57 protein-coding genes (2 of these 57 cut by a window edge) are annotated in these 53,900 nt (G+C 71.1%); 31 read left to right on the top strand and 26 right to left on the bottom strand.

Annotation, left to right across the window (positions count from 1 at the left end):
- Positions 1-9 carry the end of a carboxylating nicotinate-nucleotide diphosphorylase gene (gene nadC / locus AC1DE0_RS17060; RefSeq protein ID WP_478102770.1) on the top strand. 876 nt of this gene lie to the left of the window's left edge, so 9 of the gene's 885 nt are visible here — the last part of the coding sequence; the start codon falls outside the window, past its left edge; it ends in the stop codon at positions 7-9.
- Between the two features lie 178 nt (positions 10-187).
- Positions 188-1,834, top strand: coding sequence for a LuxR C-terminal-related transcriptional regulator (locus AC1DE0_RS17065; RefSeq protein WP_478102772.1), 1,647 nt, complete (start codon positions 188-190; stop codon positions 1,832-1,834).
- A gap of 11 nt (positions 1,835-1,845) precedes the next feature.
- On the opposite strand, the gene AC1DE0_RS17070 is transcribed toward AC1DE0_RS17065, so the two are convergent.
- The 3 genes from AC1DE0_RS17070 to AC1DE0_RS17080 all read right to left on the bottom strand — a co-directional run bounded on the left by AC1DE0_RS17070 (position 1,846) and on the right by AC1DE0_RS17080 (position 4,703).
- Positions 1,846-2,961, bottom strand: a complete 1,116-nt coding sequence (locus AC1DE0_RS17070) for a flavin-containing monooxygenase (protein ID WP_478102775.1) — start codon at positions 2,959-2,961, stop codon at positions 1,846-1,848.
- Positions 2,962-3,207: 246 nt separating this feature from the next.
- Complete coding sequence (locus AC1DE0_RS17075; protein ID WP_478102777.1) at positions 3,208-3,906, bottom strand: class I SAM-dependent methyltransferase; 699 nt, start codon at positions 3,904-3,906, stop codon at positions 3,208-3,210.
- Positions 3,903-4,703 carry a DUF3109 family protein gene (locus AC1DE0_RS17080; protein WP_478102780.1) on the bottom strand — a complete coding sequence of 267 codons (801 nt, stop codon included), beginning with the start codon at positions 4,701-4,703 and terminating at the stop codon, positions 3,903-3,905. The genes AC1DE0_RS17075 and AC1DE0_RS17080 overlap by 4 nt, the downstream gene beginning before the upstream one ends.
- 195 nt (positions 4,704-4,898) lie before the next feature.
- Between AC1DE0_RS17080 and AC1DE0_RS17085 the strand changes: the two genes are divergently transcribed.
- Both AC1DE0_RS17085 and AC1DE0_RS17090 read left to right on the top strand, forming a co-directional pair.
- A complete protein-coding gene (locus AC1DE0_RS17085; RefSeq protein ID WP_478102784.1) occupies positions 4,899-5,597 on the top strand; it encodes a MurR/RpiR family transcriptional regulator in 699 nt (232 codons plus the stop codon).
- An 87-nt stretch (positions 5,598-5,684) separates the two neighbouring features.
- A complete protein-coding gene (locus AC1DE0_RS17090; RefSeq protein ID WP_478102786.1) occupies positions 5,685-6,203 on the top strand; it encodes an ankyrin repeat domain-containing protein in 519 nt (172 codons plus the stop codon).
- 50 nt (positions 6,204-6,253) lie between these two features.
- Here the strand turns inward: AC1DE0_RS17090 and AC1DE0_RS17095 are convergent, their stop codons facing one another.
- Positions 6,254-6,613, bottom strand: coding sequence for an SPW repeat protein (locus AC1DE0_RS17095; RefSeq protein ID WP_478102788.1), 360 nt, complete (start codon positions 6,611-6,613; stop codon positions 6,254-6,256).
- A 138-nt stretch (positions 6,614-6,751) separates the two neighbouring features.
- Between AC1DE0_RS17095 and AC1DE0_RS17100 the strand changes: the two genes are divergently transcribed.
- The 5 genes from AC1DE0_RS17100 to AC1DE0_RS17120 all read left to right on the top strand — a co-directional run bounded on the left by AC1DE0_RS17100 (position 6,752) and on the right by AC1DE0_RS17120 (position 10,831).
- Positions 6,752-7,366, top strand: a complete 615-nt coding sequence (locus AC1DE0_RS17100) for a TetR/AcrR family transcriptional regulator (protein WP_478102790.1) — start codon at positions 6,752-6,754, stop codon at positions 7,364-7,366.
- Positions 7,367-7,376: 10 nt separating this feature from the next.
- Positions 7,377-8,156, top strand: a complete 780-nt coding sequence (locus tag AC1DE0_RS17105; protein ID WP_478102794.1) for an ABC transporter ATP-binding protein — start codon at positions 7,377-7,379, stop codon at positions 8,154-8,156.
- Positions 8,153-8,887, top strand: coding sequence for an ABC transporter permease (locus AC1DE0_RS17110; RefSeq protein WP_478102797.1), 735 nt, complete (start codon positions 8,153-8,155; stop codon positions 8,885-8,887). Before AC1DE0_RS17105 ends, AC1DE0_RS17110 begins: the two co-directional genes overlap by 4 nt.
- A 167-nt stretch (positions 8,888-9,054) precedes the next feature.
- Positions 9,055-9,984 carry a Ppx/GppA phosphatase family protein gene (locus tag AC1DE0_RS17115; RefSeq protein WP_478102800.1) on the top strand — a complete coding sequence of 310 codons (930 nt, stop codon included), beginning with the start codon at positions 9,055-9,057 and terminating at the stop codon, positions 9,982-9,984.
- A gap of 49 nt (positions 9,985-10,033) precedes the next feature.
- Positions 10,034-10,831 (top strand): sugar phosphate isomerase/epimerase family protein, encoded by a 798-nt coding sequence (locus tag AC1DE0_RS17120; protein ID WP_478102802.1) that lies wholly within the window; start codon positions 10,034-10,036, stop codon positions 10,829-10,831.
- A gap of 41 nt (positions 10,832-10,872) precedes the next feature.
- Here AC1DE0_RS17120 and AC1DE0_RS17125 read toward each other — a convergent pair whose 3' ends face one another.
- Positions 10,873-11,517 carry a GntR family transcriptional regulator gene (locus tag AC1DE0_RS17125; RefSeq protein ID WP_478102804.1) on the bottom strand — a complete coding sequence of 215 codons (645 nt, stop codon included), beginning with the start codon at positions 11,515-11,517 and terminating at the stop codon, positions 10,873-10,875.
- Between the two features lie 158 nt (positions 11,518-11,675).
- On the opposite strand from AC1DE0_RS17125, the gene AC1DE0_RS17130 reads away from it, so the two are divergent.
- From AC1DE0_RS17130 to AC1DE0_RS17145, 4 genes are read left to right on the top strand one after another with little or no spacing between them, the layout of a single operon-like run.
- Positions 11,676-13,073 carry an MFS transporter gene (locus AC1DE0_RS17130; RefSeq protein ID WP_478102806.1) on the top strand — a complete coding sequence of 466 codons (1,398 nt, stop codon included), beginning with the start codon at positions 11,676-11,678 and terminating at the stop codon, positions 13,071-13,073.
- Positions 13,070-13,969 (top strand): transketolase, encoded by a 900-nt coding sequence (locus AC1DE0_RS17135; protein WP_478102808.1) that lies wholly within the window; start codon positions 13,070-13,072, stop codon positions 13,967-13,969. The genes AC1DE0_RS17130 and AC1DE0_RS17135 overlap by 4 nt, the downstream gene beginning before the upstream one ends.
- The gene (locus tag AC1DE0_RS17140) at positions 13,966-14,955 is read left to right on the top strand and encodes a transketolase family protein (protein WP_478102810.1); all 990 of its coding nucleotides are present in this window, start codon (positions 13,966-13,968) and stop codon (positions 14,953-14,955) included. The genes AC1DE0_RS17135 and AC1DE0_RS17140 overlap by 4 nt, the downstream gene beginning before the upstream one ends.
- Positions 14,956-14,989: 34 nt before the next feature.
- A complete protein-coding gene (locus AC1DE0_RS17145) occupies positions 14,990-15,766 on the top strand; it encodes an SDR family NAD(P)-dependent oxidoreductase (protein WP_478102812.1) in 777 nt (258 codons plus the stop codon).
- 16 nt (positions 15,767-15,782) lie between these two features.
- Here the strand turns inward: AC1DE0_RS17145 and AC1DE0_RS17150 are convergent, their stop codons facing one another.
- The 3 genes from AC1DE0_RS17150 to ku all read right to left on the bottom strand — a co-directional run bounded on the left by AC1DE0_RS17150 (position 15,783) and on the right by ku (position 18,848).
- The gene (locus tag AC1DE0_RS17150) at positions 15,783-16,523 is read right to left on the bottom strand and encodes an SDR family oxidoreductase (protein WP_478102813.1); all 741 of its coding nucleotides are present in this window, start codon (positions 16,521-16,523) and stop codon (positions 15,783-15,785) included.
- Positions 16,524-16,597: 74 nt separating this feature from the next.
- Complete coding sequence (locus tag AC1DE0_RS17155; protein WP_478102815.1) at positions 16,598-17,824, bottom strand: acetyl-CoA hydrolase/transferase family protein; 1,227 nt, start codon at positions 17,822-17,824, stop codon at positions 16,598-16,600.
- A gap of 64 nt (positions 17,825-17,888) precedes the next feature.
- Positions 17,889-18,848 (bottom strand): non-homologous end joining protein Ku, encoded by a 960-nt coding sequence (ku, locus tag AC1DE0_RS17160; protein ID WP_478102817.1) that lies wholly within the window; start codon positions 18,846-18,848, stop codon positions 17,889-17,891.
- Positions 18,849-18,866: 18 nt separating this feature from the next.
- Between ku and ligD (AC1DE0_RS17165) the strand changes: the two genes are divergently transcribed.
- Positions 18,867-19,814, top strand: a complete 948-nt coding sequence (gene ligD, locus AC1DE0_RS17165) for a non-homologous end-joining DNA ligase (RefSeq protein WP_478102819.1) — start codon at positions 18,867-18,869, stop codon at positions 19,812-19,814.
- The gene (gene ligD, locus AC1DE0_RS17170; RefSeq protein ID WP_478102822.1) at positions 19,814-20,701 is read left to right on the top strand and encodes a non-homologous end-joining DNA ligase; all 888 of its coding nucleotides are present in this window, start codon (positions 19,814-19,816) and stop codon (positions 20,699-20,701) included. Before ligD (AC1DE0_RS17165) ends, ligD (AC1DE0_RS17170) begins: the two co-directional genes overlap by 1 nt.
- 88 nt (positions 20,702-20,789) lie before the next feature.
- Here the strand turns inward: ligD (AC1DE0_RS17170) and AC1DE0_RS17175 are convergent, their stop codons facing one another.
- The gene (locus AC1DE0_RS17175; protein WP_478102824.1) at positions 20,790-21,119 is read right to left on the bottom strand and encodes a histone-like nucleoid-structuring protein Lsr2; all 330 of its coding nucleotides are present in this window, start codon (positions 21,117-21,119) and stop codon (positions 20,790-20,792) included.
- A gap of 205 nt (positions 21,120-21,324) precedes the next feature.
- Positions 21,325-21,528 carry a hypothetical protein gene (locus tag AC1DE0_RS17180; protein WP_478102830.1) on the bottom strand — a complete coding sequence of 68 codons (204 nt, stop codon included), beginning with the start codon at positions 21,526-21,528 and terminating at the stop codon, positions 21,325-21,327.
- A gap of 71 nt (positions 21,529-21,599) precedes the next feature.
- On the opposite strand from AC1DE0_RS17180, the gene radA reads away from it, so the two are divergent.
- The 3 genes from radA to AC1DE0_RS17195 are packed head-to-tail and all read left to right on the top strand — an operon-like array spanning position 21,600 to position 25,081.
- Positions 21,600-23,015 carry a DNA repair protein RadA gene (radA, locus tag AC1DE0_RS17185; protein WP_478102833.1) on the top strand — a complete coding sequence of 472 codons (1,416 nt, stop codon included), beginning with the start codon at positions 21,600-21,602 and terminating at the stop codon, positions 23,013-23,015.
- Positions 23,016-23,070: 55 nt separating this feature from the next.
- On the top strand, positions 23,071-24,147 hold the full coding sequence (gene disA / locus AC1DE0_RS17190; protein WP_478102835.1) for a DNA integrity scanning diadenylate cyclase DisA: 1,077 nt from the start codon (positions 23,071-23,073) through the stop codon (positions 24,145-24,147).
- Positions 24,148-24,169: 22 nt separating this feature from the next.
- Positions 24,170-25,081, top strand: coding sequence for an HhH-GPD family protein (locus tag AC1DE0_RS17195; protein WP_478102837.1), 912 nt, complete (start codon positions 24,170-24,172; stop codon positions 25,079-25,081).
- Between the two features lie 259 nt (positions 25,082-25,340).
- Here AC1DE0_RS17195 and AC1DE0_RS17200 read toward each other — a convergent pair whose 3' ends face one another.
- On the bottom strand, positions 25,341-25,730 hold the full coding sequence (locus AC1DE0_RS17200) for a PPOX class F420-dependent oxidoreductase (RefSeq protein WP_478102840.1): 390 nt from the start codon (positions 25,728-25,730) through the stop codon (positions 25,341-25,343).
- A gap of 81 nt (positions 25,731-25,811) precedes the next feature.
- Here AC1DE0_RS17200 and AC1DE0_RS17205 point away from each other — a divergent pair, with 81 nt between their 5' ends.
- From AC1DE0_RS17205 to AC1DE0_RS17215, 3 genes are read left to right on the top strand one after another with little or no spacing between them, the layout of a single operon-like run.
- Entirely contained in the window at positions 25,812-26,630 is an 819-nt protein-coding gene (locus tag AC1DE0_RS17205; RefSeq protein ID WP_478102842.1) for an ABC transporter permease, read from the top strand.
- Positions 26,623-27,447 (top strand): ABC transporter permease, encoded by an 825-nt coding sequence (locus AC1DE0_RS17210; protein ID WP_478102844.1) that lies wholly within the window; start codon positions 26,623-26,625, stop codon positions 27,445-27,447. The genes AC1DE0_RS17205 and AC1DE0_RS17210 overlap by 8 nt, the downstream gene beginning before the upstream one ends.
- Positions 27,444-28,376, top strand: coding sequence for an ABC transporter ATP-binding protein (locus AC1DE0_RS17215; protein WP_478102846.1), 933 nt, complete (start codon positions 27,444-27,446; stop codon positions 28,374-28,376). The genes AC1DE0_RS17210 and AC1DE0_RS17215 overlap by 4 nt, the downstream gene beginning before the upstream one ends.
- A 228-nt stretch (positions 28,377-28,604) precedes the next feature.
- Here the strand turns inward: AC1DE0_RS17215 and AC1DE0_RS17220 are convergent, their stop codons facing one another.
- From AC1DE0_RS17220 to AC1DE0_RS17270, 11 genes are all read right to left on the bottom strand, one after another.
- Entirely contained in the window at positions 28,605-29,138 is a 534-nt protein-coding gene (locus AC1DE0_RS17220) for an amino-acid N-acetyltransferase (RefSeq protein ID WP_478102848.1), read from the bottom strand.
- Positions 29,135-30,379, bottom strand: coding sequence for an LCP family protein (locus AC1DE0_RS17225; RefSeq protein WP_478102850.1), 1,245 nt, complete (start codon positions 30,377-30,379; stop codon positions 29,135-29,137). The genes AC1DE0_RS17220 and AC1DE0_RS17225 overlap by 4 nt, the downstream gene beginning before the upstream one ends.
- Before the next feature lie 22 nt (positions 30,380-30,401).
- The gene (locus AC1DE0_RS17230) at positions 30,402-31,733 is read right to left on the bottom strand and encodes an FtsX-like permease family protein (protein WP_478102852.1); all 1,332 of its coding nucleotides are present in this window, start codon (positions 31,731-31,733) and stop codon (positions 30,402-30,404) included.
- Positions 31,730-32,536, bottom strand: a complete 807-nt coding sequence (locus tag AC1DE0_RS17235; RefSeq protein ID WP_478102854.1) for an ABC transporter ATP-binding protein — start codon at positions 32,534-32,536, stop codon at positions 31,730-31,732. The genes AC1DE0_RS17230 and AC1DE0_RS17235 overlap by 4 nt, the downstream gene beginning before the upstream one ends.
- Positions 32,537-32,744: 208 nt before the next feature.
- Positions 32,745-35,363 (bottom strand): ATP-dependent Clp protease ATP-binding subunit, encoded by a 2,619-nt coding sequence (locus AC1DE0_RS17240; RefSeq protein WP_478102856.1) that lies wholly within the window; start codon positions 35,361-35,363, stop codon positions 32,745-32,747.
- Positions 35,364-35,615: 252 nt separating this feature from the next.
- A complete protein-coding gene (locus AC1DE0_RS17245) occupies positions 35,616-36,677 on the bottom strand; it encodes a hypothetical protein (RefSeq protein ID WP_478102859.1) in 1,062 nt (353 codons plus the stop codon).
- Positions 36,678-36,733: 56 nt separating this feature from the next.
- On the bottom strand, positions 36,734-37,222 hold the full coding sequence (locus tag AC1DE0_RS17250; protein ID WP_478102861.1) for a nucleoside deaminase: 489 nt from the start codon (positions 37,220-37,222) through the stop codon (positions 36,734-36,736).
- The gene (locus AC1DE0_RS17255) at positions 37,219-37,971 is read right to left on the bottom strand and encodes an SAM-dependent methyltransferase (protein WP_478102863.1); all 753 of its coding nucleotides are present in this window, start codon (positions 37,969-37,971) and stop codon (positions 37,219-37,221) included. Before AC1DE0_RS17255 ends, AC1DE0_RS17250 begins: the two co-directional genes overlap by 4 nt.
- A 76-nt stretch (positions 37,972-38,047) precedes the next feature.
- Complete coding sequence (locus AC1DE0_RS17260; protein WP_478102865.1) at positions 38,048-39,334, bottom strand: alpha-hydroxy-acid oxidizing protein; 1,287 nt, start codon at positions 39,332-39,334, stop codon at positions 38,048-38,050.
- Between the two features lie 82 nt (positions 39,335-39,416).
- Positions 39,417-40,235, bottom strand: coding sequence for a maleylpyruvate isomerase N-terminal domain-containing protein (locus tag AC1DE0_RS17265; RefSeq protein ID WP_478102867.1), 819 nt, complete (start codon positions 40,233-40,235; stop codon positions 39,417-39,419).
- The gene (locus AC1DE0_RS17270; RefSeq protein ID WP_478102870.1) at positions 40,235-40,948 is read right to left on the bottom strand and encodes a hypothetical protein; all 714 of its coding nucleotides are present in this window, start codon (positions 40,946-40,948) and stop codon (positions 40,235-40,237) included. The genes AC1DE0_RS17265 and AC1DE0_RS17270 overlap by 1 nt, the downstream gene beginning before the upstream one ends.
- A gap of 266 nt (positions 40,949-41,214) precedes the next feature.
- Here AC1DE0_RS17270 and AC1DE0_RS17275 point away from each other — a divergent pair, with 266 nt between their 5' ends.
- Both AC1DE0_RS17275 and proC read left to right on the top strand, forming a co-directional pair.
- Complete coding sequence (locus AC1DE0_RS17275) at positions 41,215-42,165, top strand: proline dehydrogenase family protein (RefSeq protein ID WP_478102872.1); 951 nt, start codon at positions 41,215-41,217, stop codon at positions 42,163-42,165.
- A 12-nt stretch (positions 42,166-42,177) separates the two neighbouring features.
- Positions 42,178-42,984, top strand: coding sequence for a pyrroline-5-carboxylate reductase (gene proC, locus AC1DE0_RS17280; RefSeq protein WP_478102874.1), 807 nt, complete (start codon positions 42,178-42,180; stop codon positions 42,982-42,984).
- Positions 42,985-43,031: 47 nt separating this feature from the next.
- Here proC and AC1DE0_RS17285 read toward each other — a convergent pair whose 3' ends face one another.
- The gene (locus AC1DE0_RS17285) at positions 43,032-43,301 is read right to left on the bottom strand and encodes a hypothetical protein (RefSeq protein ID WP_478102877.1); all 270 of its coding nucleotides are present in this window, start codon (positions 43,299-43,301) and stop codon (positions 43,032-43,034) included.
- Between the two features lie 269 nt (positions 43,302-43,570).
- Between AC1DE0_RS17285 and AC1DE0_RS17290 the strand changes: the two genes are divergently transcribed.
- On the top strand, positions 43,571-44,146 hold the full coding sequence (locus tag AC1DE0_RS17290; protein ID WP_478102879.1) for a GNAT family N-acetyltransferase: 576 nt from the start codon (positions 43,571-43,573) through the stop codon (positions 44,144-44,146).
- A 104-nt stretch (positions 44,147-44,250) separates the two neighbouring features.
- The gene (locus AC1DE0_RS17295) at positions 44,251-44,778 is read left to right on the top strand and encodes an N-acetyltransferase family protein (RefSeq protein ID WP_478102883.1); all 528 of its coding nucleotides are present in this window, start codon (positions 44,251-44,253) and stop codon (positions 44,776-44,778) included.
- A 58-nt stretch (positions 44,779-44,836) separates the two neighbouring features.
- On the opposite strand, the gene AC1DE0_RS17300 is transcribed toward AC1DE0_RS17295, so the two are convergent.
- Both AC1DE0_RS17300 and AC1DE0_RS17305 read right to left on the bottom strand, forming a co-directional pair.
- On the bottom strand, positions 44,837-45,172 hold the full coding sequence (locus AC1DE0_RS17300; protein WP_478102886.1) for a YrdB family protein: 336 nt from the start codon (positions 45,170-45,172) through the stop codon (positions 44,837-44,839).
- 112 nt (positions 45,173-45,284) lie between these two features.
- Positions 45,285-45,953, bottom strand: a complete 669-nt coding sequence (locus AC1DE0_RS17305; RefSeq protein WP_478102888.1) for a potassium channel family protein — start codon at positions 45,951-45,953, stop codon at positions 45,285-45,287.
- A 50-nt stretch (positions 45,954-46,003) separates the two neighbouring features.
- On the opposite strand from AC1DE0_RS17305, the gene AC1DE0_RS17310 reads away from it, so the two are divergent.
- The 6 genes from AC1DE0_RS17310 (at position 46,004) to AC1DE0_RS17335 (ending at position 52,848) form a co-directional block, all read left to right on the top strand.
- On the top strand, positions 46,004-47,200 hold the full coding sequence (locus AC1DE0_RS17310; RefSeq protein WP_478102891.1) for an acetoin utilization protein AcuC: 1,197 nt from the start codon (positions 46,004-46,006) through the stop codon (positions 47,198-47,200).
- 371 nt (positions 47,201-47,571) lie between these two features.
- Positions 47,572-48,852, top strand: a complete 1,281-nt coding sequence (aspS, locus tag AC1DE0_RS17315) for an aspartate--tRNA(Asn) ligase (protein ID WP_478102893.1) — start codon at positions 47,572-47,574, stop codon at positions 48,850-48,852.
- Between the two features lie 226 nt (positions 48,853-49,078).
- Positions 49,079-49,279 (top strand): helix-turn-helix domain-containing protein, encoded by a 201-nt coding sequence (locus tag AC1DE0_RS17320; protein ID WP_020145054.1) that lies wholly within the window; start codon positions 49,079-49,081, stop codon positions 49,277-49,279.
- A 248-nt stretch (positions 49,280-49,527) separates the two neighbouring features.
- Positions 49,528-49,626: a 30S ribosomal protein bS22 gene (locus AC1DE0_RS17325; RefSeq protein ID WP_003792170.1), complete on the top strand. Its 99-nt coding sequence runs from the start codon at positions 49,528-49,530 to the stop codon at positions 49,624-49,626.
- 262 nt (positions 49,627-49,888) lie between these two features.
- Positions 49,889-50,935, top strand: a complete 1,047-nt coding sequence (locus AC1DE0_RS17330) for an NAD-dependent epimerase/dehydratase family protein (RefSeq protein WP_478102897.1) — start codon at positions 49,889-49,891, stop codon at positions 50,933-50,935.
- A complete protein-coding gene (locus tag AC1DE0_RS17335; protein ID WP_478102901.1) occupies positions 50,932-52,848 on the top strand; it encodes a lysophospholipid acyltransferase family protein in 1,917 nt (638 codons plus the stop codon). The genes AC1DE0_RS17330 and AC1DE0_RS17335 overlap by 4 nt, the downstream gene beginning before the upstream one ends.
- A gap of 84 nt (positions 52,849-52,932) precedes the next feature.
- Here the strand turns inward: AC1DE0_RS17335 and AC1DE0_RS17340 are convergent, their stop codons facing one another.
- On the bottom strand, positions 52,933-53,900 hold the 3' portion of the coding sequence (locus tag AC1DE0_RS17340) for a DUF5667 domain-containing protein (RefSeq protein ID WP_478102904.1). The gene runs 406 nt beyond the window's last position; only the last 968 of its 1,374 coding nucleotides appear in the window; the start codon falls outside the window, past its right edge; it ends in the stop codon at positions 52,933-52,935.

Raw genomic sequence — 53,900 nt, forward strand, 5'->3', positions numbered from 1 at the left:
ACCGACTGAACCGTCGAGAGGCCAAGTTTGGCTGCCTCTCACCCGTCGAGAGGCCACTGTTCGTCGCCTCCGCGCAGTCGAGAGGCCACGGTTCGTCGCCTCCGCGCAGTCGAAAGGCCGCGAGTGGGCTGCTTGACCCGGGGCTGCGCTGTGATGGCGGGCGTACCCTGCGACGAAGGAGGGTGACGTGGGTGTTGTCGACGAGATGGTCCGCGCCAGAGCCGAGTTCGAGCGCGGGGAGTGGGCTGCCGCGCTGGAGCGGTGGTCGTCCCTCGATCCGGACGGGCTGACCGCCAGCGACCTCGAGTCCGCCGGGTCGGCCGCGCAGCTGCTCGGCCGTCCGGGCGATGCCGTCGACCGCTACCGCCGCGCCTTCGAGGTGCGTGCCGCCGCGGGCGAGCGCGAGCGGGCCGCACGCTGCGCCTTCCACCTCTCGATGGTGCACCGGATGACCAGCGACCACGCGACCGCGTCGGGCTGGCTCGCTCGTGGTGAACGGATCGTGGCCGAACTGCCGCCCGAGAGCCTGGAGGCCGGCTACCTGACCTTCTCCCGGATGTTCGTGCACCTCGGCCAGGGCGACTTCGCCGCGGCCCTGGGCTGCGCCGAACGGGCGACCGAGGCCGGACGCCGGCACGGCGACCAGGGCCTGGTCGCCGTCGGTCTCTGTGCCCAGGGACGCATGGCGATCTACAGCGGTCGCGTCGCGGCCGGCATCTCGCTCCTCGACGAGTCGATGCTCGAAGCGGCCGGCCAGACCTTCGAGCCGATCCTGCTCGGCAACGTCTACTGCACCGCCATCGAGGGCTGCCAGGAGGTGTCGGACCTGCGCCGCGTGGAAGCCTGGACCCAGGTGCTCCAGCGTTGGTGCGAGCGGCAGCCGGGCCTCGTCACCTTCACGGGCCAGTGCGCGCTGCACCGCGGGCAGGTCATGATGGCGCGCGGGGCGTGGGACGAGGCCGAGGAGGAGCTCTCGGCCGCGATCGACCGCTACCGGCTGGGCGGTGCCTTCCCGGCCATCGGTCTGGCCGCGATGGAGCTCGGCGACCTACGACGCCTGCGCGGCGACCTCGCGGGCGCCGCTGACGCGTACGGGCTGAGCGCCGAACAGGGCCACGACCCGCAGCCGGGTTCGGCGCTGCTCTGGCTGGCGAGCGGTTCCGAGACTTCGGCCGAGGGCGCCGCGCGTCGCCTGCTCGCCGAAACGCATACAGCCGTGGGGCGTACGCGTGTGCTCCCCGGCGTCGTCGCCGTACTCCTCGCGGTCGGCGACCTCGAGACGGCGCGCGGCTGCGCCGGCGAGCTCGACGCGTACGCACGCTCCTTCGGCTCGGACGTGCTCGCGGCGCGGGCGGCGTATGCCGGTGGGCTCGTCGAGCTGTCAGCGGGCGATGCGGCAGGCGCCCTGCCCTACCTGCGCAGGGCGCACCAGAGCTGGGTTCGTCTCGACGTGCCCTACGAGGCCGCTCTCGCGCAGGCTGCCATCGGGAGGGCGCTGCTCGCGCTCGGCGACGGCGAGTCCGCCCGCCGTTCGCTCGCCTCGGCCCGAGAGGTCTTCGTGTCGGTCGGTGCCCAGCCGGACGTCGATGCGGTTGGTGCGATCACCGTGCGCGACCGAACAGCCCGGCAGGCGCATCGTATAGCCGGTCTGAGCGAGCGCGAGGTGGAGGTGCTGCGGCTCGTGGCCGCCGGCCTGAGCAACGCGCAGATCGCAGCCGAACTGGTGCTGAGCGACCGAACAGTGGCCCGACACCTCAGCAACATCTTCACCAAGCTCGGCGTCGGGAGCCGCACTGCCGCAGCGGCTTTCGCCTTCGAAAACCACCTTCTCTGACGCCCGACACCTCACGTCCAGGCCGTCATGGGTGTGGTGGAAGAGGGAACCGTGGCTGCCCGCCCCATGATCTGCGCGGCGACGTGTGCGGCGTCGCGACCCACGCCGGGCAGCACCATGGAGGCGAACGCGTACTGGAAGGCCAGCCCGCAGAAGAAGAGGCCCTCGACGTCCTGTGCCACACCTCGGTACTCCCGCGGCCAGCCGTCGTCCCCGAGGATCGGCAGGTCGATCCAGTCGAACCGTGGTGCGAAGCCGGTGGCCCAGATGATGTTGGCGGCCTCGATGACGGTGCCGTCGGCAAGCGTAGGAAGCCCTCGCGTGACGCCGACGACCCGGTCGGTGTGCCGTTCGACCCCGCGGGCCGCGAGGTCCTCGCGCTTGACGCGCAGCATCGGACCGCCGTGGTGACGGATCTCGTCCATGGCCTTGCGCCCCATCGGTGTTCGACGGGTGAGCACGTGCCGCCACGCGAAGAGCAGGAACGGGAAGACGACGTGGACGGCACGCGAGTCCCAGCGCACCGCGATCTGGCCACAGTCCCGGCCGGCCAGCACGGTGGGCCGGTCCTGCGCGAGCTCGTAGGCGATGTCGCAGCCCGAGTGCGAGGCGCCGACGACGAGGACGGAGCCGTCACGCAGCTGGCCCGGGCGGCGGTACTCGCTCGAGTGCAGCTGGAGGATCGACGGGTCGAGGTCGGCGCCGAAGGTGGGCACGACCGGTGTCCGCCCGAAGGTGCCAGTGGCGACGACGACGTTGCGGCACAGGATGTCGCCGTGGTCGGTGGTCAGGACGAACCCGTCGCCACCCGCGGCCGAGGTCAGGCGCTCGACACGCACCCCGAGCCGCACCGGCAGTCGGAAGTGGGCGACATACGACTGGAGGTAGGTGGCGACCTCGTCCTTGCCGGGGAACGCCCGGGGGTCCCCGGGGAAGGGGAGCCCCGGCAGCGAGTCGTGCCGGGCGGCGGTGTAGAGGCGCAGCGAGTCGTACTGCTGGCGCCAGCCGTCGCCGATGGCCTGGTTGCGTTCGAGCACGATGCACTGGTGGCCGCGGCTGACGAGCTCGCGCGCGGTGGCGAGGCCGGCCTGTCCGGCGCCGATGATGACGGTGTCGATGGTTTCCATGGTGTCCTCCCGGTGGTCAGCTCCTGTGGTCGTGGAGCCACGGTAGGAAGGCGCGCCGGTGCGTCGCGTCGGTCAGGATGACCATTCGTGAAGAGGTGCGATGGGCTGAAATGACCATCCTCGGGCGGCCACGAGTGGCCTCTCGACGTGCGGGAGGCGGCGAACTCTGGCCTCTCGACGGGTCAGGGGCGGCGAACTTTGGCCCCTCGACGGGTCAGGGGCGGCGAACTTTGGCCTCTCGACGGGTCAGAAGCGGCGGTGCCAGAGGTTGACGGCGTAGTCGACGCCCGTCGCGTCGGGGTGCTCGGCGAGGATGAGGTCGGCGTGCTCCGGCGCGAACTCGATGCCGACGACGGCTTCGAAGTCCTCACGCGAGTCGAAGTCCCACCGGATGCTGAGGCGTTCGCGCTGCCAGCCCTGGCGCTCCCAGAACCGCTCGACGGCGCGCGGGTCGTAGGACGGCAGCGCGCGCCGGAACCACGTGCCGAACGTCGACCGCGTCGCGTCGTTGTCGATGACGAACGCCGCTCCGCCGGGGCGCATGACGCGGTTGAGCTCGGCGAGGCCCGGCTCTGAGCCCGGCCCGAAGAAGTAGGACCACCGGGCGTGCGCGACGTCGAACGACGCGTCGGGCACGCCGATCGCAGCCGCGCCCTCCTCACGGACCGATATGGACGGCATACCCGAGACGCGTTGTGCGGCAAGGGCGGCCAAGGGTGGGTGCGGCTCGACGCCGGTGACGGACCGGGCCGTCGTGGCGAAGAACGGCAGGTGGAAGCCGGTGCCGCAGCCGATGTCGACGACGTCGAGACCGGCCCAGTCGAGCACCGAGCGCATCGCGTCCTCGATGACGTGGTCGCGGTCGACGCCGCGGTTCTCGACCTCGTAGACGTCAGGCGTCTCCCAGATGTTGGGGGAGGGGATGATCCCGGACTCGTCGCTCATGTGTTCCGCTGCGCCTCGATCGTGGCGGGGTGCACGAGCAGCGGCAGCAGCTTGCGCACGCCCCGCGCGCGGACGGCCTTGACCTGCGCCAGGTGCGCCTCGGCTCGGATGGCCAGCTCGGCGTAGGCGAGCGGGCCCATCAGCTCGGTGAGCTCGGGCGCGTTGGAGCGGTAGACCGGCTCGCGACCCACGTGGGCCTCGGGGTTGCCCGAGCAGTACCAGTCGAGGTCGTGGCCACCGGGTCCCCAGCCGCGGCGGTCGTACTCTGTGATCGTCACCTCGAGGTAGCTCGAGTCGTCAGGCAGCTCGACGGTGCGGAAGGTGCGGCGGATCGGCAGCTGCCAGCACACGTCGGGCTTGAGGGTGTGCGGCTCGACCCCGGTGAGGACCGCGTGCTGGTGCAGCGCGCAGCCGGCCCCGGCGGGGAAGCCCGGACGGTTGAGGAAGATGCAGGCGCCGTCGACGACCTTCGTCTTGCGCGCGCCGTCCTCCTTCTCGGTCCAGTCGTCCTTGCTGCCGGTGGCCGTGCCGACGGCGTGGTACTCCCACTCGTCCTCACCGAGCTCGTCGACGGCCTTGGCGACGCGTTTCCAGTCGTCCTTCTCGGTGAAGTGGGCGCCGAGGGTGCAGCACCCGTCGTCGGGGCGGCCGGCGTAGATGCCGTGGCAGCCGCTGCCGAAGATGCACGTCCAGCTGCTCGTCAGCCACGTCAGGTCGCAGCGGTAGCGCTGGTTCGCGTCGGCGGGGTCGGTGAACTCGACCCAGACGCGAGGGAGGTCCAGAGGTGCTTCAGCCACCGGCACACCTTATGCCGCAAAGGTTCGCGACGCGTGGGAGGCGCCCACGTGGTGGAAGCCCCTACGCTGGTCGGGGCGTCCAGGTCGCCACCGGTGCGCGGGAAGGGGCTCAGCCTCCCTGGTGGCACGACGTCTGCGGTCCGACCTCCTTTCGGCCCGACCAGCGCACAGCGGGTACGACGAGAGGAGGCCGTCATGGCCCTGTCCCTGCCCGGCAACCCCGACCTCGAGCGGTTCCGACGCGATGCGAGGCGGCTGCAGCGCGCTGTGCGCTCCGCCGACCCCACGGCCTTGGCGTATGCCGCCAGGCACCATCCCGAGGGCGCGCCGTCCGACCCCGCCACCTTCGCCCTGGGCGACGCGCAGCTCGTCGTCGCGCGCGCGTACGGGCTGGCGAGCTGGCCGGGGCTGCGCGCCTACCTCCGCGCGGCCGAGCCCCTGAGCCGGGACCGGGCGGCCCTCGACTCGACGCCAGAGGACGTGTCCGGCGGAGCCGAAACGGCTTCTGCAATAGCCGCGCTCGCGTGTCTGACCTGCACCGATCGGGACGAGCCGGCGCGATGGGCACGGGCTGCAGACCTCCTCGCGGACAGCCCTGCCCTCGTGGACCGCAGCATCGTCGTCGCCGCAGTCGCGGGCGATGCCGAGGCGGTGCTACGGCACCTACGGGCCGACCCGTCGGCGGTGGACCGCGACGGCGGCCCGTTCCGGTGGGTCCCGCTGCTCTACGTCGTCTACTCCCGGATGCCGCAGCACGACCCCGTCGCGACGGCGCGCGTCCTTCTCGACGCGGGGGCCGACCCCGACTCCGGCTACCTCTGGCAGGGGCTGCCGACGGCGTTCACGGCGTTGACGGGCGTCTTCGGCGAGGGAGAGGCGGGTCCGTCGCGCTAGCCGCGGCACCCGCAGTGGCGGCCACTCGCCGAGCTGCTCCTCGAGCGCGGCGCCGACCCGGACGACCGGCAGGCGCTCTACAACCGGATGTTCAACCGCGACGACAGCCACCTCGAGATCCTCCTCGCCCGCGGCCTCGGGCACCCGGCGTCGGAGGTGTGGGCGCGACGAACGGGCGAGCCCGCCGAGACGATCGACGAGATGGTCGGGCGGCAGGTCGGCTGGGCGCGGCAGCACGGCTTCCGGCACCGGCTGGCCCTGCTCGCCGAGCACGGCCTCGTGCCGGACGAGCCCGTGAGTGACGGGTCCGCGAGCGACGGGCCGACGGACATCCACCTGGCGGCGACGCCTGATGCCGTGCGGGCCGCCGTCGCCGCAGGTGCCGACGTCGACGCGCGACGGGGCGGACGCACGGCGCTGCACCAGGCCGCCTTCATGGACGACGTCGAGCTCGTGAGCGCCCTCCTCGAGGCGGGCGCCGACCCGGAGGCACGGGACCACGAGCACCGCACACGACCTATGGAGTGGGCCCGCTGGGCGCGAGCCGCCGCTGCCGAGCGTGTGCTCGAGCCGGTGACGCTGCCCGACGAGCACCCTGACGCCTGAACGGTTTGCCCGGGCCGGAGCTGATGGTCCGACCCGGGCCCCGCACACGGTCAGTGCGACGCGGCGGTGCTGTCGCGGTGGTGCATGCGGGTCACCTGGAGGTCGGCGGCACCGACGAGGAACGTGACGGCGCCGACGATCCAGGCCGTCCACGCCATCGGACGAGTGCCGCTGAACCCCATGACCCACGGCGCGACGATGAACGCCACGCCGATCAGGGCCGTGAGGCCCTCGAGCGGGATCAGGTCGGGCCGCACCAGCTCGGCGACCGCCGCGAGCGCCGCGATGGCGCCGAGGACGATCATCGTCGTGGTGGCCCGGGTGGTGGTTGTCGTCCAGATGGGTGACAACGCTGCGTAGATGCCCGCGACGAGCGGCAAGGCATCCTGCGGATGCGTCCATCGGTTCATGGTCGCATCGACCCTCTTTCACGTGGGTCCGTCGATCCTTGTGGCGGACCGGACACCTCGATTGTCGGACGCCGCGGACGGCCGGTCAACGGGTCCGAGGTGCACCCGGTGACGACTGTGGCGGCATACGGTGTCCTCATGACGACGCGCGACGCCGTGCGGGCGCGAGGGCGGAGGCCCGGCGGTGAGGACACCCGCTCGGCGATCCTCCATGCGGCGCGAACGTCCTTTGCCGCCAAGGGATACGACAAGACCAGCCTGCGCGGCATCGCCCGCGAGGCGGGCGTCGACCCGGCTCTCGTGCACCACTACTTCGACGGCAAGGCGGCGCTGTTCGCCGAGACCCTCGACGTGCCCGTCAACCCGACCGAGCTGATCGAGCGCATCACGGCCGGCGACGTCGACCGACTGGGCTGGCGCATCGTCGAGACGTTCCTCGGGGTGTGGGAGCCGCCCGAGCGACGGGACGCGCTCATCGCCCTGGTCCGGTCGAGCATGACGAGCGAGGAGGCGGCCCGGATGCTGCGTGAGTTCCTCGGTCGCGAGGTCTTCGGCCGCGTCGCGGCATCGACCGGGGTGGCCGACCCGCAGCTGCGCGGGGCGCTCGCGGCCTCCCAGATGATCGGTCTCGTCGTCGCGCGCTACGTGATCAAGGTCCCGGCACTCGCCGAGGCGACCCGCGAGCAGCTCGTCGAACGCATCGGACCGGTTCTCCAGCACCATCTCGTGGACAGCGGGCCTGGAGCGGAGTAGATTTCATCACATGATGAATAACAGTGGACCGGCAGTGGCCGTGAGCGGTCTGCAGGTCATCCGCGGCAAGCGCCGCGTGATCCCTCGGCTGGACCTCGAGATCCCGTCCGGCCAGGTCGTCGGGCTCCTGGGGCCTTCGGGCTCGGGCAAGTCCACCCTGATGAGGTGCATCGTCGGCGTGCAGGTCATCGAGGCCGGCACCGTCACCGTGCTCGGCCACCCGGCCGGATCACCCGTGCTCCGCGACGAGGTCGGCTACGTCACCCAGAGTCCCAGCGTCTACGCCGACCTCACCGTCCGCGACAACGTCGCCTACTTCGGGCGCGCGGTGGGCCTGCGCGGCCAGGAGCTGCGCGACGCCGTCGACCGCACGCTCGCCGAGGTCGACCTCGAGTCGCACGCCGAACAGCTGGTGCAGGACCTCTCGGGCGGTCAGGAGTCGCGGGTCTCCCTCGCGGCGGCGCTCGTCGGCCGACCCACCCTCCTCGTCCTCGACGAGCCGACCGTGGGCCTCGACCCGGTGCTGCGTCGAGACCTCTGGGCGCTCTTCCGTCACCTCGCCGAGCGGGGGCACTCGCTCGTGGTCTCGAGTCACGTCATGGACGAGGCCACTCGCTGCGACCGGCTGGTGCTGCTGCGCGAGGGGCAGGTGCTCGCCGACGTCACGCCCGACGAGCTGCTGGCCCGCACGGGCGCGGCCGACGCCGACGCCGCCTTCCTCGCCCTCATCGACGCCGAGGCCGCCCGCACCGGCGCCGCCTCGGCCCCCTCCGACAGGAGCGCATCGTGAACCCCGGCCTCACCACCGCCACCTCCGGACGCGTCCTGCGCCAGGTCCGCACCGACCACCGCACCATCGCGCTCATCATCGTCGTCCCGTGCGTCCTGCTCGGCCTGCTCGCCTGGATCTACAACGGCACCCCCGTCTTCGATGCCATCGGTCCCGCCCTGCTCGGCGTCTTCCCAATGGTCGTCATGTTCATCGTCACCTCCGTGGCGACGCTCCGCGAGCGGCAGTCGGGCACGCTCGAGCGACTGCTCACGACCCCCATGGGCAAGGGCGACTTCATGCTTGGCTATGCCGCGGCCTTCGGCGCGCTCGCCGTCGTGCAGGCTCTCGTGGCAACGGGATTCGCCGTCTGGGTCTGTGACCTCCAGGTCGCGGGTCCACTCTGGCTGCTCATCGTCGTGGCGGTCTTCGACGCCGTGCTCGGCACCGCCCTCGGCCTGCTCGCCAGCGGCTTCGCCCGCACCGAGTTCCAGGCGGTGCAGTTCATGCCCGCCTTCCTGCTGCCGCAGTTCCTGCTGTGCGGCCTGCTCATCGCGCGCGACGAGCTGCCGACCGTTCTCGAGTGGATCTCCAACGTGCTGCCGCTGTCGTATGCCGTCGACGCGATGAAGGAGATCGCCCGCAACCCCGACCCGGTCACCACCGTGCTCACCGACCTCGGCATCATCGCGGCCTTCATCGCCGGGGCCCTGGCCCTCGGCTCGCTTACCCTCAGTCGCCGCTCCGCCTGACGGCATACGGGCCCCACCCTCACGTGCCGAGCGCGGCCTTCGATGGCGAACGCGCCGGTATAACACGCAGTTCGCCACCGAACGCCGCGTTCGAGCCGGGTGGAAGCGGCGGTCAGCGGCCCACGGCGGCGCGGGAGTGCCGAAGGGCCGGACGATAGGGTCGGGCCATGCGCCTTGGCGTCATCGACATCGGGTCCAACTCGGTCCACCTGCTCGTCGTCGACGCGCACCCCGGCGCGCAGCCGCTGCCGGCGTTCTCGCACAAGACCGAGCTGCGCCTTGCCGAGAGCCTCGACCCCGACGGGCGCGTCGGCGAGGCCACCGCCGACCGCCTCGTCTCGTTCATCCGCGAGTGCCTCGTCGTCGCCGAGGACCAGGGGGTCAGCGACCTGTTCGCCTTCGCCACGTCCGCGTTGCGCGAGTCGCCCAACGGCGAGGCCGTCATCGACCGGGTGCGCCACGAGACCGGTGTCGAGCTCGAGGCCCTCAGCGGCACGGACGAGGCGCGGATGACCTTCCTCGCGGTGCGCCGCTGGTTCGGCTGGTCGAGCGGTCGCCTGCTCGTCGTCGACATCGGGGGCGGTTCGCTCGAGCTCGCGGGCGGCCTCGACGAGGAGCCCGATGTCGCCTTCAGCCTGCCCCTTGGCGCGGGACGCTTGACCCGCGAGCGCCTGCCGGGCGACCCTCCCACCGAGTCCGCCGCCCGGGAGGTCCGCGCCCACGTGCGCGCCAGCCTCGCCGAGCGCGTACGCCCACTGCTGGCTTCCGGGGTCCCTGACCGTGCCGTGGGCACGTCCAAGACGATGCGGTCGCTCGCGCGCATCGCGGGTGCCGCGCCCCGCGACGATGGCCCGTTCGTGCCGAGGACATTGTCGCGCAACGACCTTCGCGGGATCGTCCAGCGGCTCGCCGGCCTCGACTCCGTCGCTCGCGCGCAGCTGCCGGGCGTCTCCGAGGGGCGCGCGCACCAGCTGTATGCCGGAGCCCTGGTGGCCGAGGCCGCGCTCGACCTGCTCCAGGTCGAGCGCCTCGACATCTGCCCGTGGGCCCTGCGTGAGGGGCTCATCCTCCGGAGGCTCGACCACCTGACCTCGTGACGTGGCACCGGCGTGCGGCCGCCCGGACGCCGTGTCGGACAATGGCCGCATGACGATCCGGGTCGGCCTGTCGACCGCCTCGCTCTACCCCGACAACGCGGCCACCGCCTTCGCGACCGCCGCGCGGCTCGGCTACGACGCGATCGAGGTGATGGTCTGGACCGACCCGGTGACCCAGGAGGCCGGCGCCCTGCGCGCCCTGTCCGAGCTGCACGGGCTGCCCGTCGTCTCGATCCACGCACCGACGCTCCTGCTGACCCAGCGCGTCTGGGGCGCCGACCCGTGGGGGAAGGTCGACCGGTCGATCGAGCTCGCCCTCGAGGTCGGCGCGAGCACGGTCGTGCTGCACCCCCCGTTCCGCTGGCAGAAGGAGTATGCCGCCGGGTTCGTCGACGGGATCGCCCTTCGCGAGCACGACCACGGCATCACGCTCGCCGTCGAGAACATGTACCCGTGGCGCACGGCGCGCCGTGAGGTCATGGCCTACCTCCCGCACTGGGACCCTGTCGACCAGCCCTACGACAACGTGACGCTCGACCTGTCGCACACGGCGACCGCCGGCTCAGACGCCCTGGAGATGGCGCAGCGACTGGGCTCCCGGCTGGCTCACCTGCACCTGGCCGACGGGCTCGGGTCGTTCCTCGACGAGCACCTCGTGCCCGGCCGTGGCACCCAACCGTGCGCCGAGGTGCTCGAGCACCTCGCCGACACCGCCTGGACCGGAGATGTCGTCGTGGAGGTCTCGACCCGCAAGGGTGACCGCGAGCAGCGCGAGGTCGACCTCGCGGCCTCACTCGCCTTCGCCCGCCTGGCGCTCATGCCCACGCGGGGGTCCAGCCGCATCTGACGCGGGCCCGCAGGTCCTGGCCGCAGACCGACCCCGACGGCCTAGTGATCGGTGGCCTCGAGGCCCCAGGCGTTCGCAGCGGCTGCCATGTGGGCCGACAGCACGACGCGGGCGCGGTCGGGCTCTCCGGTGCGCATGGCGTCGATGATGGGTTGGTGGTGACTCTTCGCCATGAGCGAGCCGGAGACCTCCTCGGGCTGGGCGAGAACCGAGATCCGCATGAGGTCCTTGATGCTCGTCCACATCGTCAGGAGCGTCTCGTTGCCGGACAGTCGGCAGAGCGCCTCGTGGAACCCGAGGTCGAGCTCGAAGCGCTCCGCATAGGTCATGCCCGGTGCGCCCTCGGGGAGCAGCTTCTCCAGCTCGTCCGTTTTGGCCGCCGCATCGGCTGCCCGCAGGATGATCGCGATGGCCTGCCCCTCCAACGCGGCGCGGACCTCGTAGAGCTCGGTCACCTGACGGGGGCTGAGTCTGCGCACGTGCAGGCTGCTGCGCTCGGACCCCTCCAGCAGGCCACTGTTGTGGAGGGTCCGCAGGGCCTCTCGGACGGTGCCGCGACTCACACCGAACTCGGCGGCGAGCTCGACCTCCGCAAGCTTCTCTCCGGGCGCGAAGGCGCCGCCCAGGATCGCTCTGCGCAGCTGCTCGAGCACCTGCTCACGCAAGGTGCGGTTGACGATACCCATGGCCATGTCTCATCTGCCTCTCATGGAACGTCGGCCGCGTGGACGCATTGTCACCCGCCACGAATTTTGGATCAACTCTTGACTGTCGACTGTTAACTGTTAACAATCGACACCAGCGTCGCACACTGGAGTGCGGCACAGACGAAGGAGCACCGGACATGGCCAGCACGCCAGAGACGTCCGCCCTACGGATGCGGGGACCGGTTCACGGGACCGGAGACCAGACGCGAGTAGCGTTCGGCTCCACGGCCGGAGCCGTCATCGAGGCCTACGACTTCATCGGGTTCGGGACCGCCGCGGCCCTCTACTTCGGCACCGTGTTCTTCCCGAGCGCCGACCCGCTGATGGGCACCCTGGCCTCGTTCGCCACGCTCGGCGTCGGCTTCGTGGCCCGGCCGCTCGGCGGCATCATCGGCGGGCACCTCGGCGACCGGGTCGGCCGCAAGCCCGTCCTCGTCGTCTCCCTGATCGTCATGGGTCTGGCCACCGTCCTCATCGGCGCCCTCCCGACGCACGCGCAGGTCGGAGCGCTCGCCCCAGCGCTGCTCGTCGCCATCCGGATCATCCAGGGCCTTGCCTACGGTGCGGAGTGGGGCGGCGCGATCCTCATGACGTACGAGCACTCGCCGTGGCTCAAGCGCGGCAAGTTCACCGGCTTCGTCCAGTCCGGCTTCCCGGTCGGGCTGCTGCTGGCCAACCTCGCCTTCCTCGTCTCCGTGAAGCTGCCGGGCGACTGGGCCTGGCGCGTGCCGTTCCTGCTCAGCGCCGCCCTGGTCATCGTCGGGCTGATCATCCGCGCGAAGGTCCCGGAGTCCCCGGTGTTCGAGGAGGTCAAGGAGTCGGGCGCGCTCGTGAAGAACCCAATCGCGCAGGTCATCAGGGACGACTGGCGCAACATCCTCCGCGGCATCGGCCTGCGCATCGCCGAGACCGCCGGATATGCCATCGCCATCACCTACATGATCAGCTACCTCCACACCTCCAAGATCGCCAGCTCGACCGAGACGATCGTCGCCCTGTGCATCGCCTCCGGCATCGGCATCTTCGCGACCACCGGGTGGGCCGCCCTCACCGACCGGATCGGCCGCCGGCCGCTCTACCTCTGGGTGACGCTGTTCAACGCCGCCTGGGCCGTCCCGATGTTCCTGCTCGTCAACACGGGACTGTTCCTCGCCGTGGTCGTCACGATCGTCGTCAGCTACACCATCAGCCAGAACGCACTGGCCGGCGCTCAGGGGGCCTGGTTCCCCGAGCTCTTCCAGGCCAACACGCGGTCATCCGGTGCATCGCTGGCCTACCAGATCTCGGCCATGGTCTCCGGAGTCACGCCGTTCCTGACGACGCTGCTCTACCTGCGCTTCGGCTGGCTGGGTCCGGCTCTGCTCTTCCTGGCCTACTCGGTCATCGGCTTCGGGACCACCCTGGTCACCCGCGAGACGTGGGGGCCGCAGGAGCGGCAGGAGGCCGAACGGATCACCGCGGCCACGCCCGTCGACCAGTCCCGCACCGACATCACCCCCGGCCGTCCCTCTCCCGCACAGGTGGTGAACTCATGAGCACCATGGCGCGCGCCCAGACGCCCGTCGACCGGATCGACGCCGACCGACTCGCCCGCGTGGCCGACTCCGCGTACGAGATCCGCATGGGGGTCCTCGAGCAGGGCGAGGCCCAGGGAGAGGGGTACGTCGGGCAGGCCCTCGGCATCGCCGACGTCCTGGCGGCGGTCTACTGCGACACGCTCCGCCACCGCCCGGACGACCCCGAGTGGGACGGCCGTGACCGGTTCCTCCTGTCCATCGGGCACTACGCGCTCGCGTCCTACTCAGCCCTTGCGGTCGCCGGGGTCATCCCGCGGGCCGAGCTGCTGACGTACGCCGCAGACGGGTCCCGGCTGCCGATGTCGGGCATGAAGACCTACACACCCGGCATGGAGATCTCCGGCGGCTCTCTCGGCCACGGCCTGGGCCAGGCGGTCGGGATGGCCCTCGGCCTGCGGCTCCAGGGCCGCGGAGGTCAGCTCGTCTTCAACCTGCTGTCCGACGGGGAGCTCAACGAGGGATCGACCTGGGAGGCGGCCATGTCGGCGACCCACTGGGATCTCGGCAACCTCATCGCCCTCGTCGACCTCAACGGACTCCAGGCCGACGGCCGGACCGAGGACGTCCTGCGCCTCGACACGCAGGAGGACCGGTGGGTTTCCTTCGGCTGGGACGCCCAGCGCGTGGACGGAAACGATCTCGAGGCCGTCCTGACCGCGCTCGATCGGGCAACGACCACCGCCGCAGCACACGGTCGCCCGAAGGTCATCCTCTGCGACACCCGCCTCGCGAAGGGCGTGTCCCTGCTCGAGGCCAAGGAGAAGCTCCACTTCCTCCGCGTGGCCGCCGAGGAGTGGCCGGTCGCCAAGGCACAGCTGACCGACGGACACGAGCACGGAAAGGCACGACGATGACCACCACCACCGTCAAGCGTTCGGCGGCCATGATCGCATCGATCGCCGACCCCGGCGTCCCCACGACCGCGGCACCCTTCGGCCACGCGCTGGCGGCCCTGGCCGCCGAGGACCAGAGGGTCGTGGGCCTGACTGCGGACCTCTCGAAGTACACCGACATGCACGTCTTCGCGGCGGCCCATCCCGACCGCTACTTCGAGATGGGCATGGCCGAACAGCTCATGGTCGGCGCCGCCGCGGGCATGGCCGCCGTGGGACTCGTCCCGTTCGCGACCACGTACTCGGTGTTCGCGACGAGGCGCGCCTATGACTTCCTGTGCCTCGACGCTGCCGAGCCGCGGCTCAATGTCAACATCGTTGCCGCGCTCCCAGGGTTGACGACCGGCTACGGCCCCTCGCACCAGGCAACCGAGGACGTCGCGATCCTGCGCGGCATGCCGGACCTCACGATCTTCGACCCCGCCGATGCCGTCGACGTGGAGGCCATCGTCCCGGCCGCCGCCGCGATCGAGGGGCCCACGTACACCCGGCTCCTGCGAGGGCAGGTCCCCCGCATCCTCGACCGCTACGACTACTCGTTCGAGGTCGGCAAGGCCAGGGTCGTGCGTCCGGGGGACGACGCGGTCATCGTCTCCTCCGGACTCATGACGATGCGGGCGCTGCTCGCCGCCGAGAAGCTCTCGGAGCAGCACGGCATCGAGCTGTCGGTCGTTCACTGCGCCACGCTCAAGCCGTTCGACGAGGACACCGTCGTCGCGCAGCTCGACACCGACCGCCCCGCCTTCACCGCTGAGAACCACACCGTCGTCGGGGGTCTCTTCGAGGCGGTCGCGGGTGCGCTCGTCCGCCGGGGGGTGGCCCGACACGTCCGCCCGATCGCCCTGCCCGACGAGTTCCTCGACGCAGGGGCGTTGCCCACGCTGCACGACAAGTACGGCCTGTCGACCGACTCTGTCGTCGCCCGCGTGCTCGACGCCCTCCGCTGACCAGCCACTCTCACGGAAGCAAGGAACACGACCCATGGGCTTCAACACAGGCATCGGCACCCGCACGGCGGTTGTCACCGGAGCGTCCTCCCTGAAGGGGATCGGCTTCCACACGGCGGCTCGCTTCGCCCGCGAGGGCTGGGCGGTGGCCATGATCGACGTCAATGCGGACGGCCTCGAGCAGGCGGCGACTGCCGTCCGCGAGCAGGTGCCGGGTGCGCAGGTCGCCGCGTTCGTGCTCGACGTGACGGACCCGGACGGCATCCGCAGCGTCGCCGATGCCGTCGCGGCGTCGGAACTCCCGCCGGTCGGGGCGCTGTGCAACATCGCCGGCATCCCCAGCCCGGCGTCGTTCCTCCAGCTCTCCCTCGAGGAGTGGGAGCGGGTCATGGCCGTCAACCTGACCGGGCCGTTCCTGCTCAGCCAGGCGTTCGTGCCGCAGATGATCGAGGGTGGCTACGGCCGGGTCGTCAACATGTCGTCCGTGACGGCACAGCACGGGGGTGGAGTCTTCTCGAAGACGTCGTATGCCGCAGCCAAGGCAGGCGTCCTCGGCCTGACCCGGGGGATGGCGCGCGAGCTCGCGGAGCACGGCATCACCGTCAACGCCGTCGCTCCCGGCGTGGTCGACACCGAGATCCGCGTCGGCAGCGACGACGACACCGAGCGGGCGCTCGCGGCCGCCGTGCCGCTGGGGCGTCAGGCCCGGCCGGACGAGATCGCCGCCCTGTTCGTCTGGCTGTCGTGCGAGGACTCCGCCTACATCACCGGCAGCACCCAAAGCATCAACGGCGGCAGCTATGTCGCCTGAGTGATCAGGCGCCAGATCAGCCGGGAGAGGGACGCCACCCGCGAGGCCGCACGGAGACCATGTCGATGCTCGCGTCCGGGCCGGCGTCGATGGCGAGGCGTGCAGCCCGGACGACCGAGGCGACGTCGAGGTAGGCGCTCGCGTCGTAGTCCGCGCCCTCGAACTCGACGAGCTCGCGCTGCATGTCGGTGTCGACCCGGCCGGGGTGCAGCGAGGTGACGCGGACACCGTGCTCGCGTTCCTCCTCGCGCAGAGCGTCGGTGAAGGCTCGCAGGGCGAACTTCGACGCGGCGTAGGCGCCACCGCCAGGAGTGCTGGTGAAACCGGAGCCGGAGTTGATCGCCACGACGCGTCCCTCGGCGGCCCGCAGTGCCGGCAGCAACGCCTTCGTCACGACTGCGACAGCGGTGACGTTCACCGTGAGCGACTCGGCCCAGTGCGACACCGGAGCGTCGGCCACCGTGCCGTTGCGCAGCACGCCGGCTGAGTGCACCAGCACGTCGACCCGGTCGAGCCTCGGGACGAGCGCGACGAGGGCCGTCTCGAGCGAGCCGCCCGCGGAACAGTCGGCGAGGTCGGCGACGAAACCCTCCGCTGAGGGCAGCCGGTCGACCACGGCTGCGACCGACTCGGCACTGCGGCCGCCGACCACGACGTGATGGGTCTCGGCGAGGTCCTCGGCGACCGCCAGACCGATGCCTCGGGTCCCGCCGGTCACGACGGCCACGGGTCGAACGGGACGGGGGTTCTCGCTCATGCTCGCCACCCTACGAGCAGTCGCGGGTCGCGCTCGACGCACCCGACGGCATACGCCCTCGGACGCCTTGGCGCTCAGGCGAGGCCGAGACCCGCGGCCTCCTCCCACAGGTCGTCGCGCACCCGCGGGTGCGCGCACTCCTCGATGATGTCGCGGCACTGCTCGCGCTCGCTGCGGCCCCAGAGCGGCGCGCAGCCGTGCTCGGTGACGATGGCGCTCTGCTGGAAGCTCGTCACCGGCTCGTCGAGCAGCGGCACGATGGTGGAGACGTCGGCCTTCGGGTGCCACGAGCGCAGCGCGATGAACGACTGGCCACCGGGGGAGTGCAGCGCGCCGACGATGAAGTCGGTCTGGCCGCCGAAGCCGGAGTGGATGCGCGCGTTGATGCGTGAGGCGTTGGCCTGCCCGAAGAGGTCGACCTCGAGCGCCGTGTTGACCGACGTCATCTGGCGCTGCTGGGCGATGAGCCCTGGGTCGTTCGTCTTCTCGGTGCGCAGCATCCGCACGCGCTCGTTGCCGTCGAGCCACGCGTAGAGGTCGGTCGAGCCGAAGGCGAACGAGGTGACGAGCGGGTGGTCGGGGTCGAGGGCCCCCGCCGCGTCGAGCGCGAGCACGCCGTCGGAGAACATCTCGCTCCACACGCGGATGCCGCGTCGTGTGGTCAGGGCGGCGAGCGTCGCGTCGGGCACGGCGCCGATGCCGAGCTGCATCGTGGCCCCGTCAGCCACGCGGGCCGCGACGCGCTCGCCGATGAGCCGGCTCTCGGGGTCGGGCTCCGAGGGGGCGTGCGAGGCCAGCTCGGCATCGACCTCGACCAGCAGGTCGACGTGGTCGAGCGGCACCTGGGCGTCGCCGAAGGTGAACGGCATCCGCGGGTTGACGACGGCCACGACGAGACCGCCCCTCGCCCGGCAGGCCTCGATCGCGGCCGGCAGCACGTTGACCTCGAGCCCGAGGCTCACCTGACCGTCGCGCGGCGGGGCGCAGTGGAGCAGCACCGCGTCCGGTGGCAGGGCCCGTGCGTAGAGCAGCGGCACGAGCGACAGCCGCGAGGGGACGTAGCGCAGGTGCGGGTGTCGCCGCATGCCGGGGCCGACGAAGCAGGTCTCGACGGTCACGCCCTCGCGGTCGGGCAGCCCGGCCGGCGCGTTGAGCGCATGCAGCACGTAGGAGGGCTGCGCCGCGTCGAGCGCGCGCACCGCCTCCCACGGCACCGCCATGTTGCCGCTGACGACGACGCGAGGGTTGGTGGGCAGGGTCCCGAGCCGTCGGGTGAGCTCGTCGATCGTCGCCGTTCGCACGTTCTCATCCTCGCGCAGGCGCCACCGCAGGGCGTGCGTATGCCGCCGGCGTGACCAACGTCGCTCAGCTGGCCTTCTTCGTGGCCGCCTTCTTCGTCGTCGACTTCTTCGCAGTGGTCTTCTTCGTGGTGGTCTTCTTCGTCGCCGTCTTCTTGGTCGCGGTCTTTTCCGCCGTCTTCGTCGCCGGTTTCTTCGAGTCGTTGGCGTCGGCGTCGTCGTCGGAGGCGCTCGTGGACGCGCCACCCGACTTGGCGGCCTTGGCCTTGTCGACGCTGCGCTGCAGCGCAGCCAGCAGGTCGACGACCTCGGTCTCCTCGCCCTTCGCCTCGGGCATCTCGGTGATGTCGCCTCCCTCGATCTTCGTCGCGACGAGCTGGGTGACGGCGTCGGAGTAGTCGTCCTCGAACTCGTCCGGCTCGTAGTCGCCCGACAGCGAGTCGACGAGGGAGGAGGCCATCGCGAGCTCCTTGGCCGTCGCGTGGGTGTCCTCCGAGAGCGACTCGAACTCCGGCGTGCGCACCTCGTCGGCCCACAGCAGCGTCTGCAGCACGATGACGCCGTCGCGCACGCGCAGCACGGCGAGCGTCATGCGGGTGCGCACCGACACGGTGACGAGGGCCATCCGGTCGGCCTTCTCCAGGGCATCGCGCAGCAGCACATAGGGCTTGAGGCCGGTCTTGTCGGGCTCGAGGTAGTAGCTCTTGTCGAAAAGGAGCGGGTCGATCTGCTCCGACGGCACGAACTTCTCGATCGAGATCTCCTTCGACGACCTCGACGGAAGGCTCTTGAGGTCCTCGTCGGTCAGCACGACCATCTGGCCGTCGGCCGCCTCGTATCCCTTGGCGATGTCGGAGTAGGGCACCTCCTCGCCGTCGATCGAGCAGACGCGTTGGTACTTGATGCGGCCGCCGTCCTTCTCGTGGACCTGGCGGAACTGTACGTCGTGGTTCTCGGTGGCCGAAAAGAGTCGGACCGGCACATTGACCAGGCCGAACGACACGGCGCCTTTCCAGATGGCTCGCATGAGAACAAGAATGCACCCATGCGCCCCATGCTCGCGACGCCCGCGTCGACCATTCCGGCCGACGACCGCTGGCAGCACGAGGTCAAGTGGGACGGCATGCGCGTCCTGGCCGACGTGCGCGACGGTGAGATGCGCCTGTTCACCCGCACCGAACGGGACGTCACGGTGGCGTTTCCCGAGCTGCGGGGGCTCGCGAACGAGTACGCCGACATGCTGCTCGACGGCGAGATCGTGTCGATGCGCGACGGCATCCCGTCCTTCGCCGCGATGGCCGAGCGCTTCCACGTCACCGACGCGCGCCGGGCCGCGCTGCTCGCCGAGCAGTCCCCGGTGACGTTGATGACCTTCGACCTGCTGCGCCTCTACGGGGTCGAGCTGCTGAGCCGCACCTGGACCGACCGCCGCTCGACGCTCGAACGTCTCGAGCTCGCGCACGCCCGCTGGCAGACGCCTCCGACCTTCTCCGACGGCGCCACGCTGCACGCAGCGACGAAGGAGCAGGGGCTCGAGGGCATCGTGTCCAAACGGGTCGACTCCACCTACGTCCCCGGGCTGCGGTCGCCCTACTGGCTCAAGTCCCCGCACCGGGGCACCGTCTCGGTCGTCATCGGCGGGTGGCGGCCCGAGTCCACCGGCACCGTCTCCCGGCGGCTCGGCGCAGTGCTCGTCGGTGTGCCAGGTCCCGGCGGCCTGCGCTACCTCGGCCGCGTCGGTTCGGGGCTGGCGGGCAAGACGGGGCAGGCGCTGATGCGCGATCTCGACGAGCTGACGGCGGTCGAATCCCCTTTTGCCACAGACGTCCCGGCCGAGGACCGCGCCGGCGCGACCTGGGTGCATCCCGTCCTCGTCGCCGACGTGCAGTCGCTGGGACTGAGCGGGCAGGGCCGACTGCGCCAGCCGGCATACAAGGGCTTGCGCAGCGACCTCACCCCCGGTGACGTCGACGACCACGGGGACGGTGAGTGATGCCCTACGAGGCGCCCAAGGTGACCGTCGAGGTCGACGGCCGACGGATGAAGCTGTCGAGCCTCGAGAAGGTCATGTACCCCAAGGCCGGCACCACCAAGGCCCAGGTCATCGACTACTACGCGCGCATCGCGCCGGTCATCCTGCCGCACCTGCGCGACCGTGCCGTCACGCGAATCCGCTTCCCGCACGGGGTCGGTGACATGCAGTTCTTCGAGAAGAACATCCCGTCCGGCACGCCGGCGTGGATCCGGCGCGCCGGGCGTGACCCCGTCTTCCCCTTCATCGACGACCTCGCCGGCCTGACCTTCTTCGCGAACCTCAACTCGCTCGAGCTGCACGTGCCGCAGTGGCGCTACGAGGGCGACGGGCGCGACGCCGTGCCCCTCGGGCCCGACCGGCTCGTCATCGACCTCGACCCCGGGCCTGGCACGGGGCTGCACGAGTGCGCCCGTGTGGCCCTCATCGTGCGCGAGCGGCTGAGCGGCATCGGCCTCGACACGGTGCCGGTCACCAGTGGTAGCAAGGGACTCCAGCTGTATGCCGTCCTGCCGGGGGCGTACACGAGCGACCAGATCCGCGACACCGTGCAGCAGCTCGCCAAGGAGCTGACGAAGCAGCACCCCGACCTCATCGTGTGGAAGATGGCGAAGGAGCTGCGGCCCGGCAAGATCTTCCTCGACTGGAGCCAGAACGTCGCGGCCAAGACGACCGTGTGCCCGTACTCCCTGCGCGGTCGCGACCAGCCCACCGTGGCGGCGCCGAGGTCGTGGGACGAGATCGAGGCCGGKGCATCGGGCGGCGACGACCTCGTCCAGGTGACGGCCGACGAGGTGCTCGACCGGGTGGCCCGCGACGGCGACCTGGCGGCCGAGATCGCTCGCTAGTGCCCAGGGCCGCACGGCCCGAGGCGGCGCGCACGACGAAGGGCCCGGCATCCGTGCGGATGCCGGGCCCTTGGTTCGGGACTGCTCGTCAGTGCGCCTTGTCGTAGGCGGACTGGATCTCGGCCGAGATACGGCCACGGTCGGAGACCGTGTGCCCGTTGGCGCGCGCCCACTCGCGGACCGCGGTGAGGTCGGTGCGCTTCGCGGAGCCGGCCGCGCGGCGGCGCGTGGAGGCCTTGGCAGCACCGGCCCGACGCGCGTGACCGGTCCAGGTTGCGAGGTCGTCGCGCAGCTTCTTGGCGTTCTTGTCGGACAGGTCGATCTCGTAGGTCACACCATCAAGGGCGAAGGTGACGGTCTCTTCGGCGTTTCCGCCGTCGATGTCATCGATCAACACCACTTCGACACGCTGAGCCATGTTTCTCCATCTGAAGTTGTCGGTCTGGGAGGGGAAAGCCGCGAATACATGACCCGCGGCAGGATCAATTTACAGGTAATCGCGTCTGAATGCATTTCCTCTATACGCATTCAACGCAGCGACTGTCGGTTTACGGATCTTCGCCACGGCCGATGTGCGGCGAATTGCGCGGGAGTGACGCTTCCCCGACCTTTGCTCGCGTCTTTCAGTGTCCGCTCGACGAGCTGCCCTGAGCGGGGTCGCCGGTGGAATCGTCAGCGGAAGCGCGGTCGTGCGCGGCTTCCCAGCGGGCCTGCGCCAACCGCTCGCGACGGTCGCCCTCGAGGATGCTCTTGATCACGAAGTAGAAGAGCGTGCCCATGCCGATCGTCGGGACGATGGCGAGCACATAGGGCAGAACCGATTCCATGTACGCCATTTTCTCATGTGCCGCGGCCCGCCCTGGCCGCCGCTGTCCCACCCGGCCCGTACGGTCATGCCATGGCTACCAGGACGACGACCCGGCGCACCCCCGGATTCCGCTGCGGTGAGTGCGGGTGGACCACCGTCAAGTGGGTCGGACGGTGCGGCGAGTGCCAGGCCTGGGGCTCCGTCGCAGAGACGGGCGCGGCCACTGCTGCGCGCACCACGGCGGCCTCGGTGGTCACGCCGGCCCAGCGCATCGCCGACGTCGACGTGACACGCGCCGCCGCCCGGCCCACGGGCGTCGCCGAGTTCGACCGCGTGCTCGGCGGCGGTCTGGTGCCGGGTGGGGTCGTGCTCGTCGCTGGCGAGCCCGGTGTCGGCAAGTCGACGCTGCTGCTCGACGTCGCCGCGCGCACGGCCCGTGCCGGCGCCGACGTCCTCTACGTCAGCGGTGAGGAGTCCGCCGCCCAGGTCCGCACCCGCGCCGAGCGCATCTCGGCGATGGCCGACTCGCTCTACCTCGCTGCAGAGACCGACCTCGCCACGGTGCTCGGCCACATCGAGTCCAGGTCGCCGGCGCTGCTCGTCGTCGACTCGGTGCAGACCATCGCAAGCGCCGACGTCGAGGGCCAGGCCGGCAACGTCTCGCAGGTGCGCGAGGTGGCCGGCAGCCTCATCCAGGCGGCGAAGTCGCGCGGGGTGGCTGTGCTGCTCGTGGGTCACGTCACCAAGGACGGCTCGATCGCCGGGCCGCGGGTGCTCGAGCACCTCGTCGACGTCGTCATCCAGTTCGAGGGCGACCGTCACTCGCGCCTGCGGCTCGTGCGCGCCGTGAAGAACCGCTTCGGTCCCACCGACGAGGTCGGTTGCTTCGACCTGTCCGACGTCGGCATCACCGGCCTGCCCGATCCCAGCGGCCTGTTCCTGTCCACCCGCGACCATGCCGTGCCCGGCACGTGCGTCACCGTGACGCTCGAGGGCCGACGGCCTCTGGTCGCCGAGGTCCAGGCGCTCGTCGCCCCGTCCACGCTGCCGTCGCCGCGGCGCACCTCGAGCGGCCTCGACTCGTCGCGGCTCGCGATGGTGATCGCCGTCCTCGACAAGCGCGCCGGCGCCCCCGTCGGCTCGCGCGACATCTTCGCGGCCACCGTCGGCGGGGTGCGCATCACCGAGCCGGCCGCCGACCTCGCCATCGTCTGCGCCCTCGCGTCCTCGGTCGTCGACCAGCCGTTGGCCACCGACGTGGTCGCCTTCGGTGAGGTCGGGCTTGCGGGAGAGGTGCGTCGCGTCACCGGTCTCGACCGCCGCCTGGCCGAGGCAGCGCGGCTCGGGTTCCGCCACGCCCTCGTGCCGGCGGGCAGTCTCGCCGACTCGTCGGTGCCCGAGGGCATCCGTGCGGTCGAGGTCTCCGACGTCGCGAGGGCCATCGAGGCGATGGGCCGCCTCGCCGGTGGCCGACCATCGACGGCACCAGCCGTCGGCACCGTCTAGACTGCGACCGACCGAGGTGGACGCTCTCGGCGCCCCCATTGCGAACAGGGAAGTGATGGACCGGAACGACGAGCTGCTGCTGCGCGCAGCCCTCGCCGCGGTAGCCCCGGGAACGGAGCTGCGCGACAGCCTCGAACGCATCCTGCGCGGTCGCACCGGGGCGCTCATCGTGCTCGGCTTCGACCGTGTGGTCGAGTCGCTCTGCACGGGCGGGTTCACGCTCGACGTCGAGTTCTCCGCCACCCGCCTGCGCGAGCTGGCCAAGATGGACGGCGCCGTCGTGCTCGACCGCGAGGGCACCCGCATCCTGCGTGCCGCCACCCAGCTCGTGCCCGACTCGAGCATCGAGACCACCGAGTCCGGCACGCGCCACCGCACGGCCGAGCGGGTCGCCAAGCAGACGGGCTACCCCGTCATCTCGGTGAGCCAGTCGATGGGCGTCGTCGCGCTCTACGTCGGCGATCTCCGCCACGTCATCGAGGGCTCGCCCACCACGCTGTCGCGGGCCGACCAGGCACTGCAGACCCTCGAGCGCTACAAGGCCCGCCTCGACGAGGTCACCGGCACGTTGTCGGCCCTCGAGATCGAGGACCTCGTCACGATCCGCGACGTCACCGCCGTCCTGCAGCGCCTCGAGATGGTGCGTCGCATCTCGGCCGAGATCCAGGACTACGTCGTCGAGCTCGGCACCGACGGCCGCCTGCTCAGCCTTCAGCTCGAGGAGCTCGTCGGCGGGCTCGGCAACGACCGCGAGCTCGTCATCCGCGACTACCTCCCGGCCACGAAGTCGGGTCTCGACCTGACCGAGGCGCTCGACAACCTCCAGACGCTCAACGCCGTCGAGCTGCTCGACCTCGCAGCCGGGGCCCGCGCCGTCGGCTTCTCGGTCGTCGGCGACAGCCTCGATGCCCCCGTGTCGCCGCAGGGCTACCGGCTCCTCACCAAGGTGCCGCGCCTGCCCACCGCGATCGTCGACCGCCTCGTCAACCACTTCGAGTCGCTGCAGCGCCTCCTGGCGGCCGGCATCGAGGACCTCATGCTCGTCGAGGGCGTCGGCGAGGGCCGTGCCCGCGCCGTGCGCGAGGGTCTGTCGCGTCTCGCCGAGTCCAGCATCCTCGAGCGCTACGTCTGACGCTCGCGTCGGTTCCTTTCGTATGCCGTCCGGCCCGGTCCCGCTGTCCCAGCACCCCCCGCTGTCGCTGCTCCACCAGCGGGTGAACGACTGGTACGCCGAGGCCGGTCGCACGCACCTGCCCTGGCGTGAGCCCGACTGCACCCCGTGGGGCGTGTTCCTCTCCGAGGTGATGTCGCAGCAGACGCCCCTCGCCCGGGTCGAGCCCGCGTGGCGCGAGTGGATGCAGCGCTGGCCGACGCCCGCCGACCTCGCCGCCGCTCCGCCCGGCGACGCCGTGCGGGCCTGGGGCCGTCTCGGCTACCCGCGTCGGGCGCTCCGGCTCCACGAGGCCGCGACCGTGATGGTGGCGCGCCACGGGGGTCAGGTGCCGAGCACGCCCGAGGGGCTCCTCGCCCTGCCGGGAGTCGGTGCCTACACAGCCGCCGCCGTGTCCTGCTTCGCGTTCGGCATCCCCGAGGTCGTCGTCGACACGAACGTGCGGCGCGTGCTCGCGCGCACCCTCGAGGGCAAGGCCTTCCCGAACCTGACCCTCAACCGTGCCGAGATGGTCCTCGCTGCCGAGTCGATGCCTTCCGACCGCGACACCGCCAACACGTGGAACGTCGCCGTGATGGAGCTCGGTGCGCTCGTCTGCGTGGCACGTGGACCCCGCTGCGACGACTGCCCCGTCGCCGACCTCTGCGCCTGGAACGTCGCGGGCCGACCGGCCTATGACGGGCCGCCGCGCCGCGGCCAGGCGTGGCACGGCACCGACCGTCAGGTCCGCGGCGAGCTGTTGCGGCGGCTGAGGGAGGCGCACGACGCGGTGCCGCTCTCGGCTCTGGAGGACTCGGCGGACGACCGTCAGCAGGTCATGCGCTGCCTCGACTCGCTCGTCGCCGACGGCCTCGTCGAACCACTGTCCAGCAGCCGTTTCCGCCTCCCCGCCTGAACTCCGAGCACCCACGTCTCGGCTGGGCGGACCGGCTTCGTACGTCGCCCTCCAACGTCGAGTAGGTACGCCCGCGTGGGTGCGCCCCCGTTGCATCGAGTGCCCACTTTCCGACGGGGTTCGGGCCCGTCGGGAACTGAGCACTCGACTGGATGGGTGGCTTCGTCCGGGCGGATTCGGCTCCCGATTCGTGGGCAGGGGCCCCTTGCTGGGTCGATTGACTGGCGCCCCGTTTCGTCGAGTGCCCACTTTCCGACGGTCAGAGGTTGCCGAGGACGCTCACTACGTCGATCGCGAGGACCACGCGCTCGGGGTTGGGGCGCGGCTGACGGTAGCGGGCGGCATACCTGTGCTCGGCGTCGGTGACGGCGTCCGCGTCGTCGACGACACGCGCCGTGCCCTCGAGCGCGAGCCAGTGCCTGCCGTCGACCTGGCAGAGCACCGCGGGACAGCCCGCGAGGGCGTTGCGCGCCTTGCGACTGCTGCGGCTCGTGATGACCCGGGCCGTCGAGGTGGCGGGGTCCCAGGTGAAGCCCACCGGCACGACGTGGGGTCGCCCGTCGGGCCGCAGCGTCGTCAGGGTCGCCAAGTGTCGGACGGTGAGGAAGTCGAGCGCCTCGGGGGAGAGGTCGTCGGGTCTGGTGGCCATGGCGCGAGTCTCTCAGCCGAGTCGCCGACGGATGTGCCGGCCCGTTGATCAGGCGGCGGCTCCTCGGTAGTGTCGCCCTTTGTGCCCGCTGCCCCCCAGACCGTCGTGAGGACCTTCTGGGTGCTCGTGCGGGCCGGGTTCAGGCGGCACTCGACCTACCGCCTGGCGCTGTTCGCGGGCACGACGACGAACTCCGTCTTCGGCATCATCCGGGCCTCGATCCTGCTGGCGGCGCTGACCTCCGCGAACGCCGCCATCGGTGGCTACGACCGGCCGACCACCATCGCCTTCGTGTGGTGGGGCCAGGCGCTGCTCGGCACCGTCAACCTCTGGGGATTCGCCGAGGTCAAGGACCGGGTGCGGTCCGGCGACATCGCGGTCGACTTCCTGCGGCCGGTCAACCCGCAGTTCGCCTACCTTGCAGGTGATCTCGGACGTGCGGGCATCAACCTGGTCGGTCGAGGACTGCCAGCCCTGCTGCTCGGCGCGCTGCTCTTCGACATGGCGTGGCCCCCGTCGGCGGTCAGCTGGGCGGTGGGGGCCGTGTCGGTCGCGCTGGCCGTCGTCGTCGCCTTCTCCGGCAACTTCGTCATCAACCTGCTCGCGTTCTGGCTCATCGAGATCCGGGGCATCACGTTGCTCTGGATGATCACGGGCGGGCTGTTGTGCGGCCTCTACCTGCCGGTGCCGTGGTTCCCCGACTGGCTGCGCACCCTGGCGCAGTGGTCGCCCTTCCCGTCCATGCTGCAGAACCCCATCGACATCCTGGCCGGACGCGTCGTCGGCGCCGACATCGCGTCCGCCGTTGCGGTGCAGGTCTTCTGGGCGATCGTGCTGCTCGCGCTGGGCCAGGTCGTGCTGCGCGCCGGCCGCCGACGGCTGGAGGTGCAGGGTGGCTGACTCGAGTCCTTCGCTGTCGCAGCGGATGCGCCCTTACCGGGTCCTGCTCGCCTCCCGCGCCCGCGCGCAGATGCAGTACCGCGCGTCCTTCGTCACCGACATCCTCGGGACCGTCGGCGTGGGCCTGGCCGAGTTCGCCGAGGTGTGGGTCATCTTCCACAACGTGCAGGTTCTCGGTGGGCTCGACTTCAACGCGGCCCTGCTCGTCTTCGCCCTGTCGAACCTCGCCTTCTCCCTGGCCGACATGTTCGTCGGCCACCTCGACCAGCTGCCCGTCTACATCCGTGCCGGTCAGGTGGATGCCTTCTACGTCAGGCCGCTGCCGCTGCTGGCCCAGCTGATGACCAGCGAGCTGTCGATGCGTCGCATCGGTCGGCTGTCCGTCGCCCTCGTCGCACTCGTGGTGGCACTGACGACGGGCTCCGTCGCCTGGTCGCCTGCCAAGGTGTTGCTCATCGTGCTGACGGTCGTCAGCGGCACGGCGATCTTCGCCGCCCTCTTCACCGCCGCAGGAGGTCTCCAGTTCTTCCTCGTGGACGGCTCGGAGTTCACCAACGCGTTCACCTACGGCGGGTCGTATGCCGCCCAGCAGAGCCAGCAGGTCTTCCCCGGCCCGCTCCGGATCTTCTGGACGTTCGTGGTCCCCACGGCCTTCGTCGCCTACGTCCCTGCGGTCGCGATCCTCGACCTGCCCGGAGACCACCTCGCGCCCCAGTGGCTCGCCTGGTTCACGCCCCTCGCCGCGCTGCTGGCGTGGGGCATCGCCGGGCTGTGCTGGCGGCTCGGGACCCGTCACTACCAAGGAGCCGGCGGATGAGCATCATCGAGACCCGCGACCTCGTGCGCGACTTCAAGAAGACTCGCGCCGTCGACCGCATGACCTTCTCGGTCGAGCCCGGCGAGTCGGTCGGCTACATCGGCGCGAACGGCGCCGGCAAGTCGACGACGATCAAGATGCTGACCGGCATCCTCAAGCCGACCTCGGGCCACGTGCGCACGTGCGGGCTGGACCCGATGCGTGAACGCATCGCGGTGGCGCGCCGGGTCGGAGTCGTCTTCGGACAGCGGTCCCAGCTCTGGTGGGACCTGCCCCTGCGCGACTCCTTCTCGATCCTGGCGGCGATCCACAGCCTCGGCGAGCAGGAGGCGCGAGCGCGCACCGACATGCTCGTCGAGCAGCTCGAGATGGGGCCGCAGCTCGGGACTCCCGTGCGTTCCCTCTCGCTCGGGCAGCGCATGCGCGCCGAGATCGCGGCCGCGCTGCTCCACTCACCTGACCTGCTCATCCTCGACGAGCCGACGATCGGGCTCGACGTGCTGTCCAAGCAGCGCCTGCGCGAGTTCCTCGTGGCCGAGCGTCGCGAGCGCGGCACCACGCTGCTGCTGACCACGCACGACATGGGCGACATCGAGCGGCTCTGCGACCGGGTGCTCGTCGTCGACCGCGGACGACTCGCGTTCGACGGCACCCTGACCGGGCTGGCCGCGACCGTGGGGGCGCAGCGCATCCTCGTCATCGACCTCGCGCAGCCGACACCCGACCTCGACGACATCCCACGCACACGGCTGCTGGACAGCGAGTCCGACGGGCTGCGCCAGCGACTCGCCTTCGACTCCGAGGCGACGACCGCCGCGGCGGTGCTGGCGCAGGTCTCGGCCCGGCACGAGGTGCGCGACCTGACCATCGAGGAGCCCGACATCGAGGACGTCGTGCGCCGCATCTACGCTGCGTCCGGCCGCACCTGATCACCCACGCACGCACGCCCGCCCAACCGTCGAGAGGCCAATGTCTGCGGTCTCGCGCGGGTCGAGAGGCCAATGTCTGCGGTCTCGCGCGGGTCGAGAGGCCACACGAGAAATGGCCTCTCGACGGTGGGGAGGCCGCGGTTATTGGCCTCTCGACGGTGGGGAGGCCGCGAGGATTGGCCTCTCGACGGTGGGGAGGCCGCGAGGTTTGGCCTCTCGACGGTGGGGTCAGAGGGTGCGGAGCATCCGGGTGTTGCCGAGGGTGTTCGGCTTGACCCGTTCGAGGTCGAGGAACTCGGCGACCCCTTCGTCGTAGGACCGGAGCAGCTCGGCATAGACGTCCATCGGGACCGCCTGCCCCTCGATGGCCTCGAACCCGTGCCGCACGAAGAAGTCGGTCTCGAAGGTGAGGCAGAAGAGCCGCGCGACCCCGATCTCGCGGGCGTCCTCGACGAGGGCCTCGAGCAGCCGGCCGCCGAGTCCGGTGCCGAGCATCTCGGGCGCAACCGCGAGGGTGCGGATCTCGGCGAGGTCCTCCCACATGACGTGGAGCGCACCGCAGCCGACGACGCGTCCGTCCACCTCGGCGACCCGGAACTCCTGCAGGCTCTCGAAGTACGTGACAGCCTCCTTGCTCACGAGCACGCGACGCTCGGCGAGCGGGGCCACGAGAGCCCGGATGGCGCGTACGTCGGACGTGCGCGCCCGCCGCAGCGCGGGCGTGGAGGCGTGCGCGTTCGGCTCGTTCGTCGCGTCGGTCACGACAGGTTCCCGTCGCGGAACTGCGCGAACAACCGCCGAGCCTCGTTGCCGAGCACGACGATCGACTGCGCGCCTGCCGTGCCGAATGCGCCCTTGGCGACGCCGCGGCCGACCTTCAGCGGGCTCACCTGGTGCAGCCCGGCCGCGAACGTGAGGATCTGCTCGGCGGTGAGGTTGCTCTTGCCGACCTTGCTGAAGCTGGTCAGCGCCGACGGGATCGCGATCGGGCCGGCGAGCTTCGCCTTGACGGCGGCAGCGAGGATCACCTCGCCCTGGTGGCGCGAGCGGCCGAAGTCGCCGTCGGGCAGGGTCTTCCGCTCACGGGCGTAGGCCAGCGCCTGCTTGCCGGTGAGGGTCTGCGGTCCCGCCTTGATGATCATGTTGCGGGCGTGCGAGGCGACGACCGTCTTCGGGACGACGATCGGGATGCCGCCCTGCTCGTCGACGATCTTCGTGAAGCCGGTGAAGCCCAGCACGACATAGCCCTCGAGCGGCAGGCCGGTGACGTTGCGGACCGTGCTCACCTGCGCCTTCGGGCCGCCGAACACCATGGCGGAGTTGATCTTTCCCCTGCCGCCGGTCGAGAGGGGCACGTAGAGGTCGCGGGCCATGCCCATGACGCCGCCGCCGCCCTTGCCGTCGATGCCGATCACCTGGAGCACGTCGGCGCGGGTGCGCTCGAGCGGCTGTCCGGGCCGGGCGTCGGACCCGATCGCCAGCACCCAGCGAGGCCCGGAGCCGAGGCTCGTCTTCGCGACGCCCAGCGATGGCCACCACCCGCCGACGACCTTCCACGTCGGCCCGACGGCAAGCGTGACGTCGTCACCGTTGGTGACCACGGCGACGGGGGTGCCCATCCATGAGCCGACCTCGGCCCTCGCGTCCAGGGTGCCCGTCGCTGCCCTGCGCCCCTTGAGCGCGGCAGCTGCGCTGGGCGAGGCCGTACGCGTGAGGTCACCTCCGGCATACACGGTGCGAACCAGCGCGGCGAGTGGCGCCGGTGCGCCGGCGACCTTTGGATCCTTCGGTGCCGGGCTGCCGGACGTCGTGCCCGCGCTCGAAGCGCCTTGGGACGCCGAGCCCGCGGATGGCGTGGACGGGCCGGACGTGCACGCGCCGAGCGTGAGCGCCACCACCGCCGCGGTCCAGCCCGCCCGCACCGCGAACGAGCGTCGCGAACGCACCGGACGGCATACGTCGTCGGCGCGCCGTCGGTCGGTGGGGCGGTGCTCGGAGGTCACCGCCCCACCGTAGACGACCGGTTCAGTCGGCGCGGGAGGCCGTCCGGACGAGGGACCGGGAGGCCAGCACCGACGCGAGCACCACTGCTCCGGCGATCGCCGAGGTCACGACGAACCGCACGACCAGACCGCTGTCGAGTCGGCTCTGGAAGGGCAGCATGAGGACGAGGACGAAGCCTGCGGACAGCACGATCGTCATCACCAGCGGGAGCGCCACCTCGAGCGCGCGTGCCCGGTGCAGCGACCTCTCGTCGGTGCCGGCGAGGGCGAGGGTGCGGTACTGCTCGCGCTGGTCGAGCACTCGCGCGGCCTGCACCACGCCGGTCGACGTCGCCCCCACGATGGTGATGATGACCAGCGTGACGAGTGCTCCGGTGCCGAGGTCGGCCGCGAGGTAGCGCTCGAGCGGCGTCCCGGGCTCGCCGACGTCGGCCAGACTGGTGAAGCCGACGACGACGACCGCGAGGCCGAGAGCACCCACCGCCCGCCACGTGCTCTTGGGGTCGTCGGCGATGCGACGCGCGGCGAGCAGGGTCGTTGCCGTCGGGGCGACGCGCGCCGCGAGCCGACCGGCCACCATGACGACCCACGGGCCGACCGCGTTGACGGCGAGGATCATTGCGCCCAGCACGAGCACGATCGTGAGACGCTGCGGCTCCTTCATCGGGGTGATGACGAGCACCCACACCGCACCAGCGGCCACCGCGACGAGCACGCGCAGGACACTGAGCCGCTTCGGGCTCGTTCGGGCCGCCACGCCGAGGGGGCTGATCGCGACCCGGGCGAGGCTCGACGCGCCGGAGACGACTGCGACCACGACGACCGCACCCACCACGGCCGCCGTCTGCCACAGCGGCAGCACGAGCTCGCTCAGCTCGAAGGTGCGGCCCTGGAAGCTCAGGCGGGCCACGATCGGCAGCACGGCCAGGTAGAGGACGACGCCGGTGAGTGCACCGACGAGCGCCTGCGCCGCCGCCTCGGCCAGCGTCATGACCGTCACCTGCGCGGACGTGGCTCCTGCGAGCCGCAGGGCTGCCAGGCGCTGGTCGCGGCGCGCGATGGCGAGACGGGTCGCGACGCCGCCGAGGGTGAGGATGGGGATGACCATGCACGTCGTCGCGATCCAGGCGAGCGTCACGTAGAGCCGGCCGAGCATCTGGGAATCCGACAGGTTGCGCAGGTCGACCCCGCTCGCCTGCGGGTTGCGCGCCTCGAAGGCCATGAGGCCGGCGACGCAGACGAGGAGCGCGGCCGTCGCGACGGCGAACGACACGACGGCGAGCACGCCCGGCACTCGGTTGTCGGCGGCGTCCGCCCGACGCAGCCGCCACCACAGGATGGCTGCAGCCTTCATCGGGCCACCTCGGACGCCACGTCGGCGGAGTGCGCCACGACCCGGCCGTCGCGCACGCGCACGATGCCCCGGCACCAGGCCGCGACGTTCGCGTCGTGGGTCACGACAACCAGCGAGGCGCCGGTGTGGGCCGTGAGCTCGGTCAGGTGGCGCATGACCTCGGCGCTGGTCGTCTGGTCCAGCGCACCGGTCGGCTCGTCCGCGAAGACGACGCCGGGGCGCGCGACGAGGGCCCTCGCGATCGCGACGCGCTGGGCCTGGCCGCCAGACAGCTCACCCGGTCGGCGCTTCTCGAGGCCGGACAGCCCGAGCGGCGCGAAGAGGGCTGCCGCGCGGGACGTGGCCTGGGACCGGGACGTGCCGTCCAGCATGAGCGGGAGGGCGACGTTCTCGATCGCGGGGAGCTCGGGGAGCAGCATGCCCTGCTGGAAGACGAAGCCGAAGTCCTTGCGCCGCAAGACCGTTCGCTCGCGATCGGACATTCGCGCGATGTCGCGGCCGCGCCAGAACACCAGGCCGCCGGTCGGCCTGAGGATGCCGGCCAGCACGTGCAGCAGCGTCGTCTTGCCCGAGCCCGACGGGCCCATCACGGCAAGGCTCTCGCCCGAGCGGATGGTGAGGTCCACGCCGCCGAGGGCTGGTGGGCCGACCTGGGCACGCTTGCCGGCCTTGCCGTAGGTCATGACGAGGTCGCGGGCCACGAGGCCCGTGCCGGGTCCGACGTCGGGTCCGCCGGCGGGACCGCCATCGAGTGATCTGCCGAGTGAGGTGTCGGGTGAGTTGTGGGGTGAGGTGTCGCTCATGGGACCACCCTCACCGCGTGCGCCCCTGCGCCACATCGGACCGGGGTCGGCTCCGCGGGAGCGCGACTACGACCCCGGTATGACACCCGGCCCGACGGCATACGTCCTCGGGGGCGCCCGTCACGGTCTGGGGCACGACGAAGGGGTCGGGGACCGTGGTCCCCGACCCCTTCGGTCGGTCAGTGCTGTTGGGTCGTGTTCAGAGCCGTCAGCGGTCGGTGCCGGTCAGACCGGCGTCCGGGTAGACCTGGTCGTCGGGCACCGTCGACGGGCCGGCCGTCACGTTGACACCGAGCGCCTCGTCGAGGGCAGCACCCTCGGGAAGCTCCGGCAGGTCGTCGGCCGGTCGGTGCGCGTCGGGGTGGGCCATGTCGGAGAAGGTGAACTTCTCCTCCTTGCCTTCGCCCTCCGTGTCGATCTTGATGTACTGCCCGGACGTGAACTCGGCGAAGAGGATCTTCTCCGACAGGGCGTCCTCGATCTCGCGCTGGATGGTGCGGCGCAGCGGGCGCGCACCGAGCACGGGGTCGTAGCCCTTCTTGGCGAGCAGGTCCTTGGCCGCGGGCGTGAGCTCGATGCCCATGTCCTTGTCCTTGAGCCGCTTGTCGAGCTTGGCGATCTCGAGGTCGACGATCTGCGTGATCTCCGCCTTGTTGAGGTGCGGGAACACGATGGTGTCGTCGACGCGGTTGAGGAACTCGGGCCGGAAGTGCTGCTTGAGCTCGTCGGTGACCTTGGCCTTCATCCGCTCGTAGTCGGTGCGGCTGTCGGGCCCGGACGAGAAGCCCATGTTGGCCTTGGAGATGTCCCTCGTGCCGAGGTTGGTCGTCATGATGATGACCGTGTTCTTGAAGTCGACCATCCGACCCTGCGAGTCGGTGAGGCGGCCGTCCTCGAGCACCTGCAGCAGCGAGTTGAAGATCTCCGGGTGGGCCTTCTCGACCTCGTCGAAGAGCACGACGGAGAACGGCTTGCGGCGCACCTTCTCGGTGAGCTGGCCGCCCTCTTCGTAACCGACGTAGCCGGGAGGCGAACCGAACAGGCGGCTCACCGTGTGCTTCTCGGAGTACTCGGACATGTCGAGCTGGATCAGCGCGTCCTCGCTGCCGAAGAGGAACTCGGCGAGCGTCTTGGCGAGCTCGGTCTTACCGACACCGGTGGGTCCGGCGAAGATGAACGAGCCACCGGGGCGGCGCGGGTCCTTGAGGCCTGCACGGGTGCGGCGGATCGCCTGGGACAGCGCCTTGACGGCGTCGTCCATGCCGACGATGCGCTTGTGCAGCTCGTCCTCCATGTGGAGAAGCCGGCTCGACTCCTCCTCGGTGAGCTTGAACACCGGGATGCCCGTGCTGGCAGCCAGGACCTCGGCGATGAGCTCCTCGTCGACCTCGGCCACGACGTCCATGTCGCCCGACTTCCACTGGGCCTCACGGGCAGCCTTCTCCTGACGGAGCCGCTTCTCGTCGTCGCGGACGCGGGCCGCGCGCTCGAAGTCCTGGCCGTCGATGGCCGACTCCTTCTCGCGCACGAGCGCCGCGATCTTCTCGTCGAACTCGCGCAGGTCCGGCGGAGCCGTCATCCGGCGGATGCGCAGTCGCGCGCCCGCCTCGTCGATGAGGTCGATCGCCTTGTCGGGCAGGAAGCGGTCGTTGACGTAGCGGTCGGCCATGTTGGCTGCCGCGACGAGCGCGCCGTCGGTGATCGTCACGCGGTGGTGGGCCTCGTAGCGGTCACGCAGACCCTTGAGGATCTCGATGGCGTGCGGCAGCGTCGGCTCCTGCACCTGGATCGGCTGGAAGCGCCGCTCGAGGGCCGAGTCCTTCTCGATGTGCTTGCGGTACTCGTCGAGCGTCGTCGCGCCGATCGTCTGGAGCTCGCCGCGGGCCAGCATCGGCTTGAGGATGCTCGCCGCGTCGATGGCGCCCTCGGCGGCACCCGCACCGACGAGCGTGTGGATCTCGTCGATGAAGATGATGATGTCGCCGCGGGTGCGGATCTCCTTGAGGACCTTCTTCAGCCGCTCCTCGAAGTCACCGCGGTAGCGGCTGCCGGCCACGAGCGAGCCGAGGTCGAGGGTGTAGAGCTGCTTGTCCTTGAGCGTCTCGGGCACCTCGCCCTTGACGATGTCCTGGGCCAGGCCCTCGACGACGGCGGTCTTGCCGACGCCGGGCTCGCCGATGAGGACGGGGTTGTTCTTGGTGCGGCGGGACAGCACCTGCATGACCCGCTCGATCTCTTTCTCACGTCCGATGACCGGGTCGAGCTTGCCCTCTCGGGCGGCCTGCGTGAGGTTGCGACCGAACTGGTCGAGCACGAGCGAGCCCGCGGGCGTGCCCTCGGTCTGGCCCTGGCCGACACCGGCGCCGGCCTTCTCGCCGCTCTGGCCACCCTGGTAGCCGGACAGCAGCTGGATGACCTGCTGGCGCACCTTGTTGAGCTCGGCGCCGAGCTTGACGAGCACCTGGGCGGCGACGCCCTCGCCCTCGCGGATGAGGCCGAGCAGGATGTGCTCGGTGCCGATGTAGCTGTGGCCGAGCTGGAGGGCCTCACGAAGGGAGTACTCGAGGACCTTCTTGGCCCGCGGCGTGAAGGGGATGTGGCCGGTCGGGGCCTGCTGGCCCTGGCCGATGATTTCCTGGACCTGGGCCCGGACCGCCTCGAGCGAGATGTCGAGGGACTCGAGGGCCTTCGCGGCGACGCCTTCGCCTTCGTGGATCAGACCCAGGAGGATGTGCTCGGTCCCGATGTAGTTGTGGTTGAGCAGGCGTGCTTCCTCCTGCGCGAGGACAACCACCCTCCGGGCCCTGTCGGTGAACCGTTCGAACATGTTCTTCTCCTGACTGATCGAGAGACATCTCGATGCTATCCGTGCCCGCTGTGGACGAGCACAACCCGACCAACGCGAGCCGTGCTCGTCCTGTTCCCATCCTGAGCGTGATCGGCTCAGGTTCCGACTCTGTTCGCCGTGGGCGGACAGAACGGGTGCGTGCCCTACTCAAGAAGACGGCATACGCCCCGCCCCCGTTCGGATCGACGTGGACGTACCCGCCCATCCCGACGACGTATGCCGCCCGCCCCCTCACGCCGGCACCGCCAGGTCGCCGGGGCGGCCCGGGAAGTGCCGCCGCCACTCGTCGCGAAGGCGGGGGACCGGCATACCTGCTTGCCTCATCGCCTTCGTGATCCTGACGAGCGTGTTGGCCGGCGTCGAGTAGATGTCGGGCGACACGATGACGAGGCGGCGGATGCGCTCGTCGTCCAGCACCTCGTCGCGGCCGATGTCGGTGAGCCACTGCTCGTCGGACTCGGCGTGCTGACGGCCGTCGTACTCGATGATGAGCGGGAACGGCAGATAGGACAGGTCGTAGCGACGGAGCAGTGCGCCGTCCTCGTCGTGGACCCTGTGGTCGACTTCTGGCTCTGGAAGTCCGGCGAGCACGATGAGCAGCCGCAGGCGTGTCTCCATCGGCGAGTCGACGCCGGGACGGACGAGCGCCGCCGCCCGGCGCGCCAGGCGTGAATATGGACCGGCCTTCTCTCGAGCTCTGGAGGCGAGTGCTTCCGGGGTCGTCCGTTTGCGTCGGACGAGCGAGTCACCGAGCACGACAAGGTCGACGAGCGTCAGGCAGTGCGCCATGTCGAGGAAGGTCTGGGTCGGCGATGTCAGGCGCAGCCCACGCCAGGTCATCACCTGCTGTCCGACCTTGCGACGGTGGGCGGTGATTCCTTCGCGACGAGTCCGGTTCCGCGGGCTGGAGACATGGATGTCGGGATGGTCAGGGACCACGCCACCCCAGAACCGAGCGGCGGTGTGGTGCGAGACGTGGCTGCCCGGGGTGACCACCTTCAGTGCCGCCTCGACGCGGGCTCGCAGCGTGATGGTCGAGCCGCGATCGAGGTGCACACCACGAAAGAGCGGGACGTGCGAGCGGCGGAGCCTTGCATCCGTCAGACCTTGCTTCAGCGCCTCCATACGAAGGACCGGAGTCGGCGTGCGTTCCTGCTCGGGCATGACAGGAACCCTGCCCGCCTGAGCACCGGAGGGCGGCGGCCCATCCACAGGCGTGCGCGAAACCGCGCCGTGGCGCACTTCCAATCCGGTTCGGTCGCCAAGTTTGCGTGAAACCGCGCCGTGGCGCACTTCCAGTCCGGTTCGGTCGGGAAACGGGCGCGAAACTGCGCCATGGCGGGGTGTGGTCAGGGGCGGGTCCTGGTCGCGAACTGTTCGTGGAGGGCCTTGATCTCGGCCTCGAGCTCGGGGGCCGGGCCGTCGACGACTGCTCCCGGCACGACATCGCGGATCGACAGCGCCGCGACCGGTGAGGGGGGCGTGCCCCACGCGGACCGCCACGCCCCCAGTTGCGCGGAGCTGGCGGCATACACGATGCGGCCGAGGCCGACCCACGCGTGCGCCGCCGAGCACATCGGGCAGTGCTCTCCCGAGGTGTAGACCGTGGAGGCCGCGCGCTCCCCGGGTGTCAGGTGCGCTCCGGCCCAGCGGGCGATGGCGAACTCCGGGTGCTGCGTCGCCTCGAGCGCGACGACGTGGTTGTGGTCCTCGAAGAGCACCTCGCCCTCGCCAGAGACGAGCACCGAGCCGAACGGCTCGTCGCCGCGCTCGAAGGCCAGGCGCGCGAGCGCGACGGCGCGCCGCAGGTGCTCCAGGTCCACGTCGCTGACGGTCATGCGACCCTCCCCGTGACGAGCGCGAAGGTCACGAACGCCCCACCGTCGGCCTCGAGCATCGACTGCACGGGCGAGGTGGCTTGGCCCTTGAGCTCCATGACGGCGCGCTCCCACAGCAGCCAGTTCGCGCACGCGTCGACCTGCGCGCGAGCCGTCACCGAGGTGAAGGCACGGCTGAAGTCCCACTGGCTGCGCAGCCACTCGGGGGTGTGCCAGGCCGCGGTCTCGGCGCCGACGACCCGGTCGATGTGCTCGGGGATCTCGCCGAGCTCGCGCACCTCGCTCGTCAGGGCCGGGGTCGCGACGCCGAGCTGCCCTCCGGGCTTGAGGAACGTCGCGAGGTAGGGCGGGTAGTGGTCGCCCGTGCCGAAGTACTCCCAGGCGTCGATGCTGACGATCGCGTCGAAGGAGCCTCGCCCGAAGGGCAGCGCGTGGGCGTCGACGCGCATCGGAAGCACCCGGTCGTCGACGCCCTCCTTGCGGAAGACGGCTCCGGCCTCGGTCGGGTCGACCCACAGGTCGGCCGCGACGACCTCGACGCCGTACTCCTTCGCGAGGAAGACCGACGTCGCGCCCAGGCCCGAGCCGAGGTCGAGCACGCGCATCTCGGGTCGCAGGTCGAGGTCGGTCGCGAGGTCCTCGAGCAGCCACAGCGGGTGCGGTCCCATGTCGAGGTCGACGAGCCACTTCGCGTCGTACTTCGACGACCGTGGGTAGGCGTCGCGGGTCAGGTGGTCGAGGGCGGGCATGTGCCGATCCTCCGTGACGAGAACGTATGCCGTCGAGCCTGTTTCACGAGTCGGCCTCCCTGCCGAGGAGTACGCGTCAGTCGACGCGCGTGAGCACGTCGGGAGTGAGCGAGGCGACGGACGTGTGGCCCGAGAGGGCGAGCTGCAGGTCGAGCTCGGCGCGCAGGTTGCGCAGCACCTGCGACACGCCCTCGGCTCCGGCGAGCGCGAGACCGTAGACGTGTGGGCGCCCGATGCCGACGGCCGTCGCGCCGAGGGCAAGGGCAATGAAAGCATCTGCGCCGTAACGGATCCCGCTGTCGAAGATGACAGGCATCGACGACCCGGCCGCGCGCACTGCGGCCACCACCTCGGGCAGTGCATCGAGTGCCGCCACCGACCGGTCGACCTGTCGCCCGCCGTGGTTGGAGACGTAGACGCCGTCGACACCGGCATCGACGGCTCGTCTGGCGTCGTCCGGGTGCAGGATCCCCTTCAGCACGATCGGCATCGTGGTCAGCGACCGAAGCCGGGGCAGGTCGTCCCACGTCAGCGAGGGCCGGCTGAACACGTCGAGGAACGTCTCGACGGCGGCGCGCGGCTCCGGTGCGGTCAGGTTGTGCCGCGTGCCGCCGGGGTGGTTGCGCGACATGGAGAGCAGGGTCGCGACCGCGGCCGGGGTGGGTCGAGGACGCGGCTCGGGCGTCGCGGCCGCCACCCGCTCGGCGACGAGACGCCGGAAGACGGGGTCCGACGTGTACTGCGCGATACCCTCGCCGCGCGCGAACGGGAGGTGCCCGAGGTCGAGGTCGCGCGGCCGCCAGCCGAGGTATGCCGTGTCGAGCGTGACGACGAGGGCCTCGCTGCCGCAGGCCTCGGCGCGCGACACGAGGCTCTCGACGAGGTCGTCGTCGCTGCTCCAGTAGAGCTGGAACCAGTGGCCGGAGCCCCCGAGCGTCCGGGCGATGTTCTCCATCGGCGTCGACGCCTGGGAGCTGATGATCTGCGTGACGGCCTGCTCGCGCGCACCGCGCGCGACGGCCAGGTCGGCCTCGTCGTGGGCCATCGACAGCACCCCGACGGGGGCGAGGAGGAAGGGGCTCGCATGCCGTCGGCCGAAGAGCTCGACCCCGAGGTCACGCTCCGTCGTGTCGACGAGCATGCGTGGCACGATCCGCCAGCGCGCGAAGGCCTGGACGTTGGCCGAGGCGCTCGCCTCGGACCCGGCCGATCCTGAGACGTAGGCAAACCCCTTGCGGGACATGGCTTTTCGAGCGTCCGACTCGAGCCGGCTTCCGTCGGTCGGGACCTCTGGTCTGTGGCCGAACGCACCGGCACGGTAGATGGCGGACTGCACGGTCCGGCCGAAGCCCTCCGACGGCATACCTTCTCCTCGCGTCTCGGCCGGGGGCGTCGTCGCGCCCGGCCCTCGCCATCCTGCTACGTGAGGCCCTCGCGGGGGCGGGTCACCACGTGACCGAGATCGACTCTCGCCACCAGCGTTCGAGCTCGTCCACCGGTTCGGCGGAGCCGCGGCTCCAGAGTCGCAGGTACAGGTCCAGGGGGTCGCCGGTCCACACGTGCTCGGCGCCTGACGCGTCGGGCGAGCCCGGTCGCACCCTGCGGGTGACGAGAGGTCGGCCCGTCGCGAGCTCGACGAGCCACGCCACGTCGCAGCCATCGGGTGCCACGAGCAGCAGGGTCGACTCCGTGGACCCGCCGGGCGAGGCACCCTTGCGGCTCCGGGTGATGAAACCCACGAGCAGCTCGTCGATGCCGTCGACCGCGACCTCGGGGGCGATCCACGTCTCCTCGGCCCGGGCCGGTCGGCGCAGCCGGGCGCCGAGCGCGTCGACCGCGTGGACGGTCGTCTCGTGGCACTGTCGCCGGGTCCAGAAGAGCCGCGCCGCAGGGGCCTCCTTGAGGAAGACGAACGCCTCGAGGTCGTCGGGTGCATCGACGATGGCCTGCAACAGGCCGGTCGCCCCCTCGTCGAACCAGCCCAGCACGTCAGGCGACTCTCGGCCCTCGACCTCGAGCGGCTCGGGCGGGTCGACCGGCGCACCGCGCAGCTGGCTGGCCGCCCAGCGGTGCACCATCCCCTGGTGAACCACGAGGTCGAGCACGGTCCACCCCGGGCAGGTGGGGACGGGCGCGTCGAGGCCGGCTGCCATGGCGTTGGCGCGCAGCACCGTCGACGCAGCACCGAGCGCATCGCCCAGGGCGTCGAGGGACAGGCCGAGTGGACCGGGCGTCCGCAGCACGTCGTCGTCGAGGTTCACCATCAGAGCCCCTGAAGGTCGCGGGCGAGGTGCGCGAGGGCAGTCGACCCCTTCTCGTTGGCCGCCTTGGCGTCAGGGGAGGAGTAGGTGAGGCGCACGACCACGTTGCCGACCTGCACGACGCCGATGTAGTCGTGCACGGTGCCAGCGGGAGAGGTCCGCGCCAGGTCGACCCGGCCCAGCGGCATACCTTCTGCGACGTCGCGTCGTTCGTTGTTGACCGTCGTCGTGACACCCTTGGCTGGCTTCGGCGCCCGGCACGAAGCGGCGGCGTCGAGCACCGGCTCGACGGCCCGGGCCGCGGACGCGACGTCGGGGTAGGTGATCGCGGCGACGTTCGCGAGGGTGCCCGCCGGGCCCTGCCACGACCGGGCGTACGCGTCTGGTCCGGTCAGCTTGGTCAGGCGCGCGGCGTCGGGGCAGGCAGCCAGGTCGGCCGGCCCCTGCCCCGGCGAGCGGGTCAGCCCGGCCACGTCGTAGCCCTCGAGGTATGCCGCCACGGCCCCGGTCGCGTGCACGCGAGGAGGCGTCAGGCTCGACGGAGGCGCGAGGGGCTCGTCCGACGTGGCCGTCGCCGGCGGCGTCGTGGCTGAGCTCCTCGTGGACGGCACGGCCACGGGCATCGTGGCCGCGGGGTCCGAGCACGCGCCCAGCCAGGGCAGGAAGGTCAGAGGCGTCCCGGCGGCGAGGAGGGCCCGGGCGGTCGGTCGACGCATGGGAGGGAGTCTGCCGCATGAGGACCCCGCTCCGAGGGCGCAGGCGGGTGGGCAGAGTGCAGGCGGGCGGGTGGGCAGTGGGCAGGCGGGCGGGTGGGCAGAGTGCAGGCGGGCGGGTGGGCACGGGCCGGGCCGGCAGGCGACCCGTCGCCGCGGCGGTAGATTTGCCGGGCGGGCGGCCACCGTCGTCCGCCGCAGTCCCACACCCGGGGCCGGCACCCCGGTCCCGACATCCGACACCACCCGAGCACCACCCGGAGGCCCCCGTGGACGCCAGCGACCTGCTGCGCAACTCGCTCCTGCAGCTGTCCAAGCAGGAGAAGATCCGAGACGTCATCGAGAAGGCGCCCGTGTCGCGCTCGGTCGTCAAGCGCTTCGTGCCGGGCGCCGAGCGCGCCGACGTCGTCGGTGCAGCGGCCGAGATCGCTGCCTCCGGGCGGCTGTCGACGATCGACTACCTCGGCGAGGACACCACCGACATGGCGCAGGCGCGGCACACCCGCGACGCCTACGTCTCCCTGCTGACGGCGCTGCGCGACCAGGGCCTCACCGACGGCGGCACGGTCGAGGTGTCGCTCAAGCTGAGTGCCCTCGGTCAGGCGCTCCCCGGTGACGGCAACGCCATCGCGCTCGACCACGCCCGTGAGATCTGCGAGATCGCCAAGCAGGCCGGCACCACGGTGACGCTCGACATGGAGGACCACACGACGACCGACCTCACGCTCGACGCGCTTCGCGAGCTTCGGGCGGACTTCCCGACCGTGGGCGCCGTCGTGCAGGCCTACCTGTACCGCACCGAGGCCGACTGCCGTGACCTCGCGCACGCCGGCTCGCGCGTCCGTCTGTGCAAGGGCGCCTACAAGGAGCCCGAGTCGGTCGCCTTCCAGGCCGGCGCCGAGGTCGACAAGTCCTACGTGCGCTGCCTCAAGATCCTCATGCAGGGCGAGGGCTACCCGATGGTGGCGTCGCACGACCCGCGCCTCATCGAGATCGCCGGGGCGCTCGCGGGCCAGGCCGGCCGCGACCCGAAGTCGTTCGAGTACCAGATGCTCTACGGCATCCGGCCCGAGGAGCAGAAGCGCATCGCCGACCGCGGCGACCAGATGCGCGTCTACATCCCCTACGGCCAGGAGTGGTACGGCTACCTCATGCGCCGCATGGCCGAGAAGCCGGCCAACGTCATGTTCTTCCTGCGCGGCGTCGCGACCAAGGGCTGAGGCGGAGGCACGATGACGACGACGGCCATCTTCGGTGCGGGGGTCATGGGCGAGACGCTGGTCTCCGGCCTGATCCGGTCCGGACGCACGCCGGGCGACCTCGTCGTCACCGGCCGCACCCCCGACAAGGTCAACGCGCTCGCCGAGCGCCATGGCGTACGCGTGCTGCCGAATGCCGAGGCCGCTGACGTCGCCGACACGCTCGTGCTGTGCGTCAAGCCCCAGGACATGGCCGCACTGCTAGACGAGATCCACGACCACGTGGCCCCGGGCAACGCCGTCGTCTCCCTCGCCGCCGGCATCACGACGGAGTTCCTCGAGTCGCGGCTGCCCGAGGGCACGTCAGTCATCCGAGTCATGCCCAACACCCCGGCCCTCGTCGACCAGGGGATGGCCGGCATCTCGCCCGGCCGCCACTGCACCGACGACCACCTCGCCGAGGCCGAGGCGCTGCTCAGCTCGTGCGGCAAGGTGGTGCGCCTCGCCGAGAAGCACCTTGATGCGGTCACCGCGATCTCCGGCTCGGGTCCGGCGTACATCTTCTACGTCGTGGAGGCGATGATCGAGGCCGGAGTGGTGCTGGGACTGCCGCGGGCCACCTCCACCGAGCTCGTCGTCCAGACGCTCTACGGAGCGGCGACCATGCTCCGCGAGACGCACGAGCACCCGACGGTCCTGCGCGAGCAGGTCAGCTCGCCGGGTGGCACGACGGTGGCCGCCTTGCGCCAGCTCGACGACCACAAGGTGCGCGCAGCCTTCGTGACCGCGATGGAGGCCGCGGCCGCGCGGTCCAAGGAGCTGGCCTCCGGGCAGGGCTGAGCAGAGGACGTCGAAGCGCCAGGCGCCGGCCCGTCAGCCCCGGCTCGTCAGGTCGACGGCGTGGCCGCGCTGACCGCGCCCCAGACGTACTGCTGGTCGGGCATCACGACGCGGTAGCTGCGGTGCTGCCACGTCGTGTAGGTGTAGGTGTAGCGGCCGGTGCTCGAGGGGTAGGCGTACTTGAGCGGTCGCCACGGCTGCCCCGGCAGGGCGTACTCGATGGTGCCGCGGACGCCCGACCAGGGTCCGAACGCGTGCGTCGACGTCCAGTAGTGGTAGGCCCGCGCGGTGACACGGACAGCGTGGCGAAGGTACACATGAAGGGGTCGGGGCCGGCCGCCGCAGCGGGGTGGGGCGCCAGCGCGACGGACGCCAGCGCGACGGGGACGGCCGCCAGAGCGAGAGCTCGACGGACGGAGTGGTGTGAGCGCCTCACGCGTGGTGGGCGCGGCACCGACGCGACGGCCTCACGGCGACGGCCCGTGGTGAGATCGTACGCGCCTGAACGGGGCCGGGGCGGGTTCGGCGAAGGGCGGTCGGCCGGTCGCAGGTGACGCCGCTGGTGAGGTGCGGGCACAGTGGACGGGTGCCCGCACGCGACTCTGACCTCCCCGAGACTCCGCCGACCTCCGGCGCCGCCCAGGCCGGCCCGCAGGACGGGACCGCCCGCGGCCCGCGAATGCACCTGCACACGGTCTCGCCCGACGACTGGGAGTCGCACCGAGACGTGCGGCTCGCCATGTTGCAGGACGCGCCCGACGCCTTCTGGTTCACCTACGCCGACGAAGCCGTCTACGACGAGGCCGACTGGCGCGAGCGCATCGAAGGAGCCTGGCTCGTGCAGGCACGCGATGCGGAGGGCATCCTCGGGAGTGCCGGCCTGGGGTCCCACTGGGAACCCGAGCGGGCAACCACCGCAACGTTGTTCGGCATGTACGTGGCTCCACGGGCGCGCGGGAGAGGCGTCGGCGAGGCGCTGGTCCGCGCGGTGCTCGACGAGGCGCGGGGGCTCGGCAAGTCCGAGGTCGTGCTCGAGGTGACCAGTTCGAACGGCGCGGCCGAAGCCCTCTACGCCCGTTGCGGGTTCGAGCGCACCGGTGCCGTCCACGACCACCCGCGCCGGCCCGACCTGACCGAGATCGAGATGGTTTACCGGTTCTGAGCGCCATTGTCGGCCAGCCCCGTTCGTCGTCACTGCGGGAGGGCACCGAACGTTCACCGACCCACTGATGCGTTCGCGTGGTGCGTCGTGCGAAGGTGGACCACATGACCGACATCACCGTGCGTCCCCTCGGCGAGGACGACTGGGAGGACTACCGCTCCGTTCGGCTCTCCGCCCTGCGTGAGTCGCCCGAGGCGTTCGTGGCCACGGTCGACGAGGAAGAGTCCTACGACGAGGCCTTCTGGCGCGAGCGCATGCAGCGTTCGGCCCGTCTCGTCGCGGAGCGAGAGGGCAGCGCCGTCGGCGTCGTCAGCGTCGGCACCGCCAAGGCGGACGACGGTTCCGCGGGAGAGCTCTTCGGGCTCTGGGTGCGACCCGAAGCACGAGGCCTGGGCGTCGCGACCCGCCTCGTCAAGCAGGGTGCGGCGCTGGCCGCCAAGCGCGGCAACTCGCACCTCGTCTACTGGGTCGGCACCGACAACGGGCGCGCCGTCGCCTTCGCGAGCGGGATGGGCTTCCGGCCGACCGACTATCGCCGGCCGATGGGCGTCGTGAGCGAGGAGGACGGCGACGAGGAGGTCGCCATGGTGCTGCCCCTCGGCAACGACCCCGGTCCCCAGCCGCACCTCTGACCGCGCACGAGTCCCGCCTCGGCTGACTTGGCGCGCTTGCCTGGGACGGGGGAAGGCGTCAGAAACCGCGCCGGCCGACGTAGGCCGTTGCGAGCCAGAGCAGCCCGAGTGGGGCCGCCCAGCCGCCCGCGTGGGCCACGACCAGCAGCGCGCACGCGCCGCCGAACAGCAGCCCCTCCACAGCCATCCGCGCCGGGTCGGCGAGCCGGTGTTTCGCCCGCGGCGCGACCCACGCACCCCACACCCCTGCCGCGACCGCGGGAAGCAGCACGGCGAGCAGGACCCCGAACCAGACGCCGGCCGAGGCCCGTCCGAGCACCCAGCCGGTGGTGCCGAGGGCGGCGAGCAGGCTGAGCTCGGCGACGAACCGGCCCGCTGCAAAGACCGCCGTCATCCCCACGGAACCCCGACCTCGCGAGAGCCGGCCGGCGGTTCAGGCGCTGCATCGGACACAGAACTCCTTGTCTCCCAAGCGCCGTCGCCGGTCTCAGACATTGCCTTCTTGCTCACGGTCGGGCTGCGAACCGCTCGATCAGCTCGGTCGGGCCACTGACGATGAGCATGTGGTGCGCCGAGATCTTCGTCTGCGGCACGGCATACGTGAAGTCCTCGCCGGGAGCCTTGACGCCCACGATCGTGACCCCGTACTTACGCCGCACCTGGCTCTGCTCGAGGGTGAAACCGATGGTCTCGCTCGGCGGCTTGAGCTTGACGATGGCGAAGCCGTCGTCGAACTCGATGTAGTCGAGCATCTTGCCGTTGACGAGGTGGGCGACCCGTCGACCCGAGTCGGCCTCGGGGGAGATCACGTGGTGCACCCCGATGCGGTCGAGGATGCGCTTGTGCTCGGGCGACATCGCCTTGGCCCAGATCGAGGGCACCCCGGCATCGACGAGGTTGGCAGCCGCGAGGACCGACGACTCCACCGACGACCCGATGCCGACGATGGCGATCTTGGGCTCGGCGTCGCGGATCATGTCGAGCCCCGTCGCGTGCGAGAGGTCGGCGTGGACGACCTTCGCCACCTTGTTGACGTAGCTCTCGGCGATCGCGTTGTCGCGCTCGACAGCGATGACCCGGTGACCGAGCCGGGTCAGCTCGAGCGCCACGGCGGAGCCGAAGCGTCCCAGCCCGATGACGATCACGTCGTCGTCGAAGAGCCGGTTGCGGGCCATGGGTTGTACCTCCGTCGTCCGGGTCGCGTTTCCGCGATAGCGTCTCAATCATGCCAACTCAGGCCAGGGTCGTCTGGGACTCCTCCTTCACGAGGTACAACTTCGGCCCAACGCACCCGATGGCACCGGTGCGCCTCGACCTCACGGCACGCCTCTGCCAGGCCCTCGGGGTCTTCGACATCGACGGCGTCGAGGTGGTCGGCGCGGAAGTGGCCTCCGACGAGCTGCTCGCGACGATCCACGACCCCGACTACCTCGCCGCGGTCAAGGCCGCGTCGGCCGACCCGCGGTCGGCCGACGAGGCGTACGGCCTCGGCACCGACGACGACCCCGCCTTCGAAGGCATGCACGAGGCGAGCTCGCGGGTCGTCCAGGGCACCGTCGACAGCTGCCGTGCCGTCTGGGAGGGCGAAGCCGCCCACGCCGTGAACTTCACCGGCGGCCTGCACCACGCGATGCGCGGCGCAGCCAGCGGCTTCTGCGTCTACAACGACATCGCCGTCGGCATCCAGTGGCTGCTCGACCACGGCGCCGAGCGGGTCGCGTACGTCGACGTCGACGTCCACCACGGCGACGGCGTCGAGCGGATCTTCTGGGACGACCCGCGGGTGCTCACGATCTCCGTCCACGAGACCGGCCGCGCGCTCTTCCCGGGCACCGGCTGGCCCGGAGACGTCGGAGGCAAGGAGGCCGAGGGCAGCGCGGTCAACGTCGCCCTCCCTCCGGGCCTCTCGGACGCCGGGTGGCTGCGCGCCCTGCACGCCGTGGCCGACCCCGTCGTCCGGGCGTTCAAGCCCGACGTGCTCGTCACCCAGCACGGCTGCGACACCCACACCGAGGACCCCCTCGCCCACTTCGCCGTCACGGTCGACGCACAGCGCGCCGCCGCCGACGCGATGCACCGGCTCGCCCACGAGGTCTGCGAGGGCCGCTGGGTGGCGCTCGGCGGCGGCGGCTACGAGGTCGTCGGCGTCGTGCCCCGCACCTGGACGCACCTGACAGCCATCGCCGCCCACGCCCCGATCAAGACCGCCGCCGAGGTCCCCGAGGACTGGCGCTCGCACGTCGAGCAGGTCTTCGGCCGCCCCGGCCCGCGGCGCATGGGCGACCTGACCGCAGAGGACGGCCCCCTGTGGTGGCGGTCCTGGGAGATGGGCTACGACCCCGCCAGCGAGGTCGACCGCGCCGTCATGGCCACACGCACCGCCGTCTTCCCCCTCCACGGACTCGACATCCACTTCGACTGAGTCTTCTGCGCTCGCTTCGCTTCGCGCGGGCCGCGGCGCCCTCGTGACGTCGCCTTCCTCCGCTTCGCTCGCTCGTTCCTCGCTCGCTGCGCTACGTCCAGGCGACGCCGGCGCCTCGACCTGTTGTTGGCGCCTCGCTTCGCTCGCGCCGAAACCGGGTTGGTCGACGGCAGGGTGAGCGCTTAGCCTTGGCACACGGCGACGACGGGCCTGACGATCCTGAGCCGAGCACGACCAGAGGCCGTCCGCGATCCGCGGCGGCGAAGGTGTGGTGGCACAGCGACATTCCCCATCGCCCACACCTCCGGGGCACCAACCCTCTGGAGGTGAACGGAATGCAACCAACCCAATCCACAACCCTTGCTCCGCGCGTGCTCGCGCGGGACCTCGGCTCCGTCGAGTCCGGCGAACGAGCCACCCTCGCCGGCTGGGTCCATCGGCGTCGAGTGCTCGCGAGCGTCACGTTCCTCGTGCTGCGCGACCGGACGGGCCTGGCGCAGGTCGTCGTCAAGGACGAGGCGACCATGGCACAGCTGGCCGGCCTGCCCGAGGAGACCGTCGTCGAGGTGACCGGAACGGTGTCGGCCAACCCGTCCGCGCCCGGCGGCGCCGAGCTCGTCGAGCCGACGGTCACGCCGCTCACCGAGCCGGCTGCCGCGCCGCCGGTCGAGCTGTGGCGCCCCACCTTCGGGGCCGGGCTCCCGACGCACCTCGACCACGCCGCGGTCACGCTGCGTCACCCGAGGCACCGTGCGGCCTGGCAGATCGCGAGCGCGTCGATGCGCGGATTCCGTTCTGCGCTGGGCGCGCTCGAGTTCACCGAGATCGCCACGCCGAAGCTCGTCGGCACCGCGACCGAGTCCGGCGCCAACGTCTTCACCGTCGACTACTTCGGTCGCACGGCCTACCTCGCGCAGAGCCCGCAGCTCTACAAGCAGATGCTCGTCGGGGTCTTCGAGCGCGTCTTCGAGGTCGGCCCGGTCTTCCGTGCAGAACCGCACGACACGGTGCGACACCTCGCGCAGTACACCTCGCTCGACGCCGAGCTCGGGTTCATCCGCGACCACCGCGACGTGCTGGGCATCCTGCGCACGGCCATCGCTGGAATGGTCGAGGCAGTCACCACGTATGCCGGCGACGCCGCTGCACTCCTCGGCATCGAGCTGCCCCGGGTGCCGGACGAGTTCCCCGTCATCCACTTCAGCGACGCGCTCGCCAAGCTCGGCGCCGACCCCGACGAGCCAGACCTCAGCCCGGCGCACGAGCGCGCGCTGGGGGAGTGGGCGCGGGCGGCATACGGCTCGGACTTCCTTGCGGTCGAGGGCTACCCGATGGGCAAGCGGCCTTTCTACACACACCCGCAGCCCGGCGACGAGCGGTGGAGCAACAGCTTCGACCTGCTGTTCCGCGGTCTCGAGCTGACGACCGGCGGGCAGCGCCTGCACCGACCGTCCGACTACGCCGCGGCGATGGCACGCACCGGGACCGACCCGGCGGTGCTGTCCGGCTACCTCGACGCCTTCGCGCACGGGATGCCTCCGCATGGCGGCTTCGCCATTGGTCTGGAAAGGTGGGTGGCGCGCCTGACCGGCGCCGAGAACGTGCGCGAGGTGACGCTCTTCCCGCGTGACCTGCATCGGCTCCAGCCGTGACGAGCGCGTGACGGGCCACGGACGAGCGCACTCTGACGACGACCAGCCGGGAGATCCACAGGGATCCCACCGGCGTGTCGAGTTGCGTCGGGCCGATTCGTTACACGGTTCGCTTCCCCTCCAGTCACATCTGCCCCTAGTGTTGCTTCTTGCACCTGCGTGAAGTTTCGTCGGAGGGGAAGCCGTCGACGCGCGTGTGCAACCCACCTGAAGATCGGGGTAACACATGTCGAATGAGCGTCAGCTCGCCGAGGTGCGGTTTCTGACCGTCGCCGAGGTCGCCTCGATCATGCGCGTGTCGAAGATGACGGTCTACCGACTCGTCCACGGCGGAGACCTTCCGGCCGTACGCGTCGGCCGCTCGTTCCGGGTTCCGGAGGACGCGGTTCACAAGTATCTCCAGACCTCCTACATCGACACCGCGTGAGCACGGCGTGACACCCGCGTCACCACGCACCCGACGGGGCGGCCACGACCACCAGGTCGAGCCGCCCCTTCGGCGTCGCCGCAGGTGGGCGGGCTGAGAAACCGGACACTCCTTTTGGGCCAGAGGGCCCGCACCCGCTAGGCTGGGGAGCCTGTTCGGCTCGTGAAGTTCGACCTCGCCTCTTCGAGGTGTGTCGACGCAGGTCGGCATCAGCTCAGTCAGAGACAAGTCGCACGACAAGGACAAACATGGGTTCTGTCATCAAGAAGCGCCGTAAGCGGATGGCGAAGAAGAAGCACCGCAAGCTGCTGCGGAAGACGCGTCACCAGCGTCGCAACAAGAAGTGACCTGAGTTTCCTCAGGTTTCGGCGGTTCGCCCCGCACGCTCTCGACCCTCACCGACGGTGGGGGTCGTTCGCGTCTCCGGGGCAGTGTCGGGTGCGTCGGGCGGACCTCCGATGAGGCACGTGGGCCTCGCCACATCAGCGCCCCCAGCGGCCACGCAGACCACGTATGCCGCGGCGCCTCGGTAGGCTGCATGTGCGGGGGAGCGAGTCTCCTCCGCCAGCTTCAGCACACGTCCGCAGCGACCGACGACAGGAGGAGCCGATGGCCAAGGTCGTCCTCGTGACGGGGGTGTCCCGCTACCTCGGCGGCCTCTACGCGCGCCGCCTCTCGGCCGACCCGTCGATCGAGCGGATCCTCGGGGTCGACGTCGTGCCCCCGAAGCACTCGATCGGGCGGGCCGAGTTCGTGCGCGCCGACATCCGCAACCCGATGATCGGGCGCATCATGGCGCAGGCCTCGGTCGACACGGTCGTGCACATGAACGTCATCGCGACGCCCAAGGACACCGGCGGGCGGGTGACGCAGAAGGAGATCAACGTCATCGGCACGATGCAGCTGCTCGCTGCCTGCCAGAAGTCCGAGTCCGTGACCCGCCTCGTCGTGAAGTCGTCGGCTGCCGTCTACGGTTCCTCGCCACGTGACCCTGCGATGTTCAGCGAGGACATGAACCCCAAGACGCTGCCGCGCACCGGGTTCGGCAAGGACTCCGTCGAGGTCGAGGGCTACGTGCGCGGCTTCTCGCGCCGCCGGCCCGACGTCGAGATCACGATGCTGCGCTTCGCCAATGTCGTCGGTCCCAGCATCCACACCGCGATCACCGACTACTTCTCGCTGCCCGTCGTCCCGGTGCCGCTCGGGTTCGATGCGCGGTTTCAGTTCATCCACGAGAACGACGCCACCGCGGCGATGATCCTGGCCACGACCGGACCCGCCGTGGGGATCGTCAACGTGGCCGGCGACGGCTTCCTCACCGTCACGCAGTGCACGGCCATCGCCCGCCGCCCGATCCTGCCCCTCCCGCTCGCGGCCGCGGGCCTCATCGGCAACATCGTCAAGCGCAGCGGCCTCGCCGACTTCTCGTCCGACCAGCTGACCTTCCTCGCGTTCGGGCGTGGCCTCGACACCCACCGAATGCGGTCGGTGTTCGGCTTCGACCCGCACTACACCACCCGTTCGGCCTTCGAGGACTACGCCAGCCACCTGCGTCCGGCCGTGCCCGGTGTCGAAGGTGTCGGCGACGTCGTCAGTGATGCTGCCGGCGGCACGGCGGCAGCCATCTCCCGAGTCTTCGACAGGATCCAGCCGTGACGACCGAGCCGACCGACCCGACTCAGTCGACCGGGCAGAGCGCACCGACCTCGGGGAGCGCGCAGGCTGCGACGGCCACCCCTGAGGAGGTCGCCGCGAAGCCCACCGCGGCGAAGAAGGCGGCGGCCAAGAAGACGGCGGCCAAGAAGACCTCGGCGAGCAAGGCCGCGGTCGCGAAGGCCCCCGAGACGGCCCCCGCCACCAAGGACATCGCGACCAAGCCCACCCCCAAGAAGAGCTCTGCCAAGAAGGCCACGGGCAAGAAGGCATCGGACGAGAAGGCATCGGACGAGAAGACGCCCGCCGAGAAGGCAGCTCCAGCTTCCCGCGGGACGTCCACTCGGGCGCGTTCGGGCGGGGCGTTCGCGGCAGGCGCCGCACGGGCGTCGGGTGAGCGGCGACGTCGCACCGGGACGCCCCTGCTGCCGGCCCAGCCGGTCGAGGTGAGCGACGCGCGACGCCGGTCGGTCGGAGCGGCCGGCCCCACACCGACCGACGCGGTGGTGGAGGTGACCGACACGCCGGTGACCGTCGACGTGCCGACCGGACGGGCCGATGACGTCGAGCTCGCCACCATGGAGCCGAGCCCAACGACCACCGCCGACGTCACGGCGATCGACGACTCGGCCATCGACGACGCGGCCACCCACGACATCGCCACCGGCGACGTGACCATGTCCGCGTCCGCCGACGACGCCCTAGCGCCGACCGAGTCGACCGAGCCGACCGAGCCGACCACTCAGCGCAGCCGGCCGAGCCGGGCCTCGATGCGTTCGACCCGTCGCACCACGAACGGTGAGCCGAAGCGCCTGCGCGCCGTGCCACCTGTGCGCGAGCCCGCCCCCAGCGACGCCCAGCCGGACGCCCAGGGCAGCGGGCGGCATACGCGATCGGGTGACGAGGGCTGGGAGCACGCGCTCACCTCCGGCCTGCAGTCGCGGGCCGAGAAGCTCGTCGGCGCCGTGCTCGAGGGGGCCGAGTTCACCTCCGAGTCGCGGCCGGGGCCGGCCGAGCTCGTCGAGCTCGCGGTGAACGTCCTGCGTGCCGCGGCGTCGTCGGCCGGGGTCCCGGCGGAGGACGTCGAGCGCCAAATCGCCGAGACCCTCTCCTACCTGCGGCGCCGCCTGTCGGGTGACTACGTCGTCGATGAGTTCGGCTTCGACGAGGACTACACGATCAACGTCCACCTCCCCCTGCTGCGACCGCTGTACAAGAAGTGGTTCAGGGTCGAGGTGCGCGGCATCGACAACATCCCCGACGAGGGCGGTGCGCTGGTCGTCGGCAACCACTCCGGCACGGTCGCGATGGACTCGCTCATGACGCAGGTCGCCGTCTACGACGAGCACCCGAAGAAGCGTCACCTGCGCATGCTCGGGGCCGACCTCGTCTTCCAGATGCCCTTCATCGGCACCATGGCACGCCGCTCCGGCACCACCTTGGCGGCCAACACCGACGCCGAGCGCCTGCTCGCGGGCGGCTCGCTCGTCGGGGTCTGGCCGGAGGGTTTCAAGGGCGTCGGCAAGCCGTTCAGCGAGCGCTACAAGCTGCAGCGCTTCGGCCGGGGTGGCTTCGTCTCCGCGGCCCTGCGTGCGGGCGTGCCGATCGTGCCGGTCTCGATCGTCGGCGCCGAGGAGATCTATCCCATCCTCGGCAACATGCCGGCCGTGGCCCGACTGCTCGGCCTGCCGTACGCCCCGATCACCCCGACGTTCCCGCTGCTCGGCCCGCTCGGCATGGTGCCGCTGCCGAGCAAGTGGCTCATCGAGTTCGGCCCGCCGATCCAGACGACCACGTTCGGGCCGGAGGCCGCCGACGACCCGATGCTCGTCTTCGACCTCACCGACCAGGTGCGCGAGACGATCCAGCAGACGCTCTACAGCCTGCTCATGCAGCGCAAGTCCGTCTTCCTCTGACGGAGCCGACGGCCCGACGGGCCCGCTCGCGTATGCCGCCGCGCCCGGTCACGCGGGAGACGCGTGGTGTCGCGCGGGCAACCGTCAGGGCAGCAGCGTGGTCGGGAGCGTCGCCGCAGGAAGCCGCGGCAGGGCGGGTGGAGTGACGACGAGCGTCGGCAGCGGGATCGTCGCGCCGGGCAGCGTGATGCCGCCACCGCCGACCCCAACGGTGGTGCTCGAGACACCGACGCGCGGCAGGCTCACGGTCGCGCCGGGGAGGGTCACCCCGCCCCCGCCGACGCCCACCGACGTGCTGTTGACGCCGGCACCGGGCAGGTTGATCGTGCCGCCCGGCAGCGTGACGCCGCCCGTGACGCTCACGCCACCCGGAAGCGGCACCGTGGGCAGCGGCGCCGTCGGCAGGCCCCCGCCCGGGAGCGTGGCGGACGGCAGCTGAGGACGGGGCAGGGACGCGGACGGCCGGGGCAGGGACGCGGACGGCCGCGGCGCGGAGGCCGACGGGCGCGGGGTCGACCCAGTCGTCGGCCGGAACGAGGTGATCCCGCTGAGCAGCTGCTTGGCCTGGTCGGCGCGGTCGCCGCAGACGGTGCACGACGCGAGGTCGCGCAGCGTGGCCACCTGGCCCGCACCCAGCAGGTCGCGCAGCCGCTGCCAGGCCGGCAGGGAGCCGGCCGGCACGCGCGGTCGCATCGCGTCGACCTGCGGGATCGCCCGGGTGTAGAAGTCGGACAGCTCGGTCAACGCGTCGGCCCGACCGTCGGTGCGGTAGGCCTCGGCGAGGATCGTCTGGGCGCGCCGGGTGGCGTCGGAGGCCGAGTCGTAGGCCGTGTCGAGGTCGTGCGTCGAGGGCCCGCCACGGTCGATCAGGGTGCGCGCATCACTGATGTGCTCCTGCGCCTGGGCCAGGTAGGTCAGCCCCTGGTCGTAGCGCGAGCCGGCCAGCTGGACGGCCGTGCGGTCGAGGAGCTGCTTCACGCCGTAGAGCGCGTCGCCGGGCACCGCGGACCTCGCGGCGAACCCGAGCGCCCCGCCGAGAACCAGGATGGCTG

The organism is Terrabacter sp. 05T424, assembly GCF_056396225.1.

What these genes read in the sequence shown, in the direction of transcription:
- AC1DE0_RS17305 (WP_478102888.1), bottom strand. Translation starts at nt 45,953, where the DNA reads ATGGCCCGCAACCGGCTCTTCGACGACGACGTGATCGTCATCGGGCTG.
- radA (WP_478102833.1), top strand. Translation starts at nt 21,600, where the DNA reads ATGGCTACCAGGACGACGACCCGGCGCACCCCCGGATTCCGCTGCGGT.
- AC1DE0_RS17105 (WP_478102794.1), top strand. Translation starts at nt 7,377, where the DNA reads ATGATGAATAACAGTGGACCGGCAGTGGCCGTGAGCGGTCTGCAGGTC.
- AC1DE0_RS17150 (WP_478102813.1), bottom strand. Translation starts at nt 16,523, where the DNA reads ATGAGCGAGAACCCCCGTCCCGTTCGACCCGTGGCCGTCGTGACCGGC.
- AC1DE0_RS17240 (WP_478102856.1), bottom strand. Translation starts at nt 35,363, where the DNA reads ATGTTCGAACGGTTCACCGACAGGGCCCGGAGGGTGGTTGTCCTCGCG.
- AC1DE0_RS17235 (WP_478102854.1), bottom strand. Translation starts at nt 32,536, where the DNA reads ATGAGCGACACCTCACCCCACAACTCACCCGACACCTCACTCGGCAGA.
- disA (WP_478102835.1), top strand. Translation starts at nt 23,071, where the DNA reads ATGGACCGGAACGACGAGCTGCTGCTGCGCGCAGCCCTCGCCGCGGTA.
- AC1DE0_RS17320 (WP_020145054.1), top strand. Translation starts at nt 49,079, where the DNA reads ATGTCGAATGAGCGTCAGCTCGCCGAGGTGCGGTTTCTGACCGTCGCC.
- AC1DE0_RS17100 (WP_478102790.1), top strand. Translation starts at nt 6,752, where the DNA reads ATGACGACGCGCGACGCCGTGCGGGCGCGAGGGCGGAGGCCCGGCGGT.
- AC1DE0_RS17330 (WP_478102897.1), top strand. Translation starts at nt 49,889, where the DNA reads ATGGCCAAGGTCGTCCTCGTGACGGGGGTGTCCCGCTACCTCGGCGGC.
- AC1DE0_RS17175 (WP_478102824.1), bottom strand. Translation starts at nt 21,119, where the DNA reads ATGGCTCAGCGTGTCGAAGTGGTGTTGATCGATGACATCGACGGCGGA.
- AC1DE0_RS17295 (WP_478102883.1), top strand. Translation starts at nt 44,251, where the DNA reads ATGACCGACATCACCGTGCGTCCCCTCGGCGAGGACGACTGGGAGGAC.
- AC1DE0_RS17230 (WP_478102852.1), bottom strand. Translation starts at nt 31,733, where the DNA reads ATGAAGGCTGCAGCCATCCTGTGGTGGCGGCTGCGTCGGGCGGACGCC.
- AC1DE0_RS17140 (WP_478102810.1), top strand. Translation starts at nt 13,966, where the DNA reads ATGACCACCACCACCGTCAAGCGTTCGGCGGCCATGATCGCATCGATC.
- proC (WP_478102874.1), top strand. Translation starts at nt 42,178, where the DNA reads ATGACGACGACGGCCATCTTCGGTGCGGGGGTCATGGGCGAGACGCTG.
- AC1DE0_RS17325 (WP_003792170.1), top strand. Translation starts at nt 49,528, where the DNA reads ATGGGTTCTGTCATCAAGAAGCGCCGTAAGCGGATGGCGAAGAAGAAG.
- AC1DE0_RS17180 (WP_478102830.1), bottom strand. Translation starts at nt 21,528, where the DNA reads ATGGAATCGGTTCTGCCCTATGTGCTCGCCATCGTCCCGACGATCGGC.
- ku (WP_478102817.1), bottom strand. Translation starts at nt 18,848, where the DNA reads ATGCGAGCCATCTGGAAAGGCGCCGTGTCGTTCGGCCTGGTCAATGTG.
- AC1DE0_RS17260 (WP_478102865.1), bottom strand. Translation starts at nt 39,334, where the DNA reads ATGCCGTCGGAGGGCTTCGGCCGGACCGTGCAGTCCGCCATCTACCGT.
- AC1DE0_RS17250 (WP_478102861.1), bottom strand. Translation starts at nt 37,222, where the DNA reads ATGACCGTCAGCGACGTGGACCTGGAGCACCTGCGGCGCGCCGTCGCG.
- AC1DE0_RS17090 (WP_478102786.1), top strand. Translation starts at nt 5,685, where the DNA reads ATGTTCAACCGCGACGACAGCCACCTCGAGATCCTCCTCGCCCGCGGC.
- AC1DE0_RS17130 (WP_478102806.1), top strand. Translation starts at nt 11,676, where the DNA reads ATGGCCAGCACGCCAGAGACGTCCGCCCTACGGATGCGGGGACCGGTT.
- AC1DE0_RS17310 (WP_478102891.1), top strand. Translation starts at nt 46,004, where the DNA reads ATGCCAACTCAGGCCAGGGTCGTCTGGGACTCCTCCTTCACGAGGTAC.
- AC1DE0_RS17300 (WP_478102886.1), bottom strand. Translation starts at nt 45,172, where the DNA reads ATGACGGCGGTCTTTGCAGCGGGCCGGTTCGTCGCCGAGCTCAGCCTG.
- AC1DE0_RS17120 (WP_478102802.1), top strand. Translation starts at nt 10,034, where the DNA reads ATGACGATCCGGGTCGGCCTGTCGACCGCCTCGCTCTACCCCGACAAC.
- AC1DE0_RS17265 (WP_478102867.1), bottom strand. Translation starts at nt 40,235, where the DNA reads ATGGTGAACCTCGACGACGACGTGCTGCGGACGCCCGGTCCACTCGGC.
- AC1DE0_RS17135 (WP_478102808.1), top strand. Translation starts at nt 13,070, where the DNA reads ATGAGCACCATGGCGCGCGCCCAGACGCCCGTCGACCGGATCGACGCC.
- AC1DE0_RS17095 (WP_478102788.1), bottom strand. Translation starts at nt 6,613, where the DNA reads ATGAACCGATGGACGCATCCGCAGGATGCCTTGCCGCTCGTCGCGGGC.
- AC1DE0_RS17070 (WP_478102775.1), bottom strand. Translation starts at nt 2,961, where the DNA reads ATGGAAACCATCGACACCGTCATCATCGGCGCCGGACAGGCCGGCCTC.
- AC1DE0_RS17270 (WP_478102870.1), bottom strand. Translation starts at nt 40,948, where the DNA reads ATGCGTCGACCGACCGCCCGGGCCCTCCTCGCCGCCGGGACGCCTCTG.
- AC1DE0_RS17195 (WP_478102837.1), top strand. Translation starts at nt 24,170, where the DNA reads ATGCCGTCCGGCCCGGTCCCGCTGTCCCAGCACCCCCCGCTGTCGCTG.
- AC1DE0_RS17215 (WP_478102846.1), top strand. Translation starts at nt 27,444, where the DNA reads ATGAGCATCATCGAGACCCGCGACCTCGTGCGCGACTTCAAGAAGACT.
- AC1DE0_RS17145 (WP_478102812.1), top strand. Translation starts at nt 14,990, where the DNA reads ATGGGCTTCAACACAGGCATCGGCACCCGCACGGCGGTTGTCACCGGA.
- AC1DE0_RS17125 (WP_478102804.1), bottom strand. Translation starts at nt 11,517, where the DNA reads ATGGGTATCGTCAACCGCACCTTGCGTGAGCAGGTGCTCGAGCAGCTG.
- AC1DE0_RS17085 (WP_478102784.1), top strand. Translation starts at nt 4,899, where the DNA reads ATGGCCCTGTCCCTGCCCGGCAACCCCGACCTCGAGCGGTTCCGACGC.
- AC1DE0_RS17255 (WP_478102863.1), bottom strand. Translation starts at nt 37,971, where the DNA reads ATGCCCGCCCTCGACCACCTGACCCGCGACGCCTACCCACGGTCGTCG.
- ligD (WP_478102819.1), top strand. Translation starts at nt 18,867, where the DNA reads ATGCGCCCCATGCTCGCGACGCCCGCGTCGACCATTCCGGCCGACGAC.
- AC1DE0_RS17200 (WP_478102840.1), bottom strand. Translation starts at nt 25,730, where the DNA reads ATGGCCACCAGACCCGACGACCTCTCCCCCGAGGCGCTCGACTTCCTC.
- AC1DE0_RS17115 (WP_478102800.1), top strand. Translation starts at nt 9,055, where the DNA reads ATGCGCCTTGGCGTCATCGACATCGGGTCCAACTCGGTCCACCTGCTC.
- AC1DE0_RS17075 (WP_478102777.1), bottom strand. Translation starts at nt 3,906, where the DNA reads ATGAGCGACGAGTCCGGGATCATCCCCTCCCCCAACATCTGGGAGACG.